At 46.7% G+C, this 56,800-nt stretch carries 61 protein-coding genes and 2 pseudogenes (2 of these 63 only partly in view); 14 read left to right on the top strand and 49 right to left on the bottom strand.

The window, feature by feature from the left end; genetic code table 11:
• The 18 genes from C7R93_RS00300 to cuyA form a co-directional block, all read right to left on the bottom strand.
• Positions 1-19: the 5' end (the start) of an ABC transporter substrate-binding protein gene (locus C7R93_RS00300; RefSeq protein ID WP_106836947.1), read on the bottom strand. It extends 962 nt beyond the left edge of the window; 19 of the gene's 981 nt are visible here — the first part of the coding sequence; its start codon is at positions 17-19; its stop codon lies beyond the left edge, outside the window.
• A gap of 109 nt (positions 20-128) precedes the next feature.
• Positions 129-980, bottom strand: coding sequence for a helix-turn-helix transcriptional regulator (locus C7R93_RS00305; protein WP_106836948.1), 852 nt, complete (start codon positions 978-980; stop codon positions 129-131).
• A 134-nt stretch (positions 981-1,114) separates the two neighbouring features.
• Complete coding sequence (locus C7R93_RS00310; protein WP_106836949.1) at positions 1,115-3,127, bottom strand: peptidoglycan D,D-transpeptidase FtsI family protein; 2,013 nt, start codon at positions 3,125-3,127, stop codon at positions 1,115-1,117.
• Positions 3,128-3,139: 12 nt separating this feature from the next.
• Positions 3,140-5,191, bottom strand: a complete 2,052-nt coding sequence (locus tag C7R93_RS00315) for a penicillin-binding transpeptidase domain-containing protein (RefSeq protein ID WP_106836950.1) — start codon at positions 5,189-5,191, stop codon at positions 3,140-3,142.
• 168 nt (positions 5,192-5,359) lie between these two features.
• Positions 5,360-6,052: an FHA domain-containing protein gene (locus C7R93_RS00320; protein ID WP_106836951.1), complete on the bottom strand. Its 693-nt coding sequence runs from the start codon at positions 6,050-6,052 to the stop codon at positions 5,360-5,362.
• 228 nt (positions 6,053-6,280) lie between these two features.
• Positions 6,281-6,610 (bottom strand): cupin domain-containing protein, encoded by a 330-nt coding sequence (locus tag C7R93_RS00325; RefSeq protein ID WP_017251270.1) that lies wholly within the window; start codon positions 6,608-6,610, stop codon positions 6,281-6,283.
• A 135-nt stretch (positions 6,611-6,745) separates the two neighbouring features.
• Complete coding sequence (locus C7R93_RS00330) at positions 6,746-6,982, bottom strand: hypothetical protein (protein ID WP_106836952.1); 237 nt, start codon at positions 6,980-6,982, stop codon at positions 6,746-6,748.
• Between the two features lie 93 nt (positions 6,983-7,075).
• Positions 7,076-7,351, bottom strand: a complete 276-nt coding sequence (locus C7R93_RS00335; protein WP_106836953.1) for a DUF2277 domain-containing protein — start codon at positions 7,349-7,351, stop codon at positions 7,076-7,078.
• A gap of 101 nt (positions 7,352-7,452) precedes the next feature.
• Positions 7,453-8,664 (bottom strand): outer membrane protein assembly factor BamB family protein, encoded by a 1,212-nt coding sequence (locus tag C7R93_RS00340; RefSeq protein WP_106836954.1) that lies wholly within the window; start codon positions 8,662-8,664, stop codon positions 7,453-7,455.
• 98 nt (positions 8,665-8,762) lie between these two features.
• Positions 8,763-9,746 carry a helix-turn-helix transcriptional regulator gene (locus tag C7R93_RS00345; protein ID WP_106836955.1) on the bottom strand — a complete coding sequence of 328 codons (984 nt, stop codon included), beginning with the start codon at positions 9,744-9,746 and terminating at the stop codon, positions 8,763-8,765.
• A 135-nt stretch (positions 9,747-9,881) separates the two neighbouring features.
• Positions 9,882-10,658 carry a GNAT family N-acetyltransferase gene (locus C7R93_RS00350; RefSeq protein WP_106836956.1) on the bottom strand — a complete coding sequence of 259 codons (777 nt, stop codon included), beginning with the start codon at positions 10,656-10,658 and terminating at the stop codon, positions 9,882-9,884.
• 29 nt (positions 10,659-10,687) lie between these two features.
• On the bottom strand, positions 10,688-11,581 hold the full coding sequence (locus tag C7R93_RS00355) for an AEC family transporter (protein ID WP_106836957.1): 894 nt from the start codon (positions 11,579-11,581) through the stop codon (positions 10,688-10,690).
• Between the two features lie 12 nt (positions 11,582-11,593).
• Positions 11,594-12,559, bottom strand: coding sequence for a PfkB family carbohydrate kinase (locus C7R93_RS00360; RefSeq protein WP_106836958.1), 966 nt, complete (start codon positions 12,557-12,559; stop codon positions 11,594-11,596).
• Positions 12,560-12,711: 152 nt separating this feature from the next.
• Positions 12,712-13,695 carry a glutaminase gene (locus C7R93_RS00365; RefSeq protein ID WP_146142401.1) on the bottom strand — a complete coding sequence of 328 codons (984 nt, stop codon included), beginning with the start codon at positions 13,693-13,695 and terminating at the stop codon, positions 12,712-12,714.
• Between the two features lie 19 nt (positions 13,696-13,714).
• On the bottom strand, positions 13,715-15,139 hold the full coding sequence (locus tag C7R93_RS00370; RefSeq protein ID WP_106836960.1) for a M20 family metallopeptidase: 1,425 nt from the start codon (positions 15,137-15,139) through the stop codon (positions 13,715-13,717).
• Positions 15,140-15,164: 25 nt separating this feature from the next.
• Positions 15,165-16,394 carry an MFS transporter gene (locus C7R93_RS00375; RefSeq protein ID WP_106836961.1) on the bottom strand — a complete coding sequence of 410 codons (1,230 nt, stop codon included), beginning with the start codon at positions 16,392-16,394 and terminating at the stop codon, positions 15,165-15,167.
• Positions 16,395-16,624: 230 nt separating this feature from the next.
• Entirely contained in the window at positions 16,625-17,923 is a 1,299-nt protein-coding gene (locus tag C7R93_RS00380; RefSeq protein WP_106836962.1) for a hypothetical protein, read from the bottom strand.
• Positions 17,924-18,051: 128 nt separating this feature from the next.
• Positions 18,052-19,050 carry a D-cysteate sulfo-lyase gene (gene cuyA / locus C7R93_RS00385; protein WP_106837087.1) on the bottom strand — a complete coding sequence of 333 codons (999 nt, stop codon included), beginning with the start codon at positions 19,048-19,050 and terminating at the stop codon, positions 18,052-18,054.
• Between the two features lie 138 nt (positions 19,051-19,188).
• Here cuyA and C7R93_RS00390 point away from each other — a divergent pair, with 138 nt between their 5' ends.
• Positions 19,189-19,392: a YgaP family membrane protein gene (locus tag C7R93_RS00390; RefSeq protein WP_106836963.1), complete on the top strand. Its 204-nt coding sequence runs from the start codon at positions 19,189-19,191 to the stop codon at positions 19,390-19,392.
• Between the two features lie 84 nt (positions 19,393-19,476).
• On the top strand, positions 19,477-19,680 hold the full coding sequence (locus tag C7R93_RS30495; RefSeq protein WP_244191406.1) for a hypothetical protein: 204 nt from the start codon (positions 19,477-19,479) through the stop codon (positions 19,678-19,680).
• Here the strand turns inward: C7R93_RS30495 and C7R93_RS00400 are convergent.
• Positions 19,670-19,945 (bottom strand): annotated as a pseudogene (locus C7R93_RS00400) (sensor histidine kinase); the annotation flags it as partial. The gene C7R93_RS30495 and the pseudogene C7R93_RS00400 overlap by 11 nt on opposite strands.
• Positions 19,906-20,556: a DUF418 domain-containing protein gene (locus C7R93_RS30500; RefSeq protein WP_341866919.1), complete on the bottom strand. Its 651-nt coding sequence runs from the start codon at positions 20,554-20,556 to the stop codon at positions 19,906-19,908. The pseudogene C7R93_RS00400 and the gene C7R93_RS30500, both read right to left, overlap by 40 nt.
• Positions 20,557-20,879: 323 nt before the next feature.
• On the opposite strand from C7R93_RS30500, the gene C7R93_RS00410 reads away from it, so the two are divergent.
• Positions 20,880-21,707, top strand: coding sequence for a MerR family transcriptional regulator (locus tag C7R93_RS00410; protein WP_106837088.1), 828 nt, complete (start codon positions 20,880-20,882; stop codon positions 21,705-21,707).
• On the top strand, positions 21,704-22,906 hold the full coding sequence (locus C7R93_RS00415) for an MFS transporter (protein ID WP_106836965.1): 1,203 nt from the start codon (positions 21,704-21,706) through the stop codon (positions 22,904-22,906). Before C7R93_RS00410 ends, C7R93_RS00415 begins: the two co-directional genes overlap by 4 nt.
• A gap of 154 nt (positions 22,907-23,060) precedes the next feature.
• Here the strand turns inward: C7R93_RS00415 and C7R93_RS00420 are convergent, their stop codons facing one another.
• The 7 genes from C7R93_RS00420 to C7R93_RS00450 all read right to left on the bottom strand — a co-directional run bounded on the left by C7R93_RS00420 (position 23,061) and on the right by C7R93_RS00450 (position 30,906).
• Positions 23,061-23,996 (bottom strand): cation diffusion facilitator family transporter, encoded by a 936-nt coding sequence (locus tag C7R93_RS00420; RefSeq protein ID WP_106836966.1) that lies wholly within the window; start codon positions 23,994-23,996, stop codon positions 23,061-23,063.
• A 173-nt stretch (positions 23,997-24,169) separates the two neighbouring features.
• A complete protein-coding gene (gene murQ / locus C7R93_RS00425; RefSeq protein WP_106836967.1) occupies positions 24,170-25,084 on the bottom strand; it encodes an N-acetylmuramic acid 6-phosphate etherase in 915 nt (304 codons plus the stop codon).
• Between the two features lie 38 nt (positions 25,085-25,122).
• Positions 25,123-26,736 (bottom strand): glycoside hydrolase family 3 protein, encoded by a 1,614-nt coding sequence (locus C7R93_RS00430; RefSeq protein ID WP_106836968.1) that lies wholly within the window; start codon positions 26,734-26,736, stop codon positions 25,123-25,125.
• A gap of 30 nt (positions 26,737-26,766) precedes the next feature.
• Positions 26,767-27,729 carry a GNAT family N-acetyltransferase gene (locus tag C7R93_RS00435; protein ID WP_106836969.1) on the bottom strand — a complete coding sequence of 321 codons (963 nt, stop codon included), beginning with the start codon at positions 27,727-27,729 and terminating at the stop codon, positions 26,767-26,769.
• Between the two features lie 23 nt (positions 27,730-27,752).
• A complete protein-coding gene (locus tag C7R93_RS00440; protein WP_106836970.1) occupies positions 27,753-28,580 on the bottom strand; it encodes a carbohydrate ABC transporter permease in 828 nt (275 codons plus the stop codon).
• Positions 28,581-28,597: 17 nt separating this feature from the next.
• Positions 28,598-29,545 carry a carbohydrate ABC transporter permease gene (locus C7R93_RS00445; RefSeq protein ID WP_106836971.1) on the bottom strand — a complete coding sequence of 316 codons (948 nt, stop codon included), beginning with the start codon at positions 29,543-29,545 and terminating at the stop codon, positions 28,598-28,600.
• Positions 29,546-29,574: 29 nt separating this feature from the next.
• Positions 29,575-30,906, bottom strand: coding sequence for an ABC transporter substrate-binding protein (locus tag C7R93_RS00450; RefSeq protein WP_106836972.1), 1,332 nt, complete (start codon positions 30,904-30,906; stop codon positions 29,575-29,577).
• A 589-nt stretch (positions 30,907-31,495) separates the two neighbouring features.
• Between C7R93_RS00450 and C7R93_RS00460 the strand changes: the two genes are divergently transcribed.
• The 3 genes from C7R93_RS00460 to C7R93_RS00470 all read left to right on the top strand — a co-directional run bounded on the left by C7R93_RS00460 (position 31,496) and on the right by C7R93_RS00470 (position 33,562).
• Entirely contained in the window at positions 31,496-32,119 is a 624-nt protein-coding gene (locus tag C7R93_RS00460; RefSeq protein WP_106836973.1) for a hypothetical protein, read from the top strand.
• A 15-nt stretch (positions 32,120-32,134) separates the two neighbouring features.
• Positions 32,135-32,785: a hypothetical protein gene (locus C7R93_RS00465; protein WP_106836974.1), complete on the top strand. Its 651-nt coding sequence runs from the start codon at positions 32,135-32,137 to the stop codon at positions 32,783-32,785.
• Positions 32,786-32,962: 177 nt separating this feature from the next.
• On the top strand, positions 32,963-33,562 hold the full coding sequence (locus tag C7R93_RS00470) for an undecaprenyl-diphosphatase (protein ID WP_106836975.1): 600 nt from the start codon (positions 32,963-32,965) through the stop codon (positions 33,560-33,562).
• Positions 33,563-33,621: 59 nt separating this feature from the next.
• Here the strand turns inward: C7R93_RS00470 and C7R93_RS31080 are convergent.
• From C7R93_RS31080 to C7R93_RS00515, 10 genes and pseudogenes are all read right to left on the bottom strand, one after another.
• Positions 33,622-33,693: pseudogene (locus tag C7R93_RS31080) on the bottom strand (SDR family oxidoreductase); the annotation flags it as partial.
• Between the two features lie 13 nt (positions 33,694-33,706).
• Positions 33,707-33,964, bottom strand: a complete 258-nt coding sequence (locus tag C7R93_RS30505) for a DUF4183 domain-containing protein (RefSeq protein WP_279629438.1) — start codon at positions 33,962-33,964, stop codon at positions 33,707-33,709.
• 251 nt (positions 33,965-34,215) lie between these two features.
• Positions 34,216-34,500, bottom strand: coding sequence for a DUF4183 domain-containing protein (locus C7R93_RS00480; RefSeq protein WP_106836977.1), 285 nt, complete (start codon positions 34,498-34,500; stop codon positions 34,216-34,218).
• A 136-nt stretch (positions 34,501-34,636) separates the two neighbouring features.
• Positions 34,637-35,179, bottom strand: a complete 543-nt coding sequence (locus tag C7R93_RS00485; protein WP_106836978.1) for a hemerythrin domain-containing protein — start codon at positions 35,177-35,179, stop codon at positions 34,637-34,639.
• Positions 35,180-35,206: 27 nt separating this feature from the next.
• The gene (locus tag C7R93_RS00490; RefSeq protein ID WP_106836979.1) at positions 35,207-35,524 is read right to left on the bottom strand and encodes a hypothetical protein; all 318 of its coding nucleotides are present in this window, start codon (positions 35,522-35,524) and stop codon (positions 35,207-35,209) included.
• Between the two features lie 52 nt (positions 35,525-35,576).
• Positions 35,577-35,756: a hypothetical protein gene (locus tag C7R93_RS00495; protein ID WP_106836980.1), complete on the bottom strand. Its 180-nt coding sequence runs from the start codon at positions 35,754-35,756 to the stop codon at positions 35,577-35,579.
• Entirely contained in the window at positions 35,740-36,273 is a 534-nt protein-coding gene (locus C7R93_RS00500; RefSeq protein ID WP_106836981.1) for a Rieske (2Fe-2S) protein, read from the bottom strand. Before C7R93_RS00500 ends, C7R93_RS00495 begins: the two co-directional genes overlap by 17 nt.
• Before the next feature lie 16 nt (positions 36,274-36,289).
• Positions 36,290-36,859: a 4Fe-4S dicluster domain-containing protein gene (locus tag C7R93_RS00505; RefSeq protein ID WP_017251305.1), complete on the bottom strand. Its 570-nt coding sequence runs from the start codon at positions 36,857-36,859 to the stop codon at positions 36,290-36,292.
• Positions 36,852-39,026, bottom strand: coding sequence for a molybdopterin oxidoreductase family protein (locus C7R93_RS00510; RefSeq protein ID WP_106836982.1), 2,175 nt, complete (start codon positions 39,024-39,026; stop codon positions 36,852-36,854). The genes C7R93_RS00505 and C7R93_RS00510 overlap by 8 nt, the downstream gene beginning before the upstream one ends.
• Positions 39,013-40,053, bottom strand: coding sequence for a hypothetical protein (locus C7R93_RS00515; protein WP_106836983.1), 1,041 nt, complete (start codon positions 40,051-40,053; stop codon positions 39,013-39,015). Before C7R93_RS00515 ends, C7R93_RS00510 begins: the two co-directional genes overlap by 14 nt.
• A gap of 186 nt (positions 40,054-40,239) precedes the next feature.
• Between C7R93_RS00515 and C7R93_RS00520 the strand changes: the two genes are divergently transcribed.
• The gene (locus C7R93_RS00520; RefSeq protein WP_106836984.1) at positions 40,240-40,947 is read left to right on the top strand and encodes a Crp/Fnr family transcriptional regulator; all 708 of its coding nucleotides are present in this window, start codon (positions 40,240-40,242) and stop codon (positions 40,945-40,947) included.
• Positions 40,948-41,031: 84 nt separating this feature from the next.
• Here C7R93_RS00520 and C7R93_RS00525 read toward each other — a convergent pair whose 3' ends face one another.
• Positions 41,032-42,531, bottom strand: coding sequence for a nitrate/nitrite transporter (locus C7R93_RS00525; RefSeq protein WP_106836985.1), 1,500 nt, complete (start codon positions 42,529-42,531; stop codon positions 41,032-41,034).
• Positions 42,532-42,675: 144 nt separating this feature from the next.
• On the opposite strand from C7R93_RS00525, the gene hcp reads away from it, so the two are divergent.
• On the top strand, positions 42,676-43,971 hold the full coding sequence (gene hcp / locus C7R93_RS00530; RefSeq protein WP_106836986.1) for a hydroxylamine reductase: 1,296 nt from the start codon (positions 42,676-42,678) through the stop codon (positions 43,969-43,971).
• A 114-nt stretch (positions 43,972-44,085) separates the two neighbouring features.
• Here the strand turns inward: hcp and C7R93_RS00535 are convergent, their stop codons facing one another.
• The 3 genes from C7R93_RS00535 to C7R93_RS00545 form a co-directional block, all read right to left on the bottom strand.
• On the bottom strand, positions 44,086-44,937 hold the full coding sequence (locus tag C7R93_RS00535) for a S1 family peptidase (RefSeq protein WP_106836987.1): 852 nt from the start codon (positions 44,935-44,937) through the stop codon (positions 44,086-44,088).
• 117 nt (positions 44,938-45,054) lie between these two features.
• Positions 45,055-46,116, bottom strand: coding sequence for a hypothetical protein (locus C7R93_RS00540; RefSeq protein WP_208637771.1), 1,062 nt, complete (start codon positions 46,114-46,116; stop codon positions 45,055-45,057).
• Positions 46,106-46,681, bottom strand: a complete 576-nt coding sequence (locus tag C7R93_RS00545) for a sigma-70 family RNA polymerase sigma factor (protein ID WP_106836988.1) — start codon at positions 46,679-46,681, stop codon at positions 46,106-46,108. Before C7R93_RS00545 ends, C7R93_RS00540 begins: the two co-directional genes overlap by 11 nt.
• Before the next feature lie 207 nt (positions 46,682-46,888).
• Between C7R93_RS00545 and C7R93_RS00550 the strand changes: the two genes are divergently transcribed.
• Positions 46,889-47,710 (top strand): DUF2785 domain-containing protein, encoded by an 822-nt coding sequence (locus C7R93_RS00550; protein ID WP_106836989.1) that lies wholly within the window; start codon positions 46,889-46,891, stop codon positions 47,708-47,710.
• Positions 47,711-47,790: 80 nt separating this feature from the next.
• Here the strand turns inward: C7R93_RS00550 and C7R93_RS00555 are convergent, their stop codons facing one another.
• On the bottom strand, positions 47,791-48,384 hold the full coding sequence (locus C7R93_RS00555) for a YdeI/OmpD-associated family protein (RefSeq protein WP_106836990.1): 594 nt from the start codon (positions 48,382-48,384) through the stop codon (positions 47,791-47,793).
• 136 nt (positions 48,385-48,520) lie between these two features.
• On the opposite strand from C7R93_RS00555, the gene C7R93_RS00560 reads away from it, so the two are divergent.
• Together C7R93_RS00560 and C7R93_RS00565 are read left to right on the top strand one after the other, a co-directional pair.
• Complete coding sequence (locus C7R93_RS00560) at positions 48,521-49,402, top strand: hypothetical protein (protein ID WP_106836991.1); 882 nt, start codon at positions 48,521-48,523, stop codon at positions 49,400-49,402.
• Between the two features lie 216 nt (positions 49,403-49,618).
• Complete coding sequence (locus tag C7R93_RS00565) at positions 49,619-49,840, top strand: hypothetical protein (RefSeq protein WP_244191408.1); 222 nt, start codon at positions 49,619-49,621, stop codon at positions 49,838-49,840.
• A gap of 482 nt (positions 49,841-50,322) precedes the next feature.
• Here the strand turns inward: C7R93_RS00565 and C7R93_RS00575 are convergent, their stop codons facing one another.
• The 6 genes from C7R93_RS00575 to C7R93_RS00600 all read right to left on the bottom strand — a co-directional run bounded on the left by C7R93_RS00575 (position 50,323) and on the right by C7R93_RS00600 (position 55,243).
• Positions 50,323-50,928 carry a hypothetical protein gene (locus C7R93_RS00575; RefSeq protein ID WP_106836992.1) on the bottom strand — a complete coding sequence of 202 codons (606 nt, stop codon included), beginning with the start codon at positions 50,926-50,928 and terminating at the stop codon, positions 50,323-50,325.
• Between the two features lie 18 nt (positions 50,929-50,946).
• Positions 50,947-51,525, bottom strand: coding sequence for a zinc metalloprotease (locus C7R93_RS00580; protein ID WP_106836993.1), 579 nt, complete (start codon positions 51,523-51,525; stop codon positions 50,947-50,949).
• A gap of 686 nt (positions 51,526-52,211) precedes the next feature.
• Complete coding sequence (locus C7R93_RS00585; protein WP_106836994.1) at positions 52,212-52,808, bottom strand: sulfite oxidase-like oxidoreductase; 597 nt, start codon at positions 52,806-52,808, stop codon at positions 52,212-52,214.
• A 35-nt stretch (positions 52,809-52,843) separates the two neighbouring features.
• A complete protein-coding gene (locus tag C7R93_RS00590; protein ID WP_106836995.1) occupies positions 52,844-53,275 on the bottom strand; it encodes a CoA-binding protein in 432 nt (143 codons plus the stop codon).
• A 47-nt stretch (positions 53,276-53,322) separates the two neighbouring features.
• The gene (locus C7R93_RS00595) at positions 53,323-54,819 is read right to left on the bottom strand and encodes a leucyl aminopeptidase (protein ID WP_106836996.1); all 1,497 of its coding nucleotides are present in this window, start codon (positions 54,817-54,819) and stop codon (positions 53,323-53,325) included.
• 49 nt (positions 54,820-54,868) lie between these two features.
• Positions 54,869-55,243 carry a DUF309 domain-containing protein gene (locus tag C7R93_RS00600; protein WP_106836997.1) on the bottom strand — a complete coding sequence of 125 codons (375 nt, stop codon included), beginning with the start codon at positions 55,241-55,243 and terminating at the stop codon, positions 54,869-54,871.
• A 153-nt stretch (positions 55,244-55,396) separates the two neighbouring features.
• On the opposite strand from C7R93_RS00600, the gene C7R93_RS00605 reads away from it, so the two are divergent.
• Complete coding sequence (locus C7R93_RS00605; protein ID WP_015892987.1) at positions 55,397-55,873, top strand: divergent PAP2 family protein; 477 nt, start codon at positions 55,397-55,399, stop codon at positions 55,871-55,873.
• Positions 55,874-55,885: 12 nt separating this feature from the next.
• A complete protein-coding gene (locus tag C7R93_RS00610; protein ID WP_106836998.1) occupies positions 55,886-56,653 on the top strand; it encodes a cobalamin-binding protein in 768 nt (255 codons plus the stop codon).
• A gap of 97 nt (positions 56,654-56,750) precedes the next feature.
• Here the strand turns inward: C7R93_RS00610 and C7R93_RS00615 are convergent, their stop codons facing one another.
• Positions 56,751-56,800, bottom strand: the 3' end of a protein-coding gene (locus C7R93_RS00615; RefSeq protein WP_106836999.1) for a 3D domain-containing protein. Its footprint extends 586 nt past the window's final position; only the last 50 of its 636 coding nucleotides appear in the window; the start codon falls outside the window, past its right edge; the stop codon is at positions 56,751-56,753.

The raw sequence follows: 56,800 nt of genomic DNA on the forward strand, positions 1-56,800 counted from the left end.
ACAACAGTCTTGCTCTCATGATGATAAAACCCCCTACCAAAATAAAACTCCATCGAAATTGAAAATCATTTTCAATAGAGATTATATCGATACCCACTACACCATTCCATGAAGAATCTTGCTCGATTTCATGAATTATCTTGTCTCATATGCGTCTTGACGTATTCCGATGGGGATAGGCCAACTACTTTTTTAAACATCTTGCTAAAGTAAAACTCATCGTTATAGCCTACGCTTTGTGCCACCTCACGCAATCGGCTCCCCGACAATTGGAGCAGCACTTTTGCCCGATTGATTCTAAGGCTTGTCATGTAATCGGAAAAGCTCACACCCTTTAACGCTTTGAACATGCGTGAATAATAGCTGGGACTGACATTCGCCTTTCCTGCCAACATCTCCAGCGTGAGATTGAGCATGTAGTGCTGATCGACATACAGAATCGTTTCCTCGATGCTAGCCACAGTATTTTCGTTGCTCTCAATCGAAGAAAAATCTTTCACCAGGATGTATAAAATGCGCTCGAATAACAGCCTCTGCCGAAATTGCTCTCTCTCTTCATGAGACGCAAAGCTTTGATATAGTTCTTCCATTAAATGCAATACCTGCGAATGGCTGCGTACCCGGAAAGTCCCCTCCAGAGGAAAATTATCTCCGCCCTGGACAAATACTCTCTCTCTCCCTTTTTCACTTTGTTCGATCCAATAGGAGAACTCAATGAAAAAGACCTCCAGCTCCTTGTCTTGTTCCGTCCGCAAAGAAACGCTCGTCTTCGGCTTGATAAAAAAAACATCTCCTGCCTCAACCAGCTGTCTCTGCCCGTTCTCTTCCATTGTTCCTTTTATGTTTTTGACAAACCCGATTCGATGAGAACTAGCAGACGAGAGGATCAGTGGTTCATTGTGACGGCAAGTCTCGAGCCTGACCGTGTCGAGGGAGTAGATCATCTGTTTTAACTGTCGGTAGGCTTCATTCGCAATCAACGGTGCTTCCCCCTCTCATATGCCTTCTATTATAGCTTGTTTCCGTTATCTAACGCATTATTTGAGGGTAATGGTAAATTCAAGAAGGCTGCACGAAGTAGATCCTCGATAGGACCACTTCGAACAGCCTATTTTTATCTCTTAAATCCGATATGCTTGTCATACACGTCGTACACGGAACGGGAAATGATCGCAGCCGATCTTCCCCCATAACCACCCTCAGGAACAATTACTGCTACTGCCAGGACAGGATCATCGACAGGCGCATACGAAATGCTGACACCATTCGTAATGCGGGCGTGCATTTTCCACTTTGTCTTTTTCTGTCCTGTTTTTTCGTCTGTCACAGTCGTCGGCACATAAATATCTTGCTCAGATGTACCCGTTTTCGCAGCTACTTGAAACGGCATTCCTTCATACGCGCGGACTGCTGTTCCCCCTGGCTTCGTCACCATCACCATGCCTTGCTCCAAAATGTCCCAGTATTTATCAGGGTGAGGGAAGGTGCTCATAGTTTTGGGTGTGTACGTTTTCACCAATTTTCCTTCTGGGTCGGTTATTTTATCAACCATTTGCGGCTGCAAACGAACGCCTTTATTCGCTAATGTCGCCGCAAACTGTGCCAATTGCATCGTCGTTGCCCGTACTTGCTGCCCGAAGGAAGCCTGCACCATCGATGCTAACGGACCGTAATTTTCATTCATTACCAAATAGTCTTCTTTGCCTTTGTTTTCATTCGGCAAATCCACGCCAGTTTGAACCCCTAATCCGAATGCGTGATAGTACGATTGCAGGATGGCCGCTGACTCTTTTCCCTTTCGACGGGACAGCTCCTCCCCGATTCTCGCCATATACGTATTCGATGACTTTTGCAGGGAAATCGCAGGGGTTATCATGCCATGCGCTTTGGAACTGTCGTTCTTAATCCGGTCGGTCCCACGTCCATAGTGATACACACCTGCATCATTCCAACGATCGGCGGGAGAGATGATGCCTTCCTGTAAACCGAGCAATACCGTAATCGGCTTGAGGACAGACCCTGACGGCACAATTGAGCCCGGGTGCTTGTAGCCCTCCTGGATGGCCGCCTCGCCTTTTAATGGCCGCGTATCGTATGGCGCTTCTCGAATCGTCCCATTCGTCACCACCAGCTTGATCTCGTCATACATTTTTTGATCCGGTCCCTCAATCCATACGTTTGGATCGTATTCCGGATAGCTGACCATCGCAACGACCTTGCCTGTCTTAACCTCGACTGCCACGACGTACGCTCCCTTTGCAGCCCTCGCCTCAGGGATTGTTGCACGCATCTTCGGAAGAAACTCTCGGATCGAATCCCGGATACCGAGCTGTACCCGCTGATCAATGGTGAGATACACATGATTGCCCGGAATGGATGGAACTTCCTCCACTTGTTTCACAACCGTCTGATCTGCTGCGACCTCATACATTCGGTAACCGTTACTCCCGCGAAGCTCTTTTTCGTAAGAGAGCTCAATCCCATCGAGCCCGACTAACTGGTTCGGCAAATACAGCTTGCTCTCATCCTTGTAGGAGGCGAGCTTCACATTTTCAGCAATGTGATAGGGCCGGACATACCCGACCGCCTGTACAGCGATTTGCTTGGGATCGTATTTCCTGATCGGTTTTGTCACCACTTCAATCCCCGGCAGTTCGCCGCGATGCTCACCCAGTACTGCGATTTCTTTCTCCGTCAAATCCACCTTCAGTTCTTTTTCCAAATAGCGCGGCAATTGTCGCGCCACTCCCACATAATTGCCTTTCTCGTAGGCATAGCCGACATCCATCTTTTTTAACAGCGTGGCTTTGTCGAGTTTCAGTATTTTCTCCAGCTTTTCCACCAGGTCAAAGTACGCTTTCTTCCCCATAACCTCTTGTTCACGGAAGACAGCGAGATGGGAAGGCCGACTTTCGGCAATGACATACCCGTTGCGGTCATAAATGTTTCCTCGCATAGCGGAAATGTAATCTTTTTTATACGATCGGTTTGCCAGCTCATTTGCATAAACGCTCCCTTGCTGGATTTGGATTTGCGCCAATCTAAATATGATTGCCACAAACATGAGAAATACGACGATATAGACGATTTGCAGTCGTTTTAAACGATCATTTTTTGCTTCCTTCATACTTGCCTCTCCCTACTCTTTCAGTACCTTCGTGAATATCCGTTTGATACGTGCATCGAGTACGTGACTACCCCCTCGACCACGAACATCTTCGATCATCATGGTAACCAGCAAACGCGGATCATCTACATTAAAAACGGCGTACCATCCGTTTTCCACTCCGAGCTCGCCTTTTTTCTGTTTCAGCTCAGCTGTTCCAGTCTTGCCCGCCATGCGTATACCAGGCACGCGTGCTCCTCGTCCGGTTCCGCGCTGGTCTTCCATAACCTGTATCAAATGCTGCTTCACTGTGCCAACCACATCAGCAGGTATGACATTCGTCTTCCAATACCCGTCTTTTTTGTCTCCCTGCAACAGTGATGGATAGACGATATTTCCGTCATTTGCAAAAGCGCTGTACACCAACGCGAGGTGAAGCGGCGTCATCGTTACCTCGCCCTGACCATATCCAGAGTCAGCCAATTGAATCTCGTTTTTGAAACCGTCGTTATACAGCTTCGACTTTTCCAGTGGATAGGGAATCGGTAGGGCTTCATGGAATCCAAACAGCTCGCTCTTTTTCACGAATTGCTCCTCCCCCATGGAGAGTGCCGCTTTCGCAAAATAAATATTGTCGGAGTACACCAATGCTTTCTCCAAATTGACAGGTCCCCCGTAATCGCTGACCCGCGTTACCTCGTATCCACCCCAGGAGGCATCCTTCTGCCAATGCAGTCCGCGGACGTGGATACTGTCCGCAGGGGTAATTGCTCCTGACGCAAGGCCAATCGTTGCCGTAATCGGCTTGAATGTGGAACCCGGCGCAAACCCGCGCGCGAATCGATTGAGAAGCGGCTTTTGCGGATTTTCATTGATTTGCTTCCATTCCGTAGCCGACATTCCAAGCACAAACGCATTCGGATCAAAGGACGGAGAATTGACGAGGGCCATGATTTCCCCGGTCTTTGGTGAAATCGCCGCAGCCGTCCCCGCTTCGTTTTTCAGCTCTTGGTAAATCATTTTCTGTACTTCCGCATCGATTGTTAACGCTAGTGGCTGTCCATGCTTGGCGAAGCGCTCCGCCACGGTCTTTTTTTCCGTTCCATCTGCATCCGTAATGACGATACGTCCACCTGCGCTCCCTCTTAGCTGCTCCTCAAAAATCTGTTCCAGTCCTGATTTTCCAATCACATCGGACGTCTTATAGCCCTGATCCTTTCGCTTCTCGTACTCTTCCTGATTGATTGCGCCTACATAGCCAACCAGATGGGCAGTCGCGTCCTGATAGGGATAGTAGCGGACTTGCTTTTTGTGCAATTTGAGCCCTTCTATTTTTTCTAATCGCTGGATACGGGCATCGTCTTGCGGCAGGGTAGCGATCCGGATAAACTTGGCCGACTTGCTTGTCGTTGCTTGGACCTTCGATGTGAGGTCATCCAACGGCATTTGCAAAAGCTTGCTGACCTCCATTTTCCCAGCCTGTGACGTCTGGCCCCATTCTCCCGGATGGATCCCGATATCTACCACGACACGCTCTGTTGCCAATGGACGCCCTGCCCGATCCGTGATTTCACCTCGTCTGGGATACACCGTACTAGCTCTTACTTTGTCCCCTTCTTTCATTTCTGGAAAAATAAAAGAAGGATTCCAATGTATGTACCAGTCCTCCAAGTCGTTCTGCGTTTCTTTGACAAGCATTGCTTTCCCTGTAAAGGAAATCGGTTCGACGAAAGTTTCCATCGTCAGCCGGTAATGAAAGTTGATCTGCCCATCCTCACCTGACGTGACGTCGCCATTGTACATCGGCTCGACCGCAATCGCTTTGGCCTCGATTCCTCCGTAAATGTTTTGGTAACGCGAAACGAATTCTTCTTTGCTGATGGTCTTTTTTGTATGTAAAGAAAGCTGCTCGTACATGCCAGAGAATTCCTGTTCTCCCCATTTTGTCGTATACGCGGTGAATGCTGCCTTTGCCCTCTCGCCATCCGACATCGCGGTGTCCTTCCAAAAGTCCCAGAAAAGATAGAAAAAACCTGAAAGAACAACGACAAACACTGTCCAAAATACCAACCATGTCTTTCTCACTAGTCATTCACCTTCCCTATCACACGATATTACAGTCGGACACCATAATATATGGAAAAAATATGATGACAAGATGAGACTATTCTCATAGTACGATGATAAGTGTCAGATAGTTACGCTAAATACAAAAAACACAGGAGATTCATCCTGTGTCTGTCGTACTGCCTACTATTCTTCCCACATGTAACCAAAGCGAGGGATCGTGGTGACGTTCTCGCCATATCTGCCCAGCCGCTTACGCAAGCGATAAACGAGAGCATTGATCTCAGCTCGTCCAACATCCGGGACGCTGCTCTGTGCATTCAGCAACCGCTCCGGCCAGACGAGTACCATGATTTCATCATAGCTAACCGCCTGATTCGCACGTTGGTACAGAAGCATGAGCAAGTCCATATCTTTTCCGGTCAAATGGATTCTTGCGCCATCGAGACGTATTTCTCTGCGTTCCAGATTGATGACCAAGCCGGAAGTGGAGGTAGTTTCTTTGGGAATCGTCAAAGGGAATGAGAACTCCCGCGTCACATCCATCTCGCTACCCTCTGCGAAAAATATCATCTCTACCACGCCTTTGGCCAACGTAATATGGTCACCGTGATACAGAAAATGAGGTGCTTGCTGGATCGGCATTCCGTTCACTTCTGTCCCATGCTTGCTTTGCAAATCAGAAATCGTATATTGGCTATTGATTTTCCGTATTACTGCATGCCTTCTGGAGATATACGGACTAGAAAAAGCAATGTCTGGTTGTAATTGATTGCCCCGTCTCCCAATCGTACACTCTTCCTTATGTAGAAACTGGCGCTTCTGAAGCTGCTCGGGGTCTCCTTTTTTAATCAATACATATATGCCGTCGTCCAACATTCATCACCTCGAAAAGAGTTGGAGCTATCTGTATTTATTACATATTAAATTACGCATAAGTCAACACTTTTTTCTATGAGCCGAAGTTCAAAAAGCTGTCTTTTTGAACATATATTAATAGCAAAAAAGCCGCCAATTGTCCAGCCAACGAAAGTGACCGGTCGATTGACAGCTCTATATCATCGCTATCCGCGAACGAATAGCGCTTGATTTTCTATGTTGATCGTCTTAGGAGCAGCGCTTGAGAGCAGCGAATTTTTTCGGTTCAATCGCCAGTAGATGACAATCGCCATTCGGGATAAACAGCTTGTAGGAAACTCCCTTTGGCACAACGATAAACTCTCCGGCTTCCACCCATATATTACGCTCGTGGTACATCAGTAGCAGTCTGCCTTTGACGACAAACAGCAGTTCATCCTTCTGGTCATTTTGTTGCCAAGGATACTCCCCTTGCAGCTTCTCTAGCTTAATAGATGTATCATTCATCTCTCCGACAACCAGAGAGCCCCAGGAATCTTGCAAGCGTGATAAATGTTGTGCGACGTTCACCTTTTCCATGATGATCCTCTCCCCTTTGCACTCTACGATAATATAATTTGCAGGAGAGAGACATAGTAGCGAAATGATAAATCATCTCATAAGACGATGATAAGATGCTGAAATTTCTGATTGAGCAGAGGAGAGTGCCATAAATTAATCGGAGAAGTCTCGAAACAGTACATCCAACTCCTTCTCGTCGTACATGTCACCGTCACTAATAAATTTTTCGATCTCTATCGTACCGTCCTCCATCATCTCGATCTCCCATCTTTGACCAGGGACAGCTACCTCGATCATGATGCTTTCGCTCCTTATTTTACTCAAGCGATAAAAGATATGTCGCTCCTCCAATTTGTTTAGCAAATCATTCAACTCATTTAGCCGCTCCATAGGCTCACCTCGTATTCATTTCTCGCAAAATAAAAATGGGCAGTTGCCTTAACGGACTGCCCCTCAAATAGACTGCTTGTCTTTATCGTCTCACTACTCTGTCGTGCCAAACCGTTTGGCGTTTCTCGCGCGAGCACGCTCGATTTCGACTTCCCGATTGCGTGGCTCTGCATTCGTCATCAGCGAATCCAGGAGATTTTTCGCAACATCGGAGACCTCTTGGACCGCGCGATGAAAAGCCTCTTCATTGGCCTTCGAAGGTGTGTTGAAGCCCGAGAGCTTTCGCACGAATTGCAGGGCTGCTGCTTGAATCTCATCTTCTGTCGCGGGTGGGTCAAAGTTGAACAAGGTTTTGATGTTTCGGCACATCGCTTACACCTTCTGTTCCCTTTTTGTATCATTCTACTATACGTGAACGATGAATCGCTAGGTTGTGCTGTACAATGAACGGATTCGTGGATGAGAGGAAGTTACTTGCCTTTCGGTGTGATCGCCAATATACCCATTCCATCTGCACACGCATACAACACCCCATCAGGGCTTGTCCATAAGTGCACGAAAACGGACATCCTATCATTGCGTAATACGATAAAGCGTTCCTTACCGTTTGGGTCTAACGAGAAAATACTTCCGCCCGTATCGGCAAAGAAAACATTCCCTTGACGATCTGTAACGGGCGAAAATCCCATTGTTCCCGTTTGTTCCTTAGGACGATTGTAGCTCCATATCTTCTTGCCCGTGCGATCTACTTTCCAGATCGTGTATTCATTATATTCTCGATAAAAATTTCCAGCGCCATCATGTGGAATTCCCACTTTATTGAGTGTCTTGACATCCACTGGCGCTTCTGCACGGTCTTTGCCATCGGAAGCATGAAGGAATGTCAGCCCTTTTTCTCCCAAGGTATACACCATGCCATCATCTGAAACGTATCTTTTCCCTGGCTGGACGTTTTCCCGCTGCCACTTCATTTTCCCATTCTGATCGAGAGCTGCCAGCTTGTTGTCATACCGTTCAACTAGCAATGTTTGAATCGATTCGATCCAAGTCATTTTCCTTACATCATAGGATAGATATGGCTTGTACTCATACGTGACCACTTGATCGTTTGCCCAAACCAGTTTCCCTTCCTGATCACCTGCTGTTACCCCTCTATCCGTCAGCATGAACATGATCCCTTCCGCTGACACATCAAATTCCGTATAGTAGCTATACATATGCGGGAGCTCCATTGACCAGCGTCTCTTACCATCCTTGCCTACGGCATAAATCCAAGCAGGCGTGCCGTATTCAAATTCAGAGCTGTTATCGTCCAGAATGTACAATAACCCGTCTTTGCCCAGCTTAAGGGAATGTGACCCATCTAGTCCAAGATCACTTTGCCAAATAACCTTTCCATTCGGATTCAACGCATGGAGCACACCGTTTTGCGAAATCAAATACATCGTACCCGTATCGTCATCGACGACCTCTGAGAAGTACTCTTGTCCCCCATCATAGCGCCATGCGATCTCGAATCGATCTGCTCCTCGCATCTTCAGCTTCTTCGGTACCCCATCTTCTAAGACCGTAATCGGCGTTGTTTGTTCACTGCTCATGCTCTGTGCGGCTGTGGCTGCCCCTATGGGAAATACGAGACTAACACCCAGTACCAAAGCGACAATCGTATGATGTATTTTCATAATAGCCCCCTTCCTTCCTTTTTCGGCTACTCGTTTCCTTTTTGTTACAGGAAAAACGGATACCCCTTAGGCAAAGGTATCCGTTCCAGATTGTAAAACTAGCTAAATCTCCCCCGCTTCACTTCGGAAGGATTGAATCCGTACTGCTTGCGAAACGCCTCGGAGAAATGACTGAAGTTGGAGAATCCCACGATGAGTGCAACCTCACTGACATTCATACTGCCCTCCCGCAGTAATCCAAGCGCTTTTTCCAAACGCCTTTCCCGTAAATAGGCAAAAACACTCGTCCCGAACTCTTCTTTGAAGCCGATCTTCAGCTTGTATTCATTGAGCTGTGCCATACGCGCCAGTTCGATCAGGGAAGGCGGAGACTCCATATTTTCGAGTAGAATGTCACGGGCGGTGTGAATCTTTTCCCGATCACTCCGAGATAACTGTGACCTTGGTCGATTCTCTTCCCGCTCGAACAAAAACGTATCCAGCGCTAACGACACGATCTCAAGAATCTTGCCTTCTGTATGCAATCTCCGCAGCTTCAAATGGGAGGATGAAAAATCGTTCAACTGCTGGAGCATCCGAGCCATATTCGGTTGCAATGGCATCCGAAACAGACGATAGGCTTGATTGCCAAGCAGTCCTTGAAACGAATACGCTGCTCCTACATCGCTCTCAGCCACCCACTCATTAAATTGCTCCACAGAAATACCGATCCCGACAGATCGATGTGCAACATCCGCCCGGTACATAAAATGTGCATGAAAGTCGTTCATCAATTGAAGGGAGCAGCTCCCAGGCAAAAACTCGTGCTGACTTCCCGAAACGACGAACTCTCCGCTCCCCTCCAAGCAAAAGCTAAGCTCAACCATGGCAGCCTGCGACTGTATATCCATGACCCGGTTTTCCTGAGGGGTGTAGCTGGATTCGACCAGCTCCAATCCCGGTCGAGGCGTCAGTCTCCGCAAGTAGCCATCATTATTCGTCAGTGTATACCGATTCGCTTCGGACACAATGCGATCACTTTTTGTAGAGGGCAATGCATTGACATAGCTATCGTATATGGAATGTACAGATGCTTGATTCATGACCATATCCCTGCCTAACCATATGTAGGATAATCTTGCAAATGATTCTTATTCTCATAATAGTTATACAGACGTATATCTGCAACTACAAAAGCTGCCCCTCGTAACAATGGGCAGCTTCTTTTTCAAGCCATACTATTTATGCTCATAGAAACATGGATAGGAATAAGCGAGAAATTCAAAGCCTTTTTTCTCCAGAATCGGTCGACTCATCGGACTCGCATCAACCATCAACAGCGGATACCCACGTTCCAGCGCTGCTTGTACCCGTACTGCCACAAGGGCCGTATAATAGCCTTTATTTCTGAAGTCAGGCAAAGTAGAGCCTCCCCACAGACTGCCAAAGGACGTCCCCTCATGCAAATACATCCAAGCCGCACTCACTGCCTGATCGCCACTGTACGCTGCATACACGAGCAGGTGCTCAGGATCTTCCGCCAAATCCCGTTTTAATCTCGCAGCAAGTTCCGCGTTCACACTGCCCCATAGCTGCTCCTTCAACTGCATGATATCATCAATGCCCGCCGAGTCGGTGATTTGACGTATCTCTGGCGGAATGACAAGGCTTCGCAACTCCTCTGCCTGCGCCACCTCTAACACAAGCAGCGCCTCCTGCTCATCAACTGTAAAGCCATGGCCTTTCAGCCTCTCCAGCAAGTTAGCCGGTTGGTCATAATCAAACAGCTTCCACTCAAAAGACTGCTGAAGACTAGAGAAATATTCAAGTTCCTGCTTGATCACTTCCTCTGCATTTTCTTCCGACAGCCTGGAAAACAAGACCACTCCTGAATCATCTGGGGTGGGTGAGACGTGGCGAACAAGGTGTTCCGTCTCCTCCCGTCGGAGTGGCGGATAAGTGATATCCCCTCTCATCTCTTTGTCAAAAAGCCGCAATACCTCTTTTTTGTTCACGTTTTAATCCTCCCTTGTCTACGTCAGGACTAGTGCAAAATGTTCAGCAAAAACGTTAAAGTACCGATACTGATAACCGTCGTAACCAACACGCTGCTGGAGACGAATTGTGGTCGCATGTTGAATTGGATCGCATAGATCGCGGTAGTTGCGGCAGAAGGCATGGCTGCCAGAACGACCAGCACCTTTTGCAGAAGCGGATCAATCGGGAATAACAGACAGATGAAGTACGCCAAAAGTGGTGACGCCACCAACCGTATGACACTCGCAGCACTGAGTCCCTGCCACTCTAGCGCCTTAGTAGATACATTGGCGAGCTGCATGCCCAAGATGAGCATCACAACGGGAATCGCCGCCTGTGCAACCAGATCAATCGTCTGGTAGTAGCTTTGCGGGATGACGATTTGCAGCTGTTGCAGCAAAATCGCGAGAACCACAGCGTAATTGGACGGCTGCTTGAAGATCGCCTTGATGGCTGTCCCCATCCCATTCCCGCCTCGGGAGGCAAAATACACGCCGAATACGCCCATCATAATCGAGTGGAAAACCATGATTTGCACCGCATACGTAAAGCCAGCGTCTCCGAAGGCAAACAAAATAATCGGCGTCCCGTAGTTGCCACTGTTCATGAAGGCAGTCGCGAGCATCAGTGCGCTTTCCTGTTGCTTGTCGTATTTAAACATTCGTGCCGTCAGCTGCGTGATCACAATGAGAGCAGCCAGCAAAAGCAGCGAAATCACGACAATATAAAATAATTGCAAGTCCAGCTGTGTTTTGTAAAAGGTACGAAAGACGAGCGCCGTCGACAAGATATAAATCGCCAGCGAAGAGATCGGCTTCAAATCCATTTTGAAAATACGCTGTAAAATATAGCCGCTAAGAAAAATGAGCAAGACAGGAAGGATGACTTCCACAAAAATCATGACGCTTCCCTCCTAACGTGCTGCTTCCATGAAGCTTTTGACCTCATCTTGCGTAGGCATGGCGGGAATGGCTCCTGTTTTGGTTGTCGTTAGCGCACCTGCGGCATTGGCAAAGCGCACCATATCCTCCAGCTTGACTTGAGGGATATCCAGCATTCTTTCCCTGGCCTCAAGAAGCTGATTGAGCAGCGCGCCCACAAACGCGTCTCCAGCACCAGTTGTATCGACCGCGGTTACTGGAAATCCGCCGACTGTACCGAATTGATTTCGTGTGCGGTAAAAACACCCTTTTTCCCCCAGCGTGACAAAAACAGCTTGCAGATCATACTGCGCAAGCATCGACTTGGTCGCTTCTACGACATCCTCGCTCCCCTTGAGAAAAGCCAGCTCTTCCTCGGACAGCTTGACGATATCGGCCTGTGCCATTCCTTTGAGAGTCATGACCTTCGCTTCCTCCAGATCAGCCCACAAGGACGCTCGAATATTCGGGTCAAATGAAAGGAGTCGCTGATGCTTTTTCGCGTACGCAACGGCTTTCCATGTTGCTGATCTGGCTGGCTCATGCGTCAAGGACAAGGTACCGAAATGAAAAATGGCAGCCTGTGCAATCAGCGCCTCGTTCACGTCTTCCTCCCGCAGCATCATGTCTGCACCCGGATTGCGGTAAAAGTGAAAGGAACGATCGCCTGTCTCATCGAGATGGACAAAAGCCAACGTCGTAGGCGCTTCCTCAGTGAGTACGAGCCCATCTGTCCCAATATTCTGTCGAATTAAGGTCTGTTGTAAAAAACGCCCAAACACATCGTTTCCCACCGCACCGATAAAGGAAGTCCGCTTCCCAAAGCGCGACAGAGCGACAAGTACATTGGCAGGCGCTCCCCCAGGGTTTTGCTCAAATGCAACGCTGCCCGGCTTTTCCTTCTCCTGTACAGGTGTAAAATCAATCAATAACTCGCCACATGCAACCACATCTACCATGTTGATTTCCTCCGATGACCGTGATAGCTCCAGTATGTCATAGGTTCTTTTTTTTGCCAATGAAAGCCAGAAGCCAACTGGAATAAGAAAGGCTGATAAGTAAAAGAAATGGCTAAAGATCCAGACATGCTCTGTGATCTCTAGCCATTCTTTTAATAAATCGTCAAATCCCACGTACTTGCCATATGCTTGAGCAGCGCGACACCTGCTACGCTGTTTCCGTACTGGTCAATCGCCGGTCCGTATACCCCAATTCCGCAGCCGCAAGCAAAAGGCAGCTCCCCCGAACGCCCACGCGGAGGGACAGCAGCCATAATGCCTCCGGACACGCCACTTTTCGCTGGCACGCCCACAAAAGCGGCAAAATTGCCGGAAGCGTTGTACATGCCGCATGTGACCATCAGCGCTTTGGTTACGCGGGCCAGCTCTTTGCCGAATAGCTGTTCCTTACGTATCGGATCATAGCCATCATGAGCCAGAATCAAGCCGATTTTCGCGATGTCCTCTGCCGTTACCTCCAAGGAACATTGCCGGATGTACACGTCCAAAGCATCCTCTACCGGACAAGCCAAAAAGCCAGTAGCTGCGAGATAGTAGGCGAGGGAACGATTTCGGTTGGCCGTTTGCCACTCGGAGCGATACACATCCTCATTGATTTGATGCTTGCGTCCTGTCATGCGCTCGACCATTTGTTGAAAGGACAGGAATTTTTCCTGAGTCGAGTTCCCCTTCAACAAGGAAGAAACCGTAATGGCTCCTGCATTGATCATCGGATTAAAAGGTCTTCCCGGCTTGTGCATTTCCAGACGAACCATCGAATCAAATGCGTCTCCAGTAGGCTCTACATCCACCTGCTCTAATACACTCGCAATCCCGTGGTGCGTACATGCTGCGAGAAAGCTGATGACTTTTGAAATGCTTTGCAGGGTGAAAAGAGCATCGTAGTTTCCAGCCCTGCTGATTTGTCCATCTGGTCCCACCACACAAATCCCTAGCTGTGTTGGGTCAGCCTCTTTCAATGCAGGGATATAAGCAGCACATTTGCCCCTGCTGGACTCCCCACGATATTGCTCGATCCATTGTTCCAAGCAGTCTGTTTCGATCGTTCTTGTTTGCTGCGCCACTTGACTAACCATCTTCCTTTTCACCGTCGATTTAAGCTTTTTGAGGTGGTTGAACATCGTCTGGGATGAGCGAGAAATATTCTTCTCCTTCCAAACGTTCCTGCAATTCGGCTTTTGCCTGTTCGATCCATGTCGGATTTTCCATCGCCTCAATCGCAGTAGCAGCCATGACTTTGCCTGCTTGCAGCATCCCTTTGTGTGCGATTGGCATGGCCCCTTGCGAGACGACCTGCCACGTATGGAATGGCGTTCCCAGTGCCCAGCATGTCGTCATGCATTGCATCGTCGGAACTTGCCAGCTGACATCTCCCACATCCGTAGATCCTGCGAGCGTAAACTCGTGCGTAGAAAGCGGCCCGATTACATCCGCAATCGCTTTGTCCTTCAGTTGCTTCGCTGTTTCACGGTCCAAACCGAACAACGACGCTCTCATATCCTCTGCGGATAGGGTAGCCTGAATTTGTTGGGCATATTGCTGATCTGCTTCATCGTACGTAGGCACGCCGACTTCAACCAGATTTTTGTGCATGAGCTTGGCTAATACCGTATTTGGCACGAGATCAGAAGCCGTCCCTTCAAACACAGCTTCCATCGTGGTTCCCGTCATGAGAGCGGCTCCCCGTGCAATGTCGTAGACTCTTGCATACAATTCCTTTACTTGCTGCTTTTTCGGAGCGCGAATCAAGTACACAACCTCCGCAAAAGGCTGGACGACGTTTGGCGAAATGCCGCCTGTATTCGTAATCGCATAGTGAACCCGTGCTTCCGGAATCATATGCTCCCTCATGTAGTTCACGCCTACGTTCATCAGTTCAACGGCATCCAGGGCACTGCGTCCCAAATGCGGCGCGGCTGCTGCGTGCGCGCTTTTTCCATGAAACTGAAAACGAACAGAGTAATTCGCAAGCGAGCTGATGTTCATGATGCTTGGTGCTGTCGCAGGGTGCCAGGAGAGCGCAAAATCTACATCAGCAAATACGCCAGCCCTTGCCAAATACGCTTTTCCAGAGCCAGCTTCTTCTGCTGGACACCCATAGTAGCGAACTGTACCTTGTAAGCCGGTTTTCTCCATGTAATCCTTGATGCCAACCGCTGCTGCCAACGCTCCGGCACCTAAAAGATTATGTCCACATCCATGCCCATGTCCGTCCGTTACAATCGGCTCATGGTTGATCGCGCCCTTTTTCTGGCTCAAACCTGCCAGCGCATCATACTCGCCCAGGATTGCCACGACAGGCTTGCCGCTTCCGAAGCTGGCAACAAAGCCAGTACCCAGTCCAGCGATTCCTTTCTCCACTTCAAAGCCTTCTGCTGCCAGCGCTTGACACAAATACTCGGCAGAACGATGCTCCTCGAAGTAAATCTCTGGCGTTTCCCAAATTTTATCGCTAACGCGAATAAACGCGTCTCTTTTTTGTTCAATTAACGCAGAAATGATCTCGGTGGTTCTGTTCATTTCATACGCTCCTTTCTCTCGATGTTCAGGCGGATGCACTGTCGGCGTTTTGCTTCAACAGCTCGCCTTTTTCATAGTTCAACGATAATAGTGCGCCGATGCAGATGACTGCGAAGCCGATCAACATCCAGAACGCTGCATCAAAAGAACCGTTAAATGCTTCTACGATAAAACCGATCGCCATTGGTGTGATAAAACCAGCGAGCTGTCCACCTGTATTCACGATGCCCATCCCCGTTCCCGCTACGGCAGCCGGAAGATTTTTCAGGACAACAGACGGCAACAGGATGATCACAAAGGAAAGGAACAGCGACACAATCGCTTGATACGTAATAAACATCGTCACGCTCGATGCAGTAAACATGAAGTACAAGAGAACCGCGACTACCACACAGGAGAGACTACCAATAATTTTTTCGCGACCTTTTGGCAGCTTGTCCAGTACATAGCCGCTCACATAGATCCCTACCAACGTAGCGAAGCCTGGAATGGTTTGCAGCCAGCCGAGTGAGATCATATCCAGCCCTCGTACTTTGCTCAAATAAGTTGGCATCCAGGTTGCAAGACCCCAGTTCACTGCGTAAATGCTAAAGTAAGCGATTAACAGACTCCATAGCAAAGGTGTTTTAAGCAGCAAAGCCAATGAGCTTTTTTGTTGATCGGAGCCAGTTGTATTCGTTACAGACTCTTCTTGCGGAAGTTTGATATAGCGGAAGTACAGGAAAGCAATGATTGCGCCAATGGCACCGATGACGACGAACATGGTTCGCCAGCCCATGGTTTGAATCATCCAAACGGATAAAATCGGGGAGAAAAGTCCCACAATCGCACTAGAGGAGAGCATCACAGACATGGCTCGTGAGCGTTCCTTGACAGGAAAGATAGTGGCGATAATTTTCGAGCTGGCTGGTTGGAAGCCACCTTCGCCGATCCCGAACAGAAAACGGATGAGAATCATCGAAGCCATAGACCAAGCGGCTCCAGTCAGCCCCGTAAAAATAGACCACATGACAACGGAAGCAATGAGTACTTTTCTGGCACCAAATCGATCTGCCAGCCAGCCACCAGGCATTTGCATGAGTGCATAGCCAGCAAAAAAGCTACTGAGCAAAAGTCCCGTGGATGAAGCACTGAGGCTCAAGTCTTCTGTGATCGTCAAAACGGCATAGTTCATGACGTATCGATCCAGGTTCCCTAATGCCCAGCCTAAAAAGAGTAGCGCTAAAATCCAGTTTCTCGTGCGTGCTGATACCATGTGTGGATACCTCCTTCTAGATGCATTACTAAGCTAGTCTTTCATTTTCGCGAAAGCGCATTCATCTCGTTCAATGACTGACGATCCGCGCAAATATGGTCCAGCTCTCTTATTTAACGCATATATTACGACATGTCGTTATATATACTCTACGAAATGTTGAGACTATTGGCAACGGTTTTTTTTGACATTTCGTTTCCCCCATGAAAAAAGCACCCGTAACAGGGTGCTTACAAAAGTTTGTATCGTTTGGTAGGTCGTCCTCGCGTTGATTGCGATTCCTCCCCCGAGCTTTCCGCCAGCTCAACGGCGCATAAATCCGCGACGATTCGCTGTGCATTTCGCTCGCTCATCTGCAAATATTTGGCCAGGTCCTTTGTCGTGAAATCGGTCCACCCCATTTTTTGCAGCAAGGCATCGAGCTTTTTATAGCTTTTGACGCTGATGTTTCCTTTTTTCAGCTTTTCCAAAACCTCATCATCGTCGGCACGATACGAGTAGATGAGCTCCTCTTCCTGACCGACCCACTCCACGATCGTTCCGTCATCCTGAATCATAACAATATCTCGTGCTGCTTTTTCCTTCGATTGGCGCAGTGCACGATGAGCATTCATCTCTGCTGCAAAAGCCGTCTCTCCAAAACCGATTCCAACAGCGACCGTCGTATCTGCTTCCTTCGCCAAAAACTCTACTGTGCTTTGCAAGGTAGGAATCTCCCTGTGAATCGTCCCGCGCGTGCTGAATATGACGTATCGGCCATTCCCATGCTCCAAAAGTGATCCGTCCACTTGCTCGCACAGCTTGATCAAGGCTTGCTTTATACGCAACTCCAAATATTGCAGATGATACGGGGTCTTTGCACTTTCCTTGATTCTGTCAAATTGCTCGACCTCGATCATCTCAATCCCGATCTGTGTATCCTTGAAATACGACGTGCGTACTTTCTCGACAAACACGCGTACCGTTTGCTGGATCTCCATATGGCTTGGCGAGATCCAATAGGCTGGGATACCTGCTTCTACTAGCGCTTGATAGACGGTAGGATAACAGGTCATGGCAGCATCTGTCTTTTTCTCCTTCCATAGCGCAAGATGAAAATCCAGCAGCTCCTGCGGATCGATCGTAGCCTCAAACGTCTTCATATACATATCGCTTACAGAGATGTTGATGCTGTGCAGGGAATCTTCCATGAAGTTTGTGGATAAAAGCATATCAACGCTGACGCGATCGATTAATTTCCGATGCGTGTAGACCATTTCCAAAAAGCCTTTATAGATGCTGGACTCCGTCGGGTAAATATGTTCCATCCGCTTGTCATCATCCAATGCTTGCTTGGCAATCAAGTACGGAATCGGTCCGGAAAAAAGCCAATGATCCACGTACTGGTCATTTTCCAAGACGATCTTTTCTGTCTCTTTTGTCTCTGTATACGGATACGGAACAAAATTCATTCCTTCCTCGAATTCCTTTGCAACCGCAAGAATTCTTTCTACCGATTGCTTGGGACCAACCACACCGATTTTAAACATCCATCTATCAACCTCTGCGTTTCTATTTATACGAGCCTTGCTTACGACCATTCTATACGTATTCACGCAAACAAATCCACCCTTTGGTCGATTCGCTCACTTACAGGCAACTCACTGCCTGTCTTTTCTTAAGGCAAAAACAACTGTGGCACCGTATATAGCGCCGGGGAACCACCCGTATGCAGGAACAATACGTGATCACTCTTGTTAAAATGCCCTTCGCGAATCAAGCCGATTAACCCTGCCATCGCCTTTCCCGTATAGACCGGATCTAGCAAAATCCCCTCTGTCCGAGCGACCAGCCGAACCGCTTCGATCATGCTATCCGTTGGAATCGCATAGCCTGGCCCGACAAATCGGTCGTCACAAAGCACAACTTCTACTCGTATATCCCCTTGCAAACCGATCAGTGCAGCTGTACTTTGAAGCAATCCCGTCACCTTTGCTTCTTGTGCAGCCTGATCGCGGCTGACATTTATTCCGATTACTTTCGTGTTGGACTGACGCGCCATAAAACCGGCAATGAGACCTGCTTGCGTACCGCCACTTCCCGTTGCCGTCACGACGTAATCGTATGGAGTCGTCGTTTCCAGGGCCTGCTGCTCGATTTCTTCCGCACACGCCATGTATCCCAAAGACCCAACTTCGTTGGAGCCGCCTACAGGGATCAGATAAGGTTTTCTTCCTTGTTTTCTCAGAATTTCCGCAAGCACCTCCATAGCCGCAAGCAGATCTGCCTCTGCCGGAATGACCTCGATTTTTTCTGCTCCCAGCAAGTGGAACAACAGGTGATTGCCGCTCGCTTGCGGATGATAGTTGCCCGTCTCAGGAGCGGACAGCACGAGTTGGCAGTGCAGACCTTCGCGAACGGCCGCCGCCAAAGTCAGCCGGCAGTGATTGGATTGGACAGCTCCACAAGTAATCAGCGTGTCTGCCCCTTGCTCGATTGCCTCAGCCACCAAATACTCCAGCTTTCGTGTCTTATTTCCCCCTTCTGTCAAGCCAAGCATGTCATCCCTCTTGATAGAAATGCTCGGTCCTCCCAGCTCCTTGGAGAGTCTCTCCAGCCTTTCGATTGGTGTATGTCCCTGCGTGTACTTTCTGCGATGGTAACGGATATGGTTCATGCTTTTCTTCCCTTCTGCTTGGATTTTGGTATGGGATGGAAAAATCTTCGCGTTATGTAACTTTGTTACATGCAGCAAAAAAGTACTCCATTACAATAAGTCTCATCAATCACAAACACCATAACTGGAGGGATAAGTATGAAAAACGTCGGTCGTTTTGATCAAATGTTTCGTATCATTGCAGGGTTAGCCTTTCTGTCCTTGTTCTTCTTTCTGGAAGGAGGCTACCAATACCTTTCATTGGTGGGCATTCCGCTACTGTATACAGCTTTGACCAAACAATGCTTCTTCTATCGTATCTTTGGGATTAGCTCTTGCCAACTTCCTTCGCACAAATCGTAATTTTCACAATTGACCTTACCCCTTAGATTCTATACCATTATCTGGTATTAATAACAGTACAATCAGAGAGGTAAGCAAACACGAATGAATGTGCAAGCAGAAGCAAATGTAATTAAGCCAAAAGGATTGGGCGGCTGGTTAATCTGGCCGACCATTATTGTCGTTCTCAGCCCACTTTCCTTGCTTTCATCCGTTATTGGCATTTTTCAAGATTGTCAAAATCCCGTACCCTTTTTACAGGGCAACGGGATTTTTGTTGGTTTACATTTTCTTGCTGTTATAGCATAATCTCTATCCGTGTCCCTTGTCCCACGCGACTGTTTACCTTGATTTCTCCCCCATGTGCCACCACAATATCATGGGCGATGGCCATTCCGAGACCTGAGCCTTTATGAGACTGCCCTGTATTCGTTCCTCGATAATAGCGGTCAAAAATCCGTACGAGTTCCTCTTGCTTGATTCCTTTGCCGTTATCTTCAATCGTAATCAGGATACGCTGTTTTTTCTCCAAGCTCACTTTGATGCGGACATCTTCCTCATTGTGGACGATCGCAGCGCAAGCCGTTTCTTTAACTTTTCCAGAACGTTCATATTCATCAGGGTGAAGCCTTCGACAAAATAGGTTAAAAACGATGTCAAGGAAGTAATTAACAGCATAACATCCAGTACAACCGGTATATCTGGCTTACCTCCATATAAATAATCATAGGACAACAAGTTCACCAAAATACCCGTGAGATGCAGCGTGATGGAAATGAAAAACAGTCTTTTCGCCGGAATTTTATGCAGAGCCAATAACACCAGCCCAATCAATGCGTATGACAGCAGTACATCGCCGCCCCAAATCATCGAGTGCAACCAGCCAATTGCACCCAGTGCAACCATGCGCCTGATGTAATAACGATACGGTTTTCCTTTTTCTTTGGCCCGGTTCAAGAAAATAGCCGCACCGACACCGAATAACAACGAAAAGATCGCGTAAAATTTGCCTGTTAACAAGATGTTGATCCAATCGGCATCTGGCAATAAGGTGCTGGAGACACCTGCTGTTTGAAAAAAGTTGGTGATGTTGACCAAAAATATGCCCATTAAGGCGAAGCCTCTTAGCATATCGATTTCTACGATCCGATTTTGTTGCGGAAGATGAACAGTATTTCCACTCATGTTGTATGCAAGTCCTTTCGTCTTATCTTTTATACAGGATTGAGTATAAATCTCGAACCTTTCCGCATCGTAATCCGAACCTTTCAAGAACCTTAAAAAAGCAGCCACTTCTACTCAAACAAAAAAACCTATCGCCTTACTATAATTGGCGATAGGTTTCCTAATATAAAATTGTTTCGGAACTTGCTTCATCACCAGGAAAAGATTCAGCATATCGACTGATGAAGCGATGCCTGTTCCTACGAGAAATAAAGCTCTTGACTTTACACCCAACTGGAGAGTGTAAAATTTAAACGACAAAATCAGGAGGGAAGGTGAAAACATTGTTTAAAATCAGCGAATTCTCCAAGCTGAGCCGTATTCCGCTGCAAACTCTGCGCTACTATGATCAAATCGGACTCTTAAAACCGGCCAAGACCGACGAATCGAGCGGTTATCGGTACTACTCTGCGGAACAACTGCTGAAGATCAATCGAATTGTGATTTTTAAGGAATTGGGATTTACGTTGCAGCAAATCTCGCAGCTATTTCATGAAGATATATCAGCTGAACAGATTCGCGGTATGCTGAAGCTCAAAGAGAGTGAGATCGAGCGCCAGCTAAATATCGAACGCTCCAAGCTTTCCCGGATAAAAGAACGAATGCAGCTTGTGGAATGTGAGGGAAAGATGGATAAAGAACAAGAAATTGTTGTGAAGCGTGTTGAATCCATGCACATGGTTACTTACGCTTCCACGGGCACGGTTGACGATATCCCAAATCTTTTCGATATCTTCGATGGTCTGCTTGACAGCCGAATCCGATCTGCCTTATCCGGCCCTCGAACGGTGTTATGGAACGTATCCGGCAGCTCAGCCCATGAGTTTGAGCTTGAGACCGGTTATGTCGTGAAATCGGAAGCCCTCAGGCTGCCCGAGCATCTTCATTTCCGTTCCCTGCCCTCGGTGACGATGGCCACGATGTTATTCCGTTCGGATTCGGTATATTCAGAGACGGCATGCTTAAACCTTGCTGAATGGATTGAGCAGCAAGGCTTTCTCATACGGAGCGACCAGCCCGGTAGAGAAATCTATGTTCCACTACCTGGAAATCCGGGTGTTGATCTCATCGAAATCCAAATTCCAATTGAAGATAATGAGGAACATTCATGAACAACAAATGGGTCGTTTATTCGCTTGCACTGGCTGTGTTTCTAATTGGGACGATTGAATATATAATAAGCGGAATTCTTCACATCGTAGCAGCAGATCTTGGGATTACGACATCCGCAGCGGGGTCGCTCGTCACGGTGTTCGCCCTTGCCGCAGCGATTGGCTCCCCCGTCGTGATCGCTACAACGATCCGGGTGGACCGAAGAAAAATATTGCTTACGATGCTCGGCATTTTTATTTTAAGCAGCATCATGGTCTATTTTAGTCCTTCGTTTGAGATGATGCTAATGACTCGAATAATCCAGGGGCTCAGTGGAGGGGCTGCCGCAGTGATTGCAATGGCTGTCGCAACGCGTTTGGTTGAAGAGCGTAATCGAGGTCGTGCAATCGGCACTATTCTGATGGGATTAAGCAGTTCGCTCGTTCTAGGCGTACCTGTCGGCACATTATTAAGCGAAACGCTTGGGTGGAGAACCTTATTCGTCATCGTTGGGCTGCTGACGGTAATTCCGCTGCTTGCGGTTTTCCTCAGAGTCCCTTCCATTACTGAGCAGAGAGCTATTACGCTTGGAATGCAGCTGTCGATTTTGAAGGATAAAAAAATTGTGCTGGCGGTTGTCATTACGCTTTTCTATATAGGAGGATACTCTGCACTGTTTACATATATATCACCCTTCTTGCAATCGAATGGCGAACTGTCTGCGGCGGCGCTTTCCGGCATTTTGCTGCTTTCAGGGATTTGCAGTTTTGCCGGCTCCAAAATCGGAGGGGTCCTAGCGGATACGAAAGGGGCCAAGTTCACAATCTATGCCGGACTGGCTCTCCAAGCTGGAACGCTGCTGTTGCTGACCTGGTCAGACGGCTTGATCTATGTTGTCACTCCGTTGATCATGATGTGGATGACCGCCACATGGATGACCTCCCCGGCACAGCAGCTATATTTGGTTACCTTGGTGCCCCAGTCGCCGGATATTGCTTTAAGCGTCAATACTTCGTTTATCCAATTCGGCTTCGCCATTGGCTCGGGAATAGGGGGATTGATGATCAGCAGTTCCTCTATAGACAATCTAGGCTTGGCCGGATTTGCATTGGTCTTCCTGGCGCTTCTACTGGCAGCCTGGTTGTTTGCTTACGATAAAAAAAACGGACACGCAGCGAGTAACAAATACAATGAAAACCGAAGTATCTATACTGATTAAGATACCTCTATCCAGAAATGCGGCGTTATTGGAGGCATACAAGTATAGATAGTGAAAGGCAGAATTCCATAGTGTTCAGTTTCTTTGATAGAAAGTAAAGAAAAAAGGCTATCTCCTGAGTTTCCTTGGAGACTAGCCTTTTTCTCATTGTCATTTATGCTTGCTGAAGCAAAAACTGCTTGCCATATTCCCCGTGATCCAGAATCGTCGGGTGCTCGATCTGAATCGTCGAATGGTCAATTCCGTACTTCGTTTGCAAAATGTGATTAATCGCCAGAATGACACAATACGGCTGGATGCCTTCACGAACGAACACATGCGCTGTCAGGGAGTAATGTTCCGTGGATACCGCCCAAAGGTGCAGCTCATGAACATCCTCCACTCCTTCTACTTCACTGAGGTCCAGGCGGATTTGCTCGAGATCAAACTGCTCTGGAACAGATTCCATCAACACGAGCAACGACTCACGAATGATTTTGGCACCACCTGTAAAAATAATTCCCCCAATCACCAAGCTGATCAACGGGTCGAACAAGTAGTAGCCTGTCATGTAAATGAGAATCGCCGAAGTAATCACACCGACGGAGCTGAGCAAATCTCCAATAAAGTGCCATAATGCGCTTTTTACATTGAGGTTGTCTTCTTCCTTCATGCTGCGGCTAAGTACGATGGTCAGCACAATGTTTACAACCAAACCGATGGATGCGATGGTCAGCATCAACTGCAAATCAACGTCTTGCGGATTGATCATCCGTTTGATCCCTTCAATGACAATCCCGATCGAAATCACGGCAAGCGCCAAGCCATTCAAGAACGAAGCAATAATTTCAAAACGGAGAAATCCGAATGTGTACTTCTTATTCGGCTTACGTGTCGCCATATAAATAGCGGTCATACTCAACCCTAATGCAAAGACGTCAGAAATCATATGGGCGGAGTCGGACAGGAGCGCGAGTGAATTGGACATCAAGCCTCCCACAACCTCCACGATCGTAAAAAACAACGTCAATATAAGCGTAATCCACAATGTTTTCTTCGATGTTTGCTGTTCTTTCACATGATCAAGATGATGATAATCACCCTTTTTCATACGTATCACCTCTGTCTATTTAATTTATAAAAATTATAATGTAATAATTAATGTAATCATATCCTCTTTTTCGAAGATATTCAAATGAACATTTTATGGATCATACAAGTGATTTTCATTACCAATGATGCCTTACTAAAACAAAAAAAGCCTCATCCAAAGGATCAGGCTGATCATTCCTTATTGTGATTCCCTTCCAAAATCCGCCGAATATTCCCCTTGTACTGGGTGAGCAAGCGGCTTGCGTCTTCTGCTGGCAACCCGGTCTTTTGCATCACGATCGCCAGTTTTGCGTCACCGTCTGCCTTTTGCAATAGTACGTCTGCCTCATCGGTAGAGACATTGGTCGCTTCTGCCACGATTTGTTTTGCGCGTTCCCTCAGCTTCTCATTTGTTACCTGCACATTGACCATCAAATTTTTGTACACTTTCCCCAACCGAACCATACATCCAGTCGTAATCATATTGAGGACCATCTTCTGCGCCGTCGCTGCTTTTAAGCGAGTCGATCCGGTCACCACCTCTGGCCCTACTACCACATTAATCGCTACATCCACACCTTGACTGATCTGTGCCACCTGGTTGCAGGACAACGAAATGATTTTTGCCTGTTGCCTTCTTGCTTCCGCCAACGCTCCAATCACATAGGGTGTCCGACCGCTCGCTGCAATTCCCACCACGGCATCCCCTGCCCTAACCCCATAGGCAATCACATCTTCCCTGCCGTTCTGCTCCATGTCTTCGGCTCCTTCGACTGCCTTGACGAGCGCTTTCTCCCCTCCAGCAATGACTCCCTGCACCAATGAGGGGTCCGTACCAAAGGTTGGCGGGCATTCAGCAGCATCGAGCAAGCCCAATCTCCCACTCGTTCCTGCTCCAAAATAAAAGAGTCTTCCGCCGTTTTCCAGACACTCTGCGATCAAATCAACTGCCGCTGCAATCGAGGCCAGCTCCTTTTCAACCGCAAACGCGACTGTTTTATCCTCCTCATTCATAATCTGGATAATTTCCATCGTAGAGAATTTATCCAGCTCTTCTGTATTCAGATTTCTTGTTTCTGTCGTCAAATCGCGCAGGTGAAACTTCATCCAGTTACCTCCCACCCATCTACACTCATCTTCTCTTTCTACCCCACACCATGCTGCTTTTTCTCCGATGGAAACAGGCTGACCGGAAGATGTCCAGCGGCCTTTCGTTCCCCGAACAAAATGTCTGCCACAAGCTCAATGGCTTGGTGCGTATGATCGTAAACGGCGAGATACGCATCGACCTCTGGCATTACCAAGAGATCATACGGGTTTCGCAGGGCGACAACCACGACCTTTTTCCCCTGTTGAACCAGCCGATTCACCAGCAACGATTGACCTTTAAAGATATGGGCATTGTATGTAAAAACGACGATCTGCTCCACGGCTGACATCACATTCGCCACAATCCCCACTTCACCCTCTGTCGGGTTGAGCGTCGACATCATATAATATTCAACTGCACGATATTTTCTCAATGGTTCGAGCACATCTCCAGAAGCTACTTGCCCATCCTCTGCCAGAGTAAGGTTGGTGATCCCCGGAAAAATCACGCCAAGCGGTTGCGTGCTTCTCTGTAAAGGAAGGAGCTGATGTTCATTTTTCACCAAGGTTATGGCTTGGGCGAGCGCACTTCTTGCCATGTCTGCATGTTGGACACGGTCAAAGGAAGGGCCTTTTGCTCGCAAGTAATGCTCCCAGGAAAGAAATCGTTTCTTTAATTGGAGCACGCGATTTACCGCTTCGTTGACCCGCTCGCCTGACAGTTCCCCCGAATGAATGGCCGCAACGAGTCGGTCATACGTTTTTTGCTGAACTTCATGCGTGTGGGAAATCAGAACAAGATCGATCCCAGCCTGCACACAACGCACCGCCGCTTCCGGAACCCCGATAGTACCCGCAATGGCAGCCATTTCCATACAATCCGTAATCGCGACCCCATCAAAGCCGAGAGACTCACGCAATATCCCCGTCACGATCTCCTTGGAATACGTAGCAGGAGAACCTGACTCATCCATACTGGGCAAACTGATATGACCAACCATCACCATTGGGACACCTGCCGCTATACTTCGGGCGAATGGCACCAGCTCGACCTCTTCCAGTCGCTTCCGATCATGTCCGAGCACAGGAACAGCTTCATGAGAATCGGTGCTCGTATCACCATGACCGGGGAAGTGCTTGATAGCGGGAATGACACCACTCGCAAGCAAGCCTTGAATGGCTGCCTCGCCAAACCGCGCCACCTGCTCTGGCGCTTCTCCAAATGACCGCACCCCAATAACCGGATTGTCCGCATTGTTATTCACATCGACCGTCGGGGCAAAATTGACCGAAATCCCTGCTGCACGCAGCTCCTCACCGGTTGCCTGATAGATGCGCTTGGCTTGATCGAGATTGCCAGTCGCCCCCAAAGCCATTGCTCCTGGAAAGCGCGTCGCTCCTTTTTGCAGACGGGAAACCACGCCGTTTTCCTGATCGGTCCCGATCAACAGCGGATAGGGCTGCCAAGACTCATTCGCCCAGCTTTGAAGTTTCTGTACGCGCTGATAGGTTTCTTCCGGTGTCCCGATATTGCGGCTAAAAAGAATCACATTGCCAATCTGCTTTTGTTTGATCCACGTTTCCATTTCTTCGGGAATATCCAGCGTAGGGTAACCGATCATCAGTAGTTGCCCGACCTTTTGTTCCACTGTCATATGTTCGGCTTGCATGGAATCCTCCTCCCTATCGACTTGCTCTTGTCAAGAAAATGCTTTACTGTACTTCGCATACTGCTTCCAGCTGCGATACCCGAGCCTCGCATAGAAGTCGACCAGTGTCGTCCAATCGATGACAATGTTTGAGATGCCACGGTTCCGCAAGGCCACAATGCCCGCCTCCACAATCGCCAGTCCCAAGCCCCGTCCCCTATACTCCGCATCTGCACCCAACGGACCAATGCCGCCCAGTCCATCTGCAAACAAAGGTGCCCAGTATACGTTTTGTGCAATAAACGGAGAATCGGCATCATTGATCCGGCAGAAACCGACGATTTCACCGTCCAACTCCACAACGACGAATTCGCGTCCGGTTCCTCCCCGCTGGAAATAGTGAATGGCTTCATACTCCCAGCGTCCGGGGAAGCATCGATGTAAAAAGGTGAGGAATCTGTCTTGATCCGCTCTCGTCAACAGTCGAAATCGTCCATCTGGTATCTCGGGCAATTCCAGCTCTGCTGGTTCGATATACTGGCATAACAGATCGTTCTCCAATCGATCCTCTGAGTGATACCCTTGTCGTTCAAACCACGCTTTCACGTCCGCAGATTCCTCGGGTATGCCCGGAAAATAATGATACGGATCGCGTCCCAGTAAGATCTTTTCCACCCCTTGCTCTCGCAACGCATTTTCTGCCCTTGCCAGCAATTCACGTCCGACCCCTTGCCCGCGATGGGCTGTAGACACGAGCAAGACCTGTATCCAGCCAATGCCTTTTCCCAACTGAATGTCGAGGTTTTCCTGCCAGCATTTAGCCACGACAAAACCGACAGGACGCTGCGTCACAGCATCTATCGCAATCCACGACCCGGCTTTGACTACATTCTGATCCTCGAAGCTGTTTTGCCGCATGAGTCCAGTCCGCATGGGAAAGCGATCACCCAACTCTTGATTCCACAGCTCGCACAGAGCGTCCGTATATGGATCGTCCCAAGGTACGTATTGCATCGGATGCTAGCCTCCTTTACTCCCTATTTCAATCCAGAGGTTTTGGAGCCTTCCACAAAATACTTCTCCGCAAACAAAAACACGATCAAAATCGGAATCAAGCTGATCAAGGCCCCTGCTACCAGCAGTTGATCCTCTGTCTTGTACTGACCGCTCAAGGACAAAATCCCGATCGGCAGCGTAAAATTCTCATCCGAAATCAAATAAATGACCGGCGCCAATATCTCATTCCACTTCCCCATAAACGTAAAGACTGCCAGTGTTGCCAAGGAAGGCTTGCACATCGGCAAAAACACCCGCCAATAAATCTGGAATGGATTGCAGCCATCCAGCTTGGCCGCCTCCTCGTAATCCTTCGGGATGTTCAAGAAAGCTTGCCTCATTAAAAAGATGGCAAACGGCTGTCCGAGCCACTCCAAAATCCAAAGCGGAGCCAATGTGTCGAGCAGTCCCAAATTTTTAAAGATAATAAACTGCGGGACTATCGTGACAATCCCCGGAATCATCATCGTTCCCAGCACGATCATGAACAGCGTGTCGCGGAAAGGAAAGCGCAGCCTGGCAAAGGCAAAGGCAATCATCGAGCTGGACAATAAGGCTCCGATAACGGAAAGGATCGCGACAATCAGACTGTTGATCGTATAGCTGCTGAAATTCGCCTGTTCCCACACGGTTGTATAGTTACTCCACTGTGTAGGATTGGGCAGCCATTCTGGCGGAAATTGCATGTACTGCTTGTAAGTTTTCAACGAGTTAAACACGGTTGTCAAAAACGGAACCAGCATAATCAATGCACTGGCTATGACAAACAAGTATCCAGCGATCTTATTGAGAGGAAGACGCTTTTGCATGGCTACCTCCTTTCCCCTTAATCATAGTGAACCCATTTCTTTTGCAGCTTGAATTGGATGAGCGTAATGGCAAGCAGGATGAGGAACAGCACCCACGCGATGGCAGAGGCGTAGCCCATTTTGAAAAAGCTGAATGCTTGGCGGAACATGAACAGCATCAGGACGAGACTGGCGTTGTTTGCACCACCTGTCGAGCCTGCCTCCGTGGAGCCTCCAGTCATGACAAAAATCTGCTCAAAGTTTTGGAAGGAGTAAATCGTATTCAAGATGACGACCAGAAACGTCGTGCCGGAAATCATCGGGACTGTCACCCGCCAAAACTTTTGCCAGGCATTTGCTCCATCAATCGAGGCTGCCTCGTACATGTCAGAAGAAATTCCTTGTAGCCCAGCGAGAAAAATAATCATCATGTAGCCTACTGACTTCCAGATGGCGATGAGAACCAAGACCGGGATGACCCAGAATTCATCAATCAGCCAGTTTTGCGGGGCCAGCCCAAGGTTAGACAGAAAAGCATTGGCAAAACCGATCCGCTGGTTAAACACCGCATCCGCTACATATGCGATCACTGTCCACGAGGAGATGACCGGCAAAAAGTGAACCATCCGGAAAAATTTCAAGCCTTTCAGCTTTTGATTCAGGGCAACTGCTAACAGCAACGCCAAAAACGTTTTGGCCGGAACGTACAGAAGCGTAAAGTAAACTGTATTCCATAACGCCCGATAAAACAGTGGATCTTCAAACAGCTTTTCATAGTTGTCCAAGCCAATCCATTTGGGCGGATTTAAAATATCGTAATCAGAAAAGCTGAAGTACAATGACGCGACCGATGTACCCACGACGAACACGAGAAAGTGGATGAGATAAGGGGAGACCAGGAGCAGTCCCCATCTCCCCTCGCTATCCAACCATTTTCTCTTTTTCACAGCAGGCTTCGCCTGTTGCTTGGGTTGCAGCTCTAGCATGGTTGGCACACATCCTCACTGATAGATGACTATTTCTTCTTGAAGAAGTCATCCAGAACTTTTTGAATACCTTGGTCTGTTTTCGTGATGAATTCATCTGTTCCGTATTTATCCATAAACAGCTCTGCCAGATTATCCGTGAACACCTTCACCCACTCGGTAAAGACAGCGTTGGTATCAATCGTGCCCGCGAACTCCAAGGTTTCGAGGAAGACTTTTTTGTTTTCCGGCTTCGTGGCTGGGTTTAGGAACATCTCGGAATTCGCCACTGATTTTTTCACTGGAATCGCTTCGCCTACTTCTGTCCACTCTTTTTGTGCTTCATCTGATGTCGTCCAGTATGTGATCCATTCTTTAGCAGCCTTGACCTTCTGCTCCTCTGCTTTTTTGTTGATAACCCATGAGTTTGCGATCACGGGTGCGAAGCGTTTGCCGTCCGGTCCTTTTGGCATAGGAGCGACATCGTAGTTCAACCCTGCGCCATTCATCGAGGTCGTTGCTGCGTAAATATCGACTTGCATCGCCACAGCCCCGCTCAAAAACGCTTTGAAGTTGCTCTGGAACGCCTTCAGATCAGCCGGATTCGGGAATAGCTTGCGCTGCATGCCGTCGACCATCCACTCGACCGCCTTTTTGTTCTCCGGGCTGTTAATAATCGATTTTGTCAACGTAGGGTCCAATACCCCGCCACCATACGCTTTCAAGATGTTAAATGCACCGCGTGAGCTACCGAAAAACGCGAAGCCGTACTGCTTCACTGATTTTTTGTCAAAAGCAGGATCATCTGCATTTTTCCCGTTGGCATCGAGGGTCAACTTGACGGAAGCGGCTTTCAAATCATCCCAGGTCCAATCTGCGGTAGGATAAGGGACGCCCGCTTTGTCGAACAAATCCTTGTTGTAGAAAAGCGCTCCGACTTGGATGCCCTGTGGCACGCCCCAATACTTCCCGTCTGCGTCCTTATTGAACTCAAGTCCATTAAGCTCATCTTTGTTGATCTCTTTCGTGACGTAATCGGTGATGTCGAGAATCGCGCCACGTTGGGCGTAACCAAATACTTTTGTCCCATCGCTCTGCCAAAGATCAGGTGCATTCCCAGCCGCGATCTGAGTCGTCAATTTTTGATAGAAATCATCATAAGGAGCTGTCATCGTTTTGATCTTGATGTGAGGGTGTGATTGTTCGAATTTTGCAATAATTTCTTCCATCTTTTTCTTCGTGGGTGGATCAGAGCTGTACCCCATATACAATTCGACTTTGTCCCCCTGCTGTGTGGAGGACTGGCTGCTACATCCAGAAACAAGCAATGCCGCAGCTAAGCCAATCATACCAAGTACTGAGAGAAACCTTTTCTTTTTCATGGAAAACCTCCCCAATTGCAATAAGTAGAAAACTTGCATAGCTAACGATATTTCCAAGAGCCTGACGTACTTCTAGCGACATGATGGGTACTGTAAAGATAAAGGACTCTTAACTGACTAATAGGGATAAAAGGATAAAGGCAGGAGTTTGTGTATTCTGGCGCAAGTACGCAGCAGAGACATCGTAATTTTTGGCAGAAGTGGCGGCCACTCCGTAAAAATCAATCTGGATTGGCTAAAATGTAATGTGCTGCGTTTTGTTCAGAACGCTTGATATTGTGCAATGATTCGCGGATGCGCAACAATCCGCCATTCAACACGATACCACCCCTTTAGTCTCGCAAAATTGTTAAGCGCTTACATTCGAGTGTGACATTGGTAATTCGTTACATATTTTGTATTATAGATGCTTGAAATAAAATATCAAGATGAATTGTCAGATTTGAAACAAAATTTCAAAACTATTTTTCGACACTTTCTCCTTTGTTCGCCCGTTATAATTTTTTACAATTTTAACAGTTACTTATATAGATCTCTTTCCGTATTAATCCATGTACGCCCAATTTACAAATAATGGAGCTGATTGAGAATGTCCAAGCGTAAGGCACTAGCATTCACACTGATGGCTGCTTTACTTTTGTCGAACTCTGCCGTTTTGACAACCGAAGCTGCTGCAAAAGCATCCTCTACCGAAGAAGAGCTCATTAGCAAAAAATTGACAGCAGAAGACCTCGATGACAATGCAAAAGCGACACTAGAACTGGTCAAAGAAGTTATGCCGGATATGAAAAAGTATGACATTATCCACGTGAGAGTCTATGAAAATTTATTAACCAGAAACGGTGATAGAATCGACCAGTTGGAAGTGGAACTGATGGGAACCCCTGAAGGTGAGAAGCCTCATCACGCACTTGTCAGGATGAACGCCAAAACGGGAGAACTCATTGGCGCCGAAATAGCCAACGGTCTGCTCAAATCGGAAGTCAAGTTGAACGAAGAAGAAGCAACCAAGAAGGGCTTCGAGTACCTGAAACATTTCTTTGGGGAGAAAGCGGACATCTACGAGGTATCCGATGTTCGTCACAATGTTTTCGGAGATGGATCAAAACAAATTCTCGTGATTTACACGGCACCAGACCATGATATTTACGTGACAATGGATAGCGAAGGGGAGCTCAAGGCTGCCAAAAAAGATATGTATATCGAAGAATAAAAGGGGTTGCTTCAAATGTTCAAACACCAAGCACTACCCTTCACCCTGATAGCAGCACTCCTTTTGTCAAACACACCTGTTCTGTCAAACGAAGCCGCAGCAGCCTCTTCCCCCAAAGTGAAAGCAACTGTAAATGCGAGCAAGTTAGAAGATCTGTCCATCAAAGATCTAAATCCTAAAGCAAAAGCGACTCTGAATCACGTCAAAGAAGTCATCCCTTACCTGAAAAACTATCACATCGCCTCCATCCTAAAAGAGAATGTCGTAACCACTTCTGGTCCTATCGAACGTCTGGAAATAATCTTGTCGAGCACACCAGAGGGTACTACCACACATTTCGGAGTTGTCCATCTAAACGCAAGTACGGGAGAGCTGTTCGGCGTCGACATTCAAAACGGACTCCCCTCATCCAAAAAGCTTATAGATGAAAAGGAAGCGTTCAAAAAAGGCAAGGAGCATCTCAAACGTTTGTTTGGAAAGCAAGCGGAAACCTACAAGTTCTCAGAGATCCATTCCTCTTCCTCTCAGGATAACCAGACACAGATTCTTGTTATTTACAAATCGCCGGATCATTCCATCTACGTGACAATGGATAGCGTCGGAGAATTAAAGACTGTCAAAAAAGCCATCTACCCCGAAGCCGAATTAGAAGGTAACCACAAATAAGATAGACCTTTGTCCACTTAAAAAGAGACGGTTCTGCCGCCTCTTTTTTTGATGGGTTTGAACGCGATTACGATACCAACCTTACAACCCTGTAATATTCTGTAAGGTAAATCAATTTCCCATTTCTCTCCTATCGATTACGATTCTCCTGTTACACGTAAAGGAGGATCACCAAAAATGAATGGCATGGAAATCAACATTCACTATTTTCGCTTAATTAATGACTTGGGGAAAGAGTATCCGGCTCTCAATCCCGTATCTTTTTATGTAGCAGAGTATACGGTGTTTATTCTGGCATTGAGTGCATTGGTGTATTGGTTTACGAGAAAATATGAGAATCGCATCATGGTCGTTTGTGCGACATTTACGTTTGTCATAGCCGAGCTATTCGGGAAAGTAGCAGGATATTTCCATGCGAACAATCAGCCATTCGCAGACCTTGCGGACGTCAATCAATTGGTACAAAAAGCGGTCGACAATTCGTTTCCTAGCGACCATACGATCCTGTTTTTTTCCTTTTGCATGAGCTACTGGCTTTTTAATAAGACGACGGGGCCACTCTGGATGCTACTTGCTGCTTGTGTCGGGCTTTCTCGCATTTTAGTAGGTGTTCATTATCCGGCAGATGTCATCGTGGGTGCCCTGATCAGCATTGGGTCCGCTTTGGCCGTCTATATGATCGTGCCGAGATTGAGTTTTGTCCATACCCTACTTGCTGTCTATGAAAAAGGAGAGCAAGCGATCTTGCCCGCCAAATCGAAGACGAGAGACTTTTGATTCACTGCTACGTCTCTGTCATCGTTCCACCATTTGACATGCAATACCTGGCCCGTGACCTATCCCGAATCATCCGAGGCCAGGTAGACATAGGTCGGAGCCAGCTCCAACGGCTGCCCTGCGCGACGTAATGAAAGCTACCATTTATGAGACAACCATCTTGATGAACTGAAGAATAAGAGGAACACCTTGTACAGGTATGTCACTCAAAATCAAAACGCCTGGCTGGACAACATATAAATTGGGAGGCTGAAGCATTCCATTGATGAAAAGATTCACAACAGAAACTTCATTCGGATCCAGAATGCCGGAAGTACTGAACGGCATGACAGCATCAGCGTTGGTATACATGTTTTTGACTCCATCTGAAATTGCCGTATACTGATATGTTTCTGTTCGTATTAAACCAGGAGTACATGGACATGGGGGGCATGGCGGACACGTTGGGGATGGTTTTACTGGAAAAATTCCGGGACAACCTAATGGCTGGACGATTTGCAGGCTGTGTCTCCTGACATTGTATTGCTGTGTGACATAGCGCCTCATGAAATCACTCGTCCTTTCTCGAAGTGCTTCGACCGTTCACTCCGATTTACGTGCATGAGTGAACCCCAGGCACATTCCATCCACCTGGGGCCACCCTCCTATTCACCTTAGTTCACGACAAATTCTACAATTACGGGAGTACCATCGTTTTCGGCATCTCCATTCGGAATCGTAATCGCCGTCGTTGTGATTGTGGAAGTATTACCTGCCTGAAGCACCCCATTAATGTAGAGACTGTAAAAAGCAAACGTACCAGGAAATGCTGTCGCAGCAGCGCCCGCGTCATTGGTAAATGCAGTTGCCGCAATGGCAAACGTAGCACCAGTACCAGTTCCAGCACCCATGGTGGACGTGAATCTCAATGAGGTTAGATACGGTTTAATAATCGGCACTTTAGAACACCCCCTCCTCTATTTATTCCCTATTAGTTAATGACTTGTTTCATCTAATTGAAACCGACAAATGCCAGTAGAAACCCGCACATTTTTTAGCCCTCCCACTTTTACCAGTAGGAGGGCTACATGATTGCTAGTCTTGAAACAGCGCTTGCAACTGCTCTTTCTCTGCGTCACTCAATACGTATTCTGCCATCGGGAACAACACATTCTCTTCTTTAAAGAAATGTTCCATGAGTATTTCTACTGCCATCAGCAACTGTGTGTGGACAGCTGCTATTTCTACTGGTGCAGACTTTTCCTTTTCTACGATTCGCATGAACGACATCAGGCTTTCATGAATCAGATCATGCTCTTCCTCCATGGCAGCAATCGGTCCCATATCCCGTTCTATATAGTTAGCCATCAGGGGATACAGGTCTTCCTCCTCGCGTCTGGAGTGTTTCTCCAGTTCCGCCCGAAACGAAGACGCCAGCTCATGAAGCTCCGTTAAGCCTTTTTTTCTTTTCGTAGGTTCGGCAGTAGATTTCAGGTTATTTGCTAGATTTACGAGCTCATTCATCTGCTCAGCCAATGATAGGTGCTCGTCTTTCAATTTTTCCAAAGCTGGACACAGCTTCCTCCTCTCTCCAAACTCCTGCATCATCCCCATACATCCCAGTGGCGGTGGTCCCATTACAATCCCTCCATCTACTAGTGGACGTTAGTTACCAAAGGAAATGCGATATGCTAGCTGTCCCCGATTGTCCCTGGCAACCATTCGAATACAGTCATCCTCTTGCGAAAAAACAACGGGTCCATTCTGGATCGGAATCGCAACAAACTGACAAGGATTAAAATAGAGTCGCAGATGCTCCTCATCCTCCGTAATCTCCCATTTTGCCAGCTGCCTTTCCATGAGAGCTGGAGAGTGTGGCTCGGCATCATCCGCCAAATCTTGAATGAGTATGCCCATTTTTTTATCCACCAAGGAAGGCATCTCTTGGTGAAGCTCGGCAATCGTTCGCTTACTAGGATTCATGGCAACTGATCACCCTTCCTTCCCTGCATTATTTCCCTTGCTCTCGTCGATCTCACTTGTTTTTGCTATATACCATCCATGCCAGCGGGAACAACACCACCGCAGCACCACTGAGCAGTAGCACCTCCATATATCGCTGTGCAAAATACATATTGACTGTGTACTGGGTGCAAACAATGCTGGCGAACAAGATCAAGGCTAATAGGATGACACCTTTATAGCTGCTCTTCATATCTTTTCACCCCTACAGCAAATACAGCTCCATCTTTTTCTTGAAGCACAATTTCCGGAAGCGGTCTTCTTGGCGGACCAGCGAGCGGCTTACCTGTGGCGATATCAAATTTCCCATGATGGCAAGGACATAGCAGCTCCTTCTCATCTCGGTCCCAAAATACCGGACAACGCAGGTGGGTACACGCATTTTGATACGCCTTGTATTCCTTTTCCGCTACATACACGAACAACGCGCTGTCATGCTCTTCTGGATAAGCAAACTCAATCGCATCTCCGGGTTTTATATCGCTGAGATTCGCGATTTTTTGTGTGGGATACGACTTGCTGGATGAACTCATCAGCTCCTTAGCAGCTAATGCCCCCCATGGCAGAGTAGATGCCGCGAAAAGACCGGCTGCCCCTACCATTGTTTTCATAAAACTCCGTCGATCCAGATTGCGCTCATTGGAACGATTGATGTTATGCGTATAATTGTCATCCTTCAACGGAATGGGGCGGGTTTTCTCGTTCTCCATAAGGTATATCTCCCCTCTAGAATAGCTTCTGTTTGCCCTGCAGAATACCAGGCAGGCTAATTTTTACATTGGTTTCGCCTTCCAGCACATCCGGGTCGTGGCTGGCCGTCCATTTGCCATTGGCCAAAGGAATCTGTGCCCGTTTTTCTTCCAGCTCTGCTTCCTCAATCCACTGCAAGGTGTTTGTCGGGCAAACCGAAGCGCACATCGGCGGGATTCCCTCTTTTGTACGGTCGTAGCATAGATCGCACTTGTACATAAGATTCTGCTCTTCATCAAATTTTGGAATGCCATAAGGGCACGCAATCGTGCAATTTTGACAGCCGATGCATTTTTCCACCAAGGCTGACAATACGGCTCCATTATCTGCGATTTGAATCGCCTGTGCAGGGCAGCTGCGGGCACAAGCAGGATTGACACAATGGAAGCACATGAGCGGAATCGTTTGTCTGTTGATAAACGGGTCCACATCCAGTACGTAGTTTCGGTTTCGGTTGTCGTGGCCTCCACACTGTGTGCACGCCGCCAAGCAGCTTCGACAACCGATGCAATTGTCCATTTCGATGTATAAGACTTGTTTACCCATGGCGAACTCCTCCATGCTTGTGCTTGATGATTTTCGCGGCGCATGCTTTAAACTCAGGCATTTTGCTGTAAGGGTCCAATGCCGGGTTGGTCAGCAGATTGATAGACTGCGCTTTTCCCCAGTGGTACGGAACAAACACCGTATCCTCTCGAATCGCCTCGATAACTTTCACGCGGTACTGCGCCTCGCCTCTTCTCGTTTTCAGCGTGACCAGCTCATCGTGTTCAATGCCATAACGAGTCGCTGTTTTTGGGTGAACTTCTAGCAGAGGATCAGGATACATGTCCTTCAAAAAAGGGATTCGTCTTGTCTGATTCCCGGACAAATAGTGGAACACAACTCGTCCTGTAGTCAGCCGCAAAGGATATTCTTCATCCGGCTCCTCCGCTGGCGGACGGTAAGGCAGCGCACATATTTTGGCTTTGCCATCCGGGTGATAAAATTTTTTATCCAGGAATAAATGGGGCTGTCCCTCGTCACCCTCCTCGCGGCACGGCCAGAAAACACCATTGTTTTGATCAATTTTCTCGTAGGTGACCCCGTAGTAGTCTGCTATTCCGCCTTTGGAGACCTGACGTATTTCATTGAAAATATCCTGAGGAGACTTCAAGTGCGTAAAGTATTGTCCGCGCCCCATTCTTTTGGCGATTTCTATTTGAATCCACCAGTCAGGCTTGGATTCTTCGAACCATTCCTGTGCCTGACGATGACGAATGATGCGACCTTCAAGATTGGTAGTTGTTCCATCGTCCTCTGCCCAAGTCGTAACGGGAAGAACGACATCGGCGTATTCAGCTGATTCGGACAAGTAAAAATCGCAGCAAACCATAAAATCCAGACTTTTCAGGGACTCTCGAACATGGTTTAGATTTGGCGCACTTACAACCGGGTTGGAGCAGAGTAAGTATAGACTGCGAATCGTTTTATCCTTCATCAGCTGGAACATCTCATAGGCAGAGACACCTTTCTGCGGCATCTCTTCCGCGGAAATGCCCCAGGCACATGCTATTTCACGCACATGTTCAGGATTGTCGAGCTTGCGGTAGCCAGGCAATTGATCGGCTTTTTGCCCGTGTTCCCGCCCACCCTGACCGTTTCCTTGACCGGTAAGGGTTGCCACACCTGATTTGGGACGACCAATCTTGCCTGTGACGAGTGACATGTTGGTATAGCCAGATACGTTGTCCGTCCCTTTCGACTGCTGTTCCACCCCACGGCAAAACATTACAATCGCATCGGGCGCCCTCCCGAAAATGTCGGCAGCCCGCACAATCTTCTCCTCTGAAACCCCTGTTATTTCGCTAACATACTCCGGTGTGAAGGCAGCGACCACTTCTTTGGTTTCTTCAAAACCATTCGTGTGATTTCGAATAAAGTCTTCATCAATATGCCCATTCTTGATCAGCAGGTGGACGATTCCGTTTGCCAGTGCCAAATCTGTTCCGGGTCGCAGATCCAGGTGAATATCAGCTCGACGTGCCAATGGTGTTTCCCTTGGATCGGCTACGATCAGATAACCGCCTCGATTTTGTACTTCCCAGATACGAAACATACTGGTTGGATGACATTCAGCCGCGTTTGAACCGGCTAAAAACAAGCAATCTGTTTGATGAATATCCGTCCAAGGAATGGTAGAACCACGATCAATTCCCAAGCTTCGATTCAATCCTGCCGCAGCGGAGGACATACAAAAGCGGCCATTGTAGTCGATATAACGCGTTTGCAAGGCGACCCGTGCGAACTTACCTGTGAGATAACATTTTTCGTTCGTCATGGAAACGCCAGAGTAAACAGATAAGGTATCTTTGCCATAGTTGTGTTGCAATTCCTTGAACTTCGAAACGATCAAGTCAAGTGCTTCCTCCCATGACGCTTCCCGAAATCCTTCCGCCGTGCCTTTTAAAGAGGCATCTGTTCGAATCAACGGCCGCTGTATCCGATCCGGATGGTTAACCTGCTGATAAGCCGTCACCCCTTTTGGACACATCTTACCCAGATTGACAGGGAAATCGTACCGTGGCTCCACTCCGATAATCTTGTTTGTCGTAGTATCTACACGCAGGTTCATCCCGCATTGCATACCGCAGTAGCAGCAGTGCGTGCTGACCAATTTCTCATTAGGATGAATCTTGTTTTCAACGTCTTTAAAAAATTTATCCTTTGGCATGTTGATTTGCCTCCCCGGCATTGATCTCGTGCGTAGGAACTCCTGTGAAGCGGAACATCCGGTATTTTCTGCGGCACGGCAAGCAGAGTTCAGCCAAGTGGAATTCTTCTTCCATTTGAAAAGCCATTTCGTTTTTACCCAGCACGTTGATTACATCTGCCGATTGTTCCGCAGAGACAAACTCATTGCTACACACTTTGCACTTTTTCATTTCCTGCTCGCCATAGTGCTCGCGATAATTACGTGCAAACACACTCATGGGACGGAACGGTATGTGCGCCAGTTTTCCGAATGGCAGATAAATCAATGTCACAATCACTGCGAATTGATGGGTGACCGATATGATTGGGTGCCCAAAGCCCCCCAGGAACAGGTTGCTAGCTGTCAACATCAATCCTGTTATGCTGATAAATAACAGCAGGTATATAGGCAAAAAGTCGTAGACAAAGGTTTGTTCAGCCCGTGCCTGCATGTTCTTGAATCTGCGATATAAAGCCATGATTCCTCCGCTGATGACCATAAAAGCGGTAATGTTCAGCGCATTGTAAAAGAGAAAGGCAATCCAACCATCCGCTTGTACGGTCAGAACATCCACACCCATAAACACGACCTGATAGTAACCGTTGTCCGTCATCGTGAAATACATCCAGCCAAAAACCAACGGAAAGGTGACAAATGCGGACAAGATACATCCCCATCCCAACAGAATGTGCTGTGCCCAGCGGTACCATCCCCGATTCCAAATAAAGCGATAGATAGCTAGATGATCCACCGTTGTATTCGCCGTACTTTTACGAAAGAGAAGTCGTAGTCCCTTTTTCAAAATGACATTCGTTGGCGGGCGATCTGCCCACGCAGAAAATCGGTAGAGGAAACCTCCAATAAAGACAAGCGTTCCCACCATATAGCCGTAAAGCGCCAAGTCAATATGAGTGAAAAAACGTGTTCCCACGTAACTTAGTACGAACAAGCAAGCAATGATGATAAAAGCACGCTTCGCCACCTTGGAAGCAAAAATATAGTTCATACAACACCCTCCCTGCTGCTGCTCTTTTTTTCCTTTCGTTCGAGACCATTGTAGCAATGGCTCGTAACCGAGGTTGTGATATACCTCACACCTCTGCCATAATCATGACTATTTTCTCTTCCCAAACCATCAATTTGAGATGATATAATGAGGTACCTTTTTATCCTTGTTGTAAGGGGGACCCACATGACCGGAAATGGCACTACCTTTGTTGAGCAGATTTCTTCCGATTTTGTGAATAGCCTTGAAACGTTTTCTGTTAGGAAAAACTTTGTTCCCGGAGCCGTCCTGTTTTTGGATGGTGAAAGTGCCGATCAGCTATTCTTAATTTCGTCAGGCCAAATCAAACTCACAAAAAACACGAACGATGGAAAAGAACTGACCCTGCAAGTATTTGGTGCAGGAGAGCTTGTCGGCGTCTCCGGGCTCTTCGAACAGGAATTGACGTACACCTCCACAGGCACCATGTTGATGGAGGGTGAGGTATGGATCATCCCGCGACAAGGGTTGGAAAAAATGCTCATCAAAAACGGCCAATTTTGCGTAGACTTCCTGCGTTGGATGGGCTTGATGAACAGGCGGATGCAGTCTAAATTTCGTGATTTGCTACTCAATGGCAAAATCGGCGCCCTGTATTCAACACTAATTCGCATGAGTAACACGTACGGCAAGCCACACCCCGAAGGAATCCTCATCGACCTTTCCCTTACCAATCGTGATTTGGCGCAATTCATTGGCCTGACACGAGAAAGTGTCAACCGGATGCTTTCCGATCTGAAAAAACAGGACACCATCGATCTGCTTCCCCAAGGGCATATCTTGATTAAAGACCTTGCCTATTTAAAAGAAGCGATTTATTGTGATGACTGCCCTCCTGATATTTGCCAAATGTGAGCAAACTCGCCATACTTACCTACAATAAAAAAAGTCCTGGACTTGTCCGTCCAAGACTTTTTTTCATAAGCGATTCAGCCTTCTTTATCCATGTCTTTGCTCCACGAGTTCGCTGAACATGCCAGCATAGTACTCGACGTCTCCTGCATCGTCCAGGATCGCGCTGATGGTTAACCATTGGAGATATTGATCCCCATTCTTCCGGCGATTCCAGATCTCTCCTTGCCAATAGCCATTTTTCTTGATCGAGTCCCACATCTTTTGATAGAAGTCGGCATCCTGTCTGCCTGATTTTAAAATATTGGGAGACTTGCCAATCACCTCATTCATCTCATAACCAGTCACTTTCGAAAAAGCATGGTTCGCACTTTTAATAACTCCTCGTGTATCGGTAATCAGTATCGCTTCTCCCGTCTTTTCCATAATGGTAGCGGCGAGCTGCAGCTTCTCTTGATAAAACATCCACATCACCAAGACTAAGCTTGCCAGTGCAAACTGAGATAACGCCATGAAACCGATCGCGTAATGCCCCGTCAGATTAAACAGCATCGTTAAGATCAACGGCGGGAAAAATCCTCCTAATCCCCCCATGGCAGATACGATCCCATTCACAATCCCCGCTTGTCGCGAGAAATACATCGGCACTAATTTGAATACGGCTCCGTTACCGATTCCGGCACATATCGCCACCAGTAAGCACCCTACCGTATACATCAAAATCGATGGCGAAAACGATAAGACAATACCAGACAAGGCGAGCCCAGCAAACACAATCATCAATGCCTTGAAAGCGTTCCATCTATCTCCTAGCCAGCCTCCCAAAGGTCTTGCAAGTGTCGCCAACAGAATGAATCCGGCTGTTCTCATACCTGCATCTACTTTATCCAATTGGAAATGACTCACTAAAAAATTCGGGAGATAAACGGTGAAAGCGACGAAGCAACCAAACGTAATAAAGTAGAACAAACTAATAAGCCATAGTTTTTCGTTTTTGTAGACACTCTTGATCTGCTGACCAAGAGGAGTCACTACCTTCGGTTCATTTTTGTCCCCCATCAAGAAGGTAAGCACAGCGAAACCTGCAAGCAATAACATAAACATCTGTACGGTATTGGCCCATCCAAACGATTTAGCCAGAACTGGCGCGGCAAAAGTTGTTATCGCTGTACCAATATTCCCCATACCGTAGATTCCGTTTATGGAACCATGCTTCTCTTTCGGATAGTATTTCGGTAGAGAAGTCACACCAACGGAAAATACCGCTCCGCCTATCCCCAAAAATAGCCCGCCTATTAGCAAATCGGTATAAGTCGTCGCCTTGCTAATATAAAAAACAGGCGCCAGCAGCAAGAGAAAGCTTATGCTAAATAAAATTCTCGCGCCAAATCGGTTACTCCAATATCCAACAGGGATTCTCAGCACCGATCCAAGCAAGACAGGAATCGCTGTCACCAACGCCACTTCGCTTGCACTCATGGGTACGGTTTCTTTAATAAAAGGCATGAGCGATGACAAAATGACCCATACCATGAAACCGACCGTAAGACTCAACGTCTGTAACGGCAACTGCCATTTTCGTACCATAACAACACCCCTCACTTGGGAATCTTCTTCATCCCCTATGATAAGAGGCAATGTTTTTTCCCGTTGTGATTTTAATCACAGCCTCCTTCCAGGCAATCCGCTTATAATCAAAGCGAAATCTTGAAACGAAGGAGTGGATTATACATGTTTTGTTATCAATGTGAACAGACTCCATCAGGTGGTTGTAAGGTCATCGGCGTTTGCGGAAAGAATGAAGATCTTGCGAGTATTCAGGATACAATTATTTTTGCTTTAAAAGGAATTGCAGCTTATGCAACACATGCACGTCAACTAGGCTATATCGATCCTGAAGTAGATGGGATTACACAGGAAGCTCTCTATTTTACATTGACGAATGTGAATTTTAACTTGGATGAACATTTGCAAATGGCCATGAAAGTAGGCAAAGCCGCCATAAAAGTCATGGAGCTTTTGGATAAGGCACATACGGATCACTTCGGAATCCCGCAACCAATCACAGTCTCACAAAATAAAATAGAAGGAAAATGCATCATTGTTACGGGACACAATCTATTTGCTCTCGAAGAACTGTTAAAACAGACAGAAGGCAAAGGAATTAATGTGTACACGCATTCCGAAATGCTGCCTGCACATGGCTATCCCGCACTGAAAAAATATCCTCATTTGAAAGGAAACATCGGGAAAGCATGGTACGATCAACGCCAATTGTTCGAGAAATTCCCAGGTGCCATACTGGCTACAACAAACTGTGTGATGCCCATACGAGGCAGCTACGCCGATCGTTTCTTTTCGTATGAAATAGCTGGCTTGGAGAATGTGACGAAAATTGATGGTAACGATTTTGCGCCGCTCATTGAGAAAGCATTGTCTCTTCCTGAGGTTTCCATCGAATCTGAACTGACATTGACGACCGGGTATCATCACAAAACGGTCCTCGGCATCGCCCCTGAAATTATTCAGGCAGTCAAGGAAGGAAAGATCAAACGCTTCTTCGTCATCGCTGGTTGTGACGCTCCTGGCAAGGGAGGCGAGTATTACCGTGAATTGGCTACGTCCTTACCACCAGAAGCAGTCATTCTTACTACCTCCTGCGGAAAATTCCGTTTTAACGATGTAGATTTCGGCATCGTGCCAGGTACCGACATCCCAAGATATATCGATTTGGGACAGTGCAATAACTCGGTTTCTACCATTACGATTGCGGCTGCATTAGCCGAAGCCTTCGAGTGTGAAGTGAACGAGTTACCCGTAAGTATCGTTCTTTCCTGGTTTGAACAAAAAGCGGTTGCCATCCTGCTCGGTCTGTTTAGCCTGGGAATACAAGATATACGGATTGGCCCAAAATTGCCTGAGTTCATTCAGCCCGGTGTTCTGCAAGTATTGCAAGACTTGTTCCATATCCAGTTGATTGGTGACGCCCAAGAAGATATGAAACAAATGCTGGGTATCACTCAATAAGCTGTCACCCGTAACCGCAAATAACAAAATGAGGCACCTTCTTCTAACAGGAAGGTGCCTCATTTTACCCCCTAGTGTCTGTCAACAAAAGAAGAGGTGTTACGACCTTGAAGCTTATAACCATTTTTTAAGCCATTCCAAAACAGATAGGTGCTGCAAATTGACTGCTTCTCCACCAGGGACGCTTTCCCGGACGCTTCCTCGTTGGATGCCTACAGACGTTATGTTGACGAAAATACCGACCACTTCTCCATACTCATTGACGGCAGCTCCGCCGCTGTTGCCATTCTCCACAGGAACAGAGCAATCAAATTCCCACGGTTGCAGCTTTGTGCTTAACTGACACAACTCACCAGTCCTTACGATCCAGTCCTGATACTCCGCTTCGACAGTCAGTAGCTTTTGACCACTCACAAGTGGATCGGTGCTCAAAGACAGGAATGGTAATTTTGCAGACGGTCGCTCAATCTTATATAGAGCCAGGTCAACAGCATCTTTTCCTATTCCTGAGTGCTCCGCAACCAGAGTCGCGTTTAACCAATCCCGAGAGTACGTTTTCACTCTGAAAGAGACTCTCCCATTGGATACGTGTTTTGCCGTCAGCAACAGGCCGCCTTTCAATAATACACCCGTTCCGCCGAATCCAATGTCTATGTGAACCGAAGCAGCCTTTGCCAGCTTTTCGATTTCACTCCACGGCTTCGGTTGCTTGGTAGCTTGGGTAGGCTCTGGAGTTGGTTCAGGCTCTGGAGTTGGTTCAGGCTTCGGCTTTTCCGGCGGATCGGGTTGAGGAACTGTTCCAGTCAATTTTTTCGCTATGTTTTGAATGAGCAATGCTACCAAGTCTCCACGGACTACTCCGCCTTCATGAGCGTTTTGTACCCAGTATTCAGCTGATTGGATGACTGCGTGGTTTTGTAATACTTTTAATGCCTCTTTTGTCTCTTTATTCGCTTGTTTATTCACCGTTCATCCTCTTTTCATTGCTCTATTTGTTCTATTTTTACTTTACCAAATATTTCTATTTCCTCCTCATAAAATCTCCATGAAAAAAGAGACGGTTCGCCCGCCTCTTCTCTATTACTACCATTCTGTTTCCGTTTTGTGTTCAATGACGCGTAGGACTTTTCGCTCAACTGCTTTCATCATTTGTTTCAGTAAATCATCGCTGATTGTTACTTTATTTTTTCCATCTTGAAGTTGTCTTTCAGCCTGTGTTTTTGCGATCACATCAATTACTTGTTGTTTCGAGATATTTTTAGATGCTGCAACCTCTACAACAGATTTCCCTTTTGCTATTTCTTCTTTTAACTCTGTCGGGCTCATTTTTAGTAAAGAAAACAGTTTTTCATTGTTTAAGAAGTTATCAGCAGTATAATCAGGTTTACCATCTCTGGAAAAATAACCTTCTACTTCCTTATTTGAAGGTGCAGGAGCTACCGGAGAAAGACTAATGGTATTACCGTGAACAAATACTTGGTAACCCTCTCCCTCTGAAGCCTTCTTGGTGTAATTCAGGATGAATGTTTTTTGGTTTGGGTTCTCCATCTGCTCCATGGCAACCTCGTAATCTTTGATGTTGCCATACAATTTATCAATGAGCTGATCTACCTTTCCCTTGATTTCCTGATCGGGCAAAGTAATGAGTGGTTTCTCCTTAGGCTCCCAATTCTCTTGCGTCAGGTCTTGAATCTCACCCGTAATACCGTTTGTATGAAGGGTAAACTTTTTGCCGGTTCCTCCTTTTTCCTGCAGGACGATGCTTAGTTGGGCCTTTTTGGTTGAATCATTGGGGTCTCCAAGGTAGCTTGCATTGATAATCTCAAACGATTTGGTTTCGGGAAATGCGCTGTACAGTTTCTCAAGTGCTGCTTGGCCAACCTCATCCAGCTTGACTTGTTCAGAAGTCATTGGTGCTCGAGTAAGCATGTCAATCACAACAGGGGCCGCAAATGCTGCGGTTGGAATCAAAATCGCAGCAGCAACTAATCCACCAATTAAACGTTTTTTCATCGTTATTTCGCTCCTTTTTCTTTGCAAATAGTTAGAATAGGATTGTTCAATTCGTTTGGAGACGGCCGGCGGGCACTCCATCGATTCTGCCTCTTCGTGCAGATGTTCACGGATTTTGCGTTCAATAGTCATTAATCTTTTCCATCCTTTCCAGGGAGAGATTCCCGAAGTCTTTTCTAAGCGCCTGGAGGCCAGCATGATATCTGGACTTGACTGTACCCAGCGGAATATCGAGCAACGTCGCAATTTCCTCAAGAGTATAGTCGTGATAAAAGCGGAAGATAATCACTGTCCGCTGTTTGTCGGTCAGTTTTCGTATGGACTGGGATATCAGTTGGTTCCTCCCATCCATCAACGCAGTATGTTCATCCCAATAAGATTCTTCCCGGGAGAAGGAACGAATGCGTTCAAAAATGCGGAATCTCCTCCAACTCTTGACCCGAAATCTCTGTACTTGACGGATTACCAGGCCATGCAGCCAGAACTGGAAAGGACGGTTCGTATCGTAATTAGCAAGTGATGTCCACATTTGCATATAGATTTCATTCATGACATCTTCCCGATCCTGCTTATGATCCACCAGAAAGGATACTGTCCGGTAGACGTCCTTGAAGGTGACATCATACATCGTATGAAACGCCTGTTGATCACCTTCTTTCATTTTTATAAGTAATTGGTACATCTCTTCATTTTGCATTCAGAAGGCCCTCCTGAGTAAGCAGCTTACACACTATATTGCCTCTCTATCGGAAAAAGGTTCGGTTGTCTTCTAAATTTTTTTCAAATGTCTTAGGGTCTCTTGTCTGGCAATTGTACAGGGAGGTTCATAACCTATTTATGTCGAAACTTAAACTGTCACTTACCGCAAAGTCAGTTCGGAAAACTTCGAGTAGGAGCGTGTAAAATGAATGTAAAAGAAAAGCTGATATTTATTAAAGAAAACGGCTACCAAGCCCCACCCGATACATTCCAATTCATACAAGAAATGATGAGTCACATTGGTTCTTTGGATGCCGAACTACGAGATGACCTCATTTATACAACCTTATCACATTGGATTCCTGACAATTCTCTAACTGCAAACGAACTGGAACAACTGATACCAATCATTTTAGATCAAAACCATTTGCTCTTTAGACTTGGTGAAACAAATACAGATTCTGTCTTTACCCGCTCTTTCTCCATGCTAGTCATACCGCTCCTTCTTATGAGACACAGAGAATCTCCCTTTCTCTCCCGCGAGAACATCCATGCGATCAAAGAGAAAGTTTTTTATAACGTACGAGAAGAGCGTGATTATCGAGGATATGATGAAGAAAAAGGCTGGGCTCATGCCATAGCCCATGCAGCAGATGCATTAGACGAATTAGCTCAATGTCCCGAACTGGATAAAAATGACCTCATCACCATCCTCGATTTGGTTTACGAAAAGATGACCATCACCGATCGCATTTACTCCGATGGGGAAGATGAGCGCATGGTAAAATCCATCATTCGTATTTTGAATAGAAAAATACTTAGCCAGGTTTATGTAGAGCAATGGATTCAAAGTTTTGGTGATATGGAGAAGAGTTCCGAATTTCTTCCTGCCTTTAAACAAAAAAATAATATAAAGAACTTTTTGAAAAGCCTGTACTTCCGGGTGAAATTTTACAAAGTAGATGCCGATCTCTGCCCAACCATTGAGCAGACATTATATAAAGTAGAAAAAGTATACTATTCGTGATATCGCGAATGAAACGAAATACAAAAACAAAAAAGAGGCGGTTCTCTCGCCTCTTCTTCACCATTTTCTCATCAAATATACTAATCATTTAATCCCTTTCCATCGAGAATTTGATGCATACATTTTTCAACTCTTGCCTCTCGCGTTTTGGCTTGTTTGGGTGCTGAAAAATGAAGAATGTAGGCTCTTTGCCGTCCCGGAGTCAATGCGTCAAAAGCAGTTTTCAAGGTAGGGATTTCATCCATTTTCTTTTGCAATTCTTCAGGAATGATGTATTCTTCATGCTTTTTCAGGCTCACTTCCAAGCCAGCTTTTTCAACTTCAATGGCTTCTTGAATATAGGCCTTCAAAATAGATTCCATTTCCATGATTTCTTCCACATTGGTGAACCGGATCTGGCGCGCAGCCTGTACATTCTCCGTTTGTTGAATGAGAATCCCGTGTGGATCCTTTAACAAGGCACCTTTTTGAAACAGAAGCGCACAATATTCTTTAAATCCATGTATTAAAACGATGTTTTTTTTCTCAGACGTATAACAAGGATGCATCCACTTAAATTCTTCGGTCAGCTCACACTCAAGAACAATATTTCTCAGCTTCTCAAATTCTGCCTTCCACTTTTTCGCTTTACTTAAAAATTCATCAACCTTAGGATTCGTTCTACTCGTTGTCATCAAGGAACACCCCTCATCTAGTTGGTGTCATGTCAATTTTTAGTTTTGACATCATGGTATTTGTATTATTCTATCATCATATATACAGGTTCCTTCTTTTAAAGAAGGAGCTCTATCAGAGTGAGAGGTGATTGATATGGATATCGATTTCTATAAAAAATGGGCTTGCCAAAAAATGATCGAATCGTCACAAAGCAATATATGGGAAGGCCATTGGGCGTGTGCGGTTATAGCTTTGACTACACTTTTGGAAGAAAAACTGGTGCCTGCCAAGGTGGACAATTTGATTCATGAAAATCTTGTCAAAATAGTAGAAGAACATGCAAACGAACAGCTGTATCGAGCAAACAAAGTATACGAGGACTTTCCTGCTCAAATGATGAGACTGCTTATCCAAAAGAACCATACATGCCATGCTCTTGGTCATGACGTGATTTACTCTTTCTATTTGCTGAGTATGCTCTCTCGTTCCGATATTCCGGCAACTGCCGAATTGTTTGATGCCATGGGGAAGATTGTGAATGGTTTCGCAGCATCAGGTCCTGGTTATGTTACTGTGAATGGGGAGAATATCGTCATTGATCCTGATGGCATACCAAATACAGGTGGAAGATTACAGCTGACTCCGGAGGCAGTGCTGGACTTGCTCCAGGACTTTCAGAGACCGCTGCAAATGGAGAAAGGCGACATGCAGTTGGGGCATATCCTTACGCATGGCCACGCTATTGTAGAAATGAAACAAGCGTATCGCCAGTATGTATACGACAATCTCGATCCGGCCTTTTACGCAAGAATCAACCTCTTGGCTTATGCAAATACACTCGAGGAAAAACGAGTTGAATCCGATATGGCGGTTACAGAAACCGAGTTGAATCCATTAGAACCTTCCTACTGGGAACAGGCATTAGTTGAAAGCAGGCATGGCCATTATTATAAATACGCGTATAGTTATTTGAGACTTTGCCGAATGGCGGGGCGTAATCCATCTGATTTTCGAGTGTTTCAACGTATTCTGTGAACGGATTGTGTTTAAAGCAAATGTAAGTCATTTAAAATGAAAGAAGAGGCGGAAAATATCCGTCTCTTTTTATCCAATCAATCCCAAGCAAACCCATCTCCTCAAAATAGGTCGGGTTTGTTGTTTATTAGGTAACGAGAATAACCGAAACACGACACTTTTTATCCAACTCATCCAACTCCCGAGCCAGAACCAACTCCAACCGGTAATGACGCATTGCTTGTTATTAAAATGATTAGTGGCCTTGAGAAAGAGTTTGAGCTATCTGCTGCAGAGATTGAAGACTTTATTAACTGGTATAACAATCGCGCTGATGGTAACGGCAAGGAAACCTACATGTTTGAAAAAGACTTCAATATGGGTCCATTCACCGCTCGAAAAGATTATGTAGCATTTAGTAAGATTCAATCCTTTGAAGTGATGGAATATACCAAATAACACGCCGAGGCATCTCCTATATAACAGGAGGTGCCTCGCACTTTTTAAGACGCTGGTTTATGCTGAAAGAATAAAGTCGGCAAACACTCATGATTGCAGCATACCGCTCATTGTCCCGTTTCGAAATTTGACTTGGGCTTTTATCTGAGGCTGAATTTACACATACCCCTGTTCCTCTCCGGTAATTAAACTACTTTGCCACTCCATATGTCTGCTTATGGATTGGCGACACTCCCCGCTCGATAACGATAACACCTGAAAGGTCGTACGTTCACATGCGCCAGCCATCCGAAGGCTCCCTTATGCCTACGCCTACCTACGATATAAACGTCAGCATAGCTGTAGTTGATGATCTTTATGAAATCGGCTGTACGCTTATCCACATAGTAACAACCGTCCTTACGCTTATTTTTTTTGTGAGAATTAACCTTCTGTTACAAGAAAGCCCCCGAATAGTTCGGAGGCAACAATTTAACTAATGGCTAATTATACTTCTCTAGAACTTCTTTCTTCAATTTATTAAACTGCTCAACATTTTCACCAAAATATTCACTTTCCTCTAAACTACGGTACGTATCAGTTGGTTGTGCTTTTTTAGCCTTTGTATTCTGCATACCTGCACTGATATCATACTTACCTTGATACATTCCAATAATTGCATATCCTTCTTTATCACCTGTATCTCTCAAGAATAATACGTAGGTACCTTCTTCATTCATGAGATTATAGCCTTCAACTGTATCAAAAACATTACCTTCGAAATATGCAGGCTCATATACAGAGATTCTATCTCCTTCTTCAAGACTTCCCTTGTGAACCTTCTGTATTTTTACTTCTGACTCTGAAGCAGTTTTTACATCACCTTCGCCAAGATTCCATTCTTTTAATGATCTCTTTCCAGTAAATTCAGCTTGCACTATATAGCCCGAGTACTTTTCAACCTCTTCAATATTTTCAAACAAAATAAAATCGGCCTGATTCATAGCAACTCGATAATCTTTTTCAGTAGTGTTTAATTCTTTATAAGAAAATGCTCCTCCTATCAACAAAGCAATTGTAGCAACAGAAACAGCGATCAATTTTTTCATAACTCCACCTGCTTTCTCCTAATACTTCCAGGATAAATTATTTTCGTCTAATGTCGTAGGATCAGTAAGGCTCAACTTTCCTTGCTGCATTATAGAATTAGACGCTTGATGGACTAAACCAAGTCCATGACCAAATTCATGAATTGTAGTTTTTCTGCGGTTTGCAGAACTGTAGTTATAGTAATCCATATATTCACGATTTAGAATTATTTTCACTCTATCCCAAGATTCAGTCCCGTAATGTCTTTCGTAGTTATCATTGTCGTCTAAATAATATACGCGAGTCTCTCCCGCATAATCCAATCCATATTGACCTGCAGTAACCCTTAAATCGTAATTAGAAGAAGACGCATTGGATGTATCGTAGCTAATATTAGCTCCAGAAATACCTTCATAGTCTTCTATAGCTTCGGTAACACCACCTAGTAGATTCTCATCTGAAACTGAAGCAGTGATATAGGTATCAATGTCCTTGACATAACTTGCTGTTGGAGTAGCATCAAAAAATGCATCACCCCTCGTCAATTCCGCATATGCTACATTGGTTAAAGAAAAAGCTCCTAGTAAGACTAAACTAAATACTCTTTTTTTATTCATTTTTATGCTCCTTTTTATAATTGTTGCATACAGTTAATGGAATTAACAAAGTGTAAAATCGTCTATTCTCTTACCTCCTCCGAACTTCCATAATTATATAATAATTTACATTTTTTTCTTGTCAAACAAAAAAATACAATTTCATTTTTAACGACGTGCCTGTGTTCTCACTGTAAACACAAGAACAACCCTCCAAGACACTAAGCCTAGCGGGTTCTTTACTACTGTGATCCTCAGTAACAACTATACATGCCCGTTCGCCTTTTGCTTGGCGTCGTGCAAATTGTTAAGCCGCACTTAACATTCAGCTTTTAAATGTTCCACATTATAGATACGTTCTTGTTGTCAATCACGGGTGGTTACGAGAACATAGTACAAAAAACGATCCCTCGATTTTTGGGTAGCCGCTCCGCCCACATAGAAATGGTGCCCATCATTGGGCCATATGACATTTTATGCTAATCCTAATTAAGGATATCAGAATCAAGGGCGATTGCTTTAATAATTTTTCCATACAGAATCGTTTCGTACAGGTTATCCCGACATTAGTCAGGTTGTATCATTGTACTTGCATACCCAGACTCGTATGGTGAAGCCGTTGGTGAACCAAAACAACGAGTACCTTGCAAAACTAAGTCACTTAAAACGAAGGAAGAGGCGGAAATTATCCGCCCCTTCCTTACTAATCAATCCCAAGCAAACCTTTGCTCTTTCCAAGGATCGCCATACATATTATATCCGTTCTTCTCCCAAAACCCTTGCTTGTCTTTCTCCATAAACTCAATCCCACGCACCCACTTGGCGCTTTTCCAGAAGTAGAGGTGCGGAAGGACAAAGCGGAGCGGCCAGCCGTGCTCAGGGGTCAAGTCTTCGCCGTTGTGTTTCGTAGCGAACAAATTACCGTTTTTCATAAAGTCGACTAGCGGAATGTTCACAGTCCATCCGTGCTCAGCGTGCAGCATGACGTACTTCGCTTCCGGCTTCACCTTTACCAGCTTCAGAACTTCCTCCACCGGAATGCCTTCCCATTCATTGTCCAGCTTGCTCCAGCCTGTCACGCAGTGAATATCGTTGGTCGTGCCGCCTTTTGGCAGAGCCATCATTTGTTCGTAAGTCAGCGTCACTGCTTCTTCGACAAGACCGAAAAGGCGAAAGTTCCACTCTGTGGACAGGTCTGTATATTCAGGAACCTCCCCGTAGTGCAGGACAGGAAAGCCTGTCGTCTGCTTCTGATTAGGGGGAATACGGTCGCGTTTGGTGTCTGATGATGGATTGATAAACATTTGTTTCCACTCCCCTCGCTGATCAGTGTCCTCGATTATTTTCCAACCCGCAAAAGAGCGTGATCTACCTTGATGCACATGTCCTGCACAACCTCGATGCCTTGATCTGCAACCAATTTAGCAGCTTCTTCGTTGGCAATGCCTTGTTGCATCCAGAACACTTTTGGCTTATTCTGCATTTTCAATGCTTCCTCTGCAACAGGCATCATGTCTTCGCTGCGGCGGAATACATTGACGATGTCGACTTGCTGATCGATCTCAGACAGGCTGGCAAGCACTTTTTCACCCAAAACCGTTTCTCCGGCAATAACAGGATTGACAGGGATGATCGTGTAGCCTGCATGTTGCATAGCCTGCGATACCATATAGCTGGTGCGGTCCTGCTTGTTGGACAGACCCACTACCGCAATTGTTTTTGCATCCTCCAGCAGTTGGCGACGTGCTTCGTTGCTCGGATTTTGAGCCATGTGAAAACACTCCTTTTTATTTTGGAAATGGTATGTTGAACTACCTCTTATTCACTGCGACTGGAGACAAACTCAACAATCGTGCGCGTCATCGCTCCAGTACCGCCAGCTGGTTGCATGTCGCCAGCACTTGCTGTGTATGCCGTACCCGCAATGTCCAGATGTACCCACGGTGTGTCGCCAACGAATTCTTGCAGGAAAACACCGCCGATGATGCCGTGTCCATAACGTCCGCCAGAGTTTTTCAAATCGGCAAAACGGCTCTTGTTCAGGCTGCGGTATTCATCGAAGGTAGGGAGCTGCCACAAGCGCTCACCCGCCACGTCTGCTGCATTCATCAGCTCATCCAACAGTGCATTGTCATTAGTCATGGCACCAGAGCAGAAATGACCGAGCGCGACCACGATACCACCCGTCAAAGTAGCGGCATCCACCAGGCAAGACACGCCTTGCTCTTTTGCATAGGTGATGCAATCAGCCAGTACGAGGCGACCTTCTGCGTCTGTTGTAATAATCTCCACCGTTTTGCCGCTCATGGTCGTGATAACATCGCCTGGACGGAAAGCCGTTCCGGATGGCATGTTTTCCACAGTACCGACGACAGCCAGTACGTTTACTTTTGGTTTAATCTGCCCCAATGCCTCCAATGCGCCGATCATCGTAGCCGCTCCACCCATGTCCGACTTCATGTCTTCCATGCCTGCTACCGGCTTGATGGAGATACCACCTGTATCAAACGTCACGCCTTTCCCGATCAAACCGATGACATCGTCCCACGTGTCTCTTCCTTGATATTTGACAGCCACGACGTAAGGCTCAAGCTCGCTGCCTTTCGCTACAGAGAGCACTCCGCCCATCCCCAGCTCTTCCAGCTTCGCTTTTTCTATTACTTCCACAGTCATGCCATAGCGCTCGGCTACCGCTACCATCGAATCCTTCAAAGCGCATGGAGTCAAGTAGTTAGCTGGTTCATTGACGAGCGTGCGCGCCAGATTCGTCCCGGATACGAGCGCCGTACCACGCGCAACACCTGCCTGTACCAATGAGGCATCGCCATCTGCTGATAAAATCTGCACTGTCGCAACTGGGTCTGACTCACGCTTTGCCTTTTGGCGGTAGCCTTCATAGTTGTATTCAGCAAGTCCAAAGGCTTCCGTCACTGCCTGCGCCAGACGGTCAGCACTCAGATGCTCTGTTGTTGGCAAATCAATGACCACTGTTTTGCCGTTGCCTTTTCCCACAACCGTTTTGGCTGCACGTCCCCATGCATTTCGGGCTGCGACGAAATCAAATTTGCCTGGATCGCCCATACCGACGATCATCAGTTTTTTCGCTGCTACGCTGTTCATTCCGTGGACAACCGTAACTTCCTTTGCTTCACCCGTAACTTCCTGGTCCTGCTGCAAGCCACTCAGACTGCCTCCAAAAGCTTCGTCCAATTCCGGGTATACTTGCGAAATCTCCTCACCCTTCCATAGCGGGACAATCAGTTCATCACACGCAATATTCACGAGCTGTAAGCGGTTTTCTACTGCTACTTTCATATACTCTTCCCTCTTTCTCTGTGGTAGGATACAATATGGGCACATTTGTTTAAAAAGATGTGTCGACATATAAGCGCAAGGATGGAAACGTCATGGCTTTTGCCTCTGTGTAAGAAATGACATCCTTTTCCGGCAATAATTTCTCGCATTCATCTATGTAACGAAGAACTCTTGTTACGTCCAGCCCCCAATGAACGGGTTGGTAACGGGTCAAATACTTTCGTGCATTGCCTAACATCCAGCGAGCACCTTTTATATTGCCGTATTCTTGGTGATACAGTCCGACTGACAATTGCAAGAGTCCTTGCAAAAACTTGTCTGACTTATCTTCCATCCAGATGTCTTCCAACAGATCGTGGCATTCGTAGTATTCGCCATCATTGAATTTTTCAATGAACTGTAAATACTGCTCGGGATACCCCATGGATGCATGCCTCCGTTTCGAACCTTCCGTCTTCATGGTAACACAGATTGGCAGTGACTTTACATCCAAACAAAAACTTCACGGATTAAGACAACGCCCTTCTGTTACAATAATCCTAGAGATAAGCGCACAGTAGAAAGGAATGGATTTTCCGTGGCGGATTTTTTTGAAAACTTCCCCTTATGGGCTGCACTGCTAGCCATAGGGATCGCCCAATTTATTAAAATTCCCCTCCATTTTTTTGCAACAAAAACGTGGCAATGGTCACTGCTCATGAGTACAGGCGGTATGCCCAGCTCCCACTCCTCTGCCGTGACGGCACTATCCACAGCCGTGGGACTGCGTGAGGGCTTCGGCAGTAACATGTTCGCTATTTCCGCTATTCTCGGTGTGATCGTGATGTTTGATGCCGCAGGTGTCCGCCGCCATGCCGGTATGCAAGCCGTTGTCTTAAATAAGCTGGTCGATGAATTCAACCACCTGTTAGAAGGAATGAAGTCGTTAAAAGTACGCCCTAGCCAGGAAAAAGCAAAAAAACTGAAAGAACTGCTCGGTCATCAACCCATCGAGGTATTGATCGGCGGCTGGTTAGGCGTCATGATTGCGTTATTGCTCCATCCGTTTTTTTAAAGGAGGGCTCACATGCGCATTGTTTCCATCTGTCCCAGCAATACCGAAATCCTGTATTATTTAGGCCTGCATGAGCATGTCGTCGGTTTGGATGATCACTCTGACTGGCCACCGGAGTGGCAGCATCTCCCCCGGGTTGGACCCGATTTGACCATCGATATGGACCTGGTCGTTGCCCTCCAACCGGATCTGGTCGTAGCATCGCTCTCTGTTCCTGGCATGGAGAAAAATATAGAAGCTCTGCGCGATAGAGACATTCCTCATATCGTCCTGAACCCTTCCCGGATCGGAGAAATCGCTCACGATATCCGACTTGTCGGTGAGGCGACAGGAACACAGAGGCAAGCCGAGCAGCTTGCGGTCCAATTTGACCAAACCATTGAAAGCATCCGACAAAAAGCCGCGAAGTACGCTCAACGCCCGAAGCTATACTGGGAATGGTGGCCGAATCCCATCTACACACCTGGTCAGGAAAACTGGTTGACCGATGTAAGTGAAATTGCGGGTGCCACCAATATTTTTGCAGATTATCCTGTCGCAAACGTCAAGGCTACCCGGGAAATGGTCATGGAACGCAATCCGGATCATATTTGCGTCGTCTGGTGCGGAGTTGAACTGAAGCGAATCAAGCCTGACATGATCACAACTCGTCCAGAGTGGATGAACATGAACGCGATTCGAAACAATCAGGTCCACTTGTTGGAAGAAGGCCTCTATTGCCGCCCTTCTCCTCGCATTTTGGAAGGTCTGGAGAAGCTGGTTGATTTGATTCATACATAATGACACAAAAAACGTTCAAAGCCTGTGCCTTGAACGTTTTTTCTTTGTTTCTTTCATGCCACCGCTGTGGCATCATTTGTATTTGTTTGGTTAGTTGCTATTCAGTTTGTTGTTGCCCGCTGACGGGTTCCGCCATCGCTGCGATTC

Source organism: Brevibacillus fortis (assembly GCF_003013395.1).
GTDB lineage: Bacteria > Bacillota > Bacilli > Brevibacillales > Brevibacillaceae > Brevibacillus > Brevibacillus fortis.

What these genes read in the sequence shown, in the direction of transcription:
- C7R93_RS00515 (WP_106836983.1), bottom strand. Translation starts at nt 40,053, where the DNA reads ATGAACTATATTTTTGCTTCCAAGGTGGCGAAGCGTGCTTTTATCATC.
- C7R93_RS00540 (WP_208637771.1), bottom strand. Translation starts at nt 46,116, where the DNA reads ATGACTATTGAACGCAAAATCCGTGAACATCTGCACGAAGAGGCAGAA.
- C7R93_RS00335 (WP_106836953.1), bottom strand. Translation starts at nt 7,351, where the DNA reads ATGTGCCGAAACATCAAAACCTTGTTCAACTTTGACCCACCCGCGACA.
- C7R93_RS00310 (WP_106836949.1), bottom strand. Translation starts at nt 3,127, where the DNA reads ATGAAGGAAGCAAAAAATGATCGTTTAAAACGACTGCAAATCGTCTAT.
- C7R93_RS00595 (WP_106836996.1), bottom strand. Translation starts at nt 54,819, where the DNA reads ATGAAAGTAGCAGTAGAAAACCGCTTACAGCTCGTGAATATTGCGTGT.
- C7R93_RS00370 (WP_106836960.1), bottom strand. Translation starts at nt 15,139, where the DNA reads ATGAACAGAACCACCGAGATCATTTCTGCGTTAATTGAACAAAAAAGA.
- C7R93_RS00330 (WP_106836952.1), bottom strand. Translation starts at nt 6,982, where the DNA reads ATGGAGCGGCTAAATGAGTTGAATGATTTGCTAAACAAATTGGAGGAG.
- C7R93_RS00560 (WP_106836991.1), top strand. Translation starts at nt 48,521, where the DNA reads ATGGATATCGATTTCTATAAAAAATGGGCTTGCCAAAAAATGATCGAA.
- C7R93_RS00510 (WP_106836982.1), bottom strand. Translation starts at nt 39,026, where the DNA reads ATGCCAAAGGATAAATTTTTTAAAGACGTTGAAAACAAGATTCATCCT.
- C7R93_RS00470 (WP_106836975.1), top strand. Translation starts at nt 32,963, where the DNA reads ATGAATGGCATGGAAATCAACATTCACTATTTTCGCTTAATTAATGAC.
- C7R93_RS00355 (WP_106836957.1), bottom strand. Translation starts at nt 11,581, where the DNA reads ATGATTTTTGTGGAAGTCATCCTTCCTGTCTTGCTCATTTTTCTTAGC.
- C7R93_RS00490 (WP_106836979.1), bottom strand. Translation starts at nt 35,524, where the DNA reads ATGAATCCTAGTAAGCGAACGATTGCCGAGCTTCACCAAGAGATGCCT.
- C7R93_RS00485 (WP_106836978.1), bottom strand. Translation starts at nt 35,179, where the DNA reads ATGGGACCACCGCCACTGGGATGTATGGGGATGATGCAGGAGTTTGGA.
- C7R93_RS00550 (WP_106836989.1), top strand. Translation starts at nt 46,889, where the DNA reads ATGAATGTAAAAGAAAAGCTGATATTTATTAAAGAAAACGGCTACCAA.
- C7R93_RS00505 (WP_017251305.1), bottom strand. Translation starts at nt 36,859, where the DNA reads ATGGGTAAACAAGTCTTATACATCGAAATGGACAATTGCATCGGTTGT.
- C7R93_RS00365 (WP_146142401.1), bottom strand. Translation starts at nt 13,695, where the DNA reads ATGGTTAGTCAAGTGGCGCAGCAAACAAGAACGATCGAAACAGACTGC.
- C7R93_RS00325 (WP_017251270.1), bottom strand. Translation starts at nt 6,610, where the DNA reads ATGGAAAAGGTGAACGTCGCACAACATTTATCACGCTTGCAAGATTCC.
- C7R93_RS00445 (WP_106836971.1), bottom strand. Translation starts at nt 29,545, where the DNA reads ATGCTAGAGCTGCAACCCAAGCAACAGGCGAAGCCTGCTGTGAAAAAG.
- C7R93_RS00525 (WP_106836985.1), bottom strand. Translation starts at nt 42,531, where the DNA reads ATGGTACGAAAATGGCAGTTGCCGTTACAGACGTTGAGTCTTACGGTC.
- C7R93_RS00500 (WP_106836981.1), bottom strand. Translation starts at nt 36,273, where the DNA reads ATGGAGAACGAGAAAACCCGCCCCATTCCGTTGAAGGATGACAATTAT.
- C7R93_RS00435 (WP_106836969.1), bottom strand. Translation starts at nt 27,729, where the DNA reads ATGCAATACGTACCTTGGGACGATCCATATACGGACGCTCTGTGCGAG.
- C7R93_RS00340 (WP_106836954.1), bottom strand. Translation starts at nt 8,664, where the DNA reads ATGAAAATACATCATACGATTGTCGCTTTGGTACTGGGTGTTAGTCTC.
- C7R93_RS30495 (WP_244191406.1), top strand. Translation starts at nt 19,477, where the DNA reads ATGAATGTGCAAGCAGAAGCAAATGTAATTAAGCCAAAAGGATTGGGC.
- C7R93_RS00415 (WP_106836965.1), top strand. Translation starts at nt 21,704, where the DNA reads ATGAACAACAAATGGGTCGTTTATTCGCTTGCACTGGCTGTGTTTCTA.
- C7R93_RS00430 (WP_106836968.1), bottom strand. Translation starts at nt 26,736, where the DNA reads ATGCAAGCCGAACATATGACAGTGGAACAAAAGGTCGGGCAACTACTG.
- cuyA (WP_106837087.1), bottom strand. Translation starts at nt 19,050, where the DNA reads ATGAACCATATCCGTTACCATCGCAGAAAGTACACGCAGGGACATACA.
- C7R93_RS00420 (WP_106836966.1), bottom strand. Translation starts at nt 23,996, where the DNA reads ATGAAAAAGGGTGATTATCATCATCTTGATCATGTGAAAGAACAGCAA.
- hcp (WP_106836986.1), top strand. Translation starts at nt 42,676, where the DNA reads ATGTTTTGTTATCAATGTGAACAGACTCCATCAGGTGGTTGTAAGGTC.
- C7R93_RS00320 (WP_106836951.1), bottom strand. Translation starts at nt 6,052, where the DNA reads ATGTTGGACGACGGCATATATGTATTGATTAAAAAAGGAGACCCCGAG.
- C7R93_RS00465 (WP_106836974.1), top strand. Translation starts at nt 32,135, where the DNA reads ATGTTCAAACACCAAGCACTACCCTTCACCCTGATAGCAGCACTCCTT.
- C7R93_RS00390 (WP_106836963.1), top strand. Translation starts at nt 19,189, where the DNA reads ATGAAAAACGTCGGTCGTTTTGATCAAATGTTTCGTATCATTGCAGGG.
- murQ (WP_106836967.1), bottom strand. Translation starts at nt 25,084, where the DNA reads ATGAAGTTTCACCTGCGCGATTTGACGACAGAAACAAGAAATCTGAAT.
- C7R93_RS00440 (WP_106836970.1), bottom strand. Translation starts at nt 28,580, where the DNA reads ATGCAAAAGCGTCTTCCTCTCAATAAGATCGCTGGATACTTGTTTGTC.
- C7R93_RS00580 (WP_106836993.1), bottom strand. Translation starts at nt 51,525, where the DNA reads ATGAATAAAAAAAGAGTATTTAGTTTAGTCTTACTAGGAGCTTTTTCT.
- C7R93_RS00495 (WP_106836980.1), bottom strand. Translation starts at nt 35,756, where the DNA reads ATGAAGAGCAGCTATAAAGGTGTCATCCTATTAGCCTTGATCTTGTTC.
- C7R93_RS30500 (WP_341866919.1), bottom strand. Translation starts at nt 20,556, where the DNA reads ATGAGTGGAAATACTGTTCATCTTCCGCAACAAAATCGGATCGTAGAA.
- C7R93_RS00345 (WP_106836955.1), bottom strand. Translation starts at nt 9,746, where the DNA reads ATGAATCAAGCATCTGTACATTCCATATACGATAGCTATGTCAATGCA.
- C7R93_RS00575 (WP_106836992.1), bottom strand. Translation starts at nt 50,928, where the DNA reads ATGAAAAAATTGATCGCTGTTTCTGTTGCTACAATTGCTTTGTTGATA.
- C7R93_RS00590 (WP_106836995.1), bottom strand. Translation starts at nt 53,275, where the DNA reads ATGGCTCAAAATCCGAGCAACGAAGCACGTCGCCAACTGCTGGAGGAT.
- C7R93_RS00450 (WP_106836972.1), bottom strand. Translation starts at nt 30,906, where the DNA reads ATGAAAAAGAAAAGGTTTCTCTCAGTACTTGGTATGATTGGCTTAGCT.
- C7R93_RS00600 (WP_106836997.1), bottom strand. Translation starts at nt 55,243, where the DNA reads ATGGGGTATCCCGAGCAGTATTTACAGTTCATTGAAAAATTCAATGAT.
- C7R93_RS00545 (WP_106836988.1), bottom strand. Translation starts at nt 46,681, where the DNA reads ATGCAAAATGAAGAGATGTACCAATTACTTATAAAAATGAAAGAAGGT.
- C7R93_RS00555 (WP_106836990.1), bottom strand. Translation starts at nt 48,384, where the DNA reads ATGACAACGAGTAGAACGAATCCTAAGGTTGATGAATTTTTAAGTAAA.
- C7R93_RS00610 (WP_106836998.1), top strand. Translation starts at nt 55,886, where the DNA reads ATGCGCATTGTTTCCATCTGTCCCAGCAATACCGAAATCCTGTATTAT.
- C7R93_RS00585 (WP_106836994.1), bottom strand. Translation starts at nt 52,808, where the DNA reads ATGTTTATCAATCCATCATCAGACACCAAACGCGACCGTATTCCCCCT.
- C7R93_RS00460 (WP_106836973.1), top strand. Translation starts at nt 31,496, where the DNA reads ATGTCCAAGCGTAAGGCACTAGCATTCACACTGATGGCTGCTTTACTT.
- C7R93_RS00375 (WP_106836961.1), bottom strand. Translation starts at nt 16,394, where the DNA reads ATGGTATCAGCACGCACGAGAAACTGGATTTTAGCGCTACTCTTTTTA.
- C7R93_RS00360 (WP_106836958.1), bottom strand. Translation starts at nt 12,559, where the DNA reads ATGGTAGATGTGGTTGCATGTGGCGAGTTATTGATTGATTTTACACCT.
- C7R93_RS00520 (WP_106836984.1), top strand. Translation starts at nt 40,240, where the DNA reads ATGACCGGAAATGGCACTACCTTTGTTGAGCAGATTTCTTCCGATTTT.
- C7R93_RS00380 (WP_106836962.1), bottom strand. Translation starts at nt 17,923, where the DNA reads ATGTTTAAAATCGGTGTGGTTGGTCCCAAGCAATCGGTAGAAAGAATT.